Consider the following 41,743-nt stretch of genomic DNA (forward strand, 5'->3'; position numbering starts at 1 on the left):
TTGAAACCACTCAAGAGTCAAACAAAGTCCGCCGATGCGGACTAACAAAGTTAGGAGATGAAAGCGATGGCGAGAATGAATGACAAAAATACGAAGGCTGAAATATTAGAAGCTTATAAACAGTTGGAACAAGAAAAAAATGCACTTGATTCGCAACTGAAGCAGCTTAATAACGATAAATCTGCCAATATTTCTCAACCAGAAATCGCACTCAAAGAACTAGCAATAGCGGAAGCAAGAAAAGCAATGGCTTTAACTGAAAGCAAACAAAAAATGCAGGGGACGATCGACAATTTAATCTTACTGCAATTTGGCTTCGGTGCCGCTGTCAGCGAACTGTCGGAAAAACTGACAACAGAAGCGTCTAAACTGGGGGAATTGCAGCGAACTGTCGGCGACGAAATCCAACAACTGCAAGAGTTGCATAGTTTAGAAGATGTTGCCGAAGATACGCTGGACAATTTAATCCAACAATACGAAGAAAGCGCCAAAACATTTAGTGCGGAACTCAGCGAACAGCGCGAAACTGTTGAACAGGAATTGTTGGAACGCCGGCAAGCTTGGGAAAAAGAGCAGGAACTGCAAAAGTTGGCCGTTAAAGAACGCAATGAGAGCCACCAAAAAGCTCGCCAGCGGGATGAAGAGTTGTATGCTTACGATTTGAATCTTCAGCGAAATCTCGACATCGAAGAATACCAACAGCGCCAGAAAAGGCTGTATCAAGAAATCGAAGAGTTTCAGCAAGAACAGGAGAAACAGTGGGCGGAACGCGAAAAATCAATTTCGGAACGGGAAAAACTTTATGCTGAGGTGAAGGCGAAGGTAGAAGCTTTCCCGAAAGAACTGGAAGCTAATATCAAGAACGGGAAAGATAACGGTCGCAATATTGGCAATTACCAAGCTAAAGTTAAGGCTGATTTGTTGGCTAAAGATGTTGAAGGGCAAAAGCAAAATTATGAACTGCAAATTCAAGGGATGTTGCAGACAATTCAAAATCAAGATGCGCGCCTTGCTAGCTTGTCGAAACAACTGGATTCTGCTTTGAAACAGGTTCAAGATTTGGCGGTGAAGGCGATTGAAGGAGCATCGAATTTAAGTTCTTTGCAAGCAGTCAGGGAAATTGCGATCGAACAAGCGAAGACTCAGCAAAAAAATAAGTAGATCGGACTCGGCGGTTGAAACTGGGGCTACACCAACGAAGTAGATAAGAGTCGGCGGTTGAAACCGCTGCATAGAGTCAAACTCTCGTTAGTGGAGGCGGACTGGGAGAAGTAAGGTGCTCTTCGGCGCACCTTACGCTATTTTGAGAAAAAACAAGCTTTCGTTAGGGGAGTTTTCAAACTGTCCACTCGCTGCGCGCCTTCCTTGAGCCTCAAAACCTATCTACAGCGTTCTAATTTTTAGTCAAAAGCCCGATCGCACTGTTCACTTATCGAAACTGTCCCTTCCTCTCCTGACCGCTTCACTCACGCTATCTATTCTTTAAGTTAATGAACCAAAAGATATATTTGACTTAGAGGCACTATGCAGAAACAAATCATACGCCAAAAAGATACTAATGCTTGGATACTTCAGTGCTGGGTTTCTTTTATTCTTGCCCTTTCCGCCACTACTGTAGGTATCATTTATTTACAGGTAGATCCCTGGCAAAAAGCTTTTATGGGTATGGGTTTAACTTTTTCAGTCGGCTCGTCTTTTACTTTAGCAAAAACCATTCGGGATAACAACGAGGCAACAACATTAACTGCCAGAATCGACGAAGCTAGAGTTGAGAAAATTCTCGCTGAGCACCATCCTCTCAAATAAATTTAATTATACAATGTATACAACAAACAGCCCGCGCGGGCTGTTTTTGTTGTTTGAGCGATAGGTTTCAAGCTGCGGATGGGAATTGGGGATTTCAAGGGCTACCTTTGAACTTACGATCGCGCAACTTATTCTTTTGTCGCTGGCGAATACCGGCCTTAACTGTCGCCATATCCACCGGAAAACCAACGACAGGCATCACCTGATCCTTGCGTTCTTCTTCCAGATTCTTGAGTTCGGTGTAATCAACCCAGTGAATGCAATTGACTGGACAAGTGTCGATCGCCTCAGCAATCAACTCTTCAGAATCCCCGTCTTGTCGAACTACGCGCGATCGACCGTAATCCGGTTCAATATAAAAAGTATTGCGAGCAACGTGAGCGCAGTGCTTGCAGCCAATGCAGGTAATCTCATCAACATAGACACCTTTTTGGCGCAACACACCGCCCAATTCCGGTTCCAAACCAGAGCGATCGGGCGCATCCCGCAAAAAACCTCCCAACTCCGGCTCTAAACCAGAGCGATCGATTGCTGTATCTATTCCGAGTCCAGAAAGCTCAGACATTTAGACCCCCACAATAGTAAATAAGTCCGCGAAAGCGGACTTTGATGAGAAAAGATTGCAAAAATCTCGCAAAATTATTAAGCGCACCAGCGCTGCACCACCAAACGGATAGAACCGTCTTGATTTTGCTTTTGCTCAGAAATTTGGAAACCCTGCTTAGCGCTTTCATTCACCACAGTATGGTAAGCGTAGCGCTGAGTCACCTTATTCAGAAAACGGTCTACAGACCAAGCTTGCTGCCAAAACTGCAAGTCAGCCACCAATTCATACTCAGTCCCGTTCCAGCTAAAACCTACGTCGTAGCCGTTTTTTTGCTCTATCACGACCTCAGCGGTGCTGGTGAGGCCGCGATAGCCACGCACCTCAGTTGGCCCCGACTTCCAGTCGATACCCAAGTCAGTTAAAGCAGCTTCCAAAGAATTCAAATTGCGGATCTGGGTCTTAATTTGGCTAAAATGTGACATGGTGGTTCCAAAAAAACTTAAGTGAACTCAACAAAAAAAATTACCAATCGCTAAAAGCCACTTGGGCCGTCGCTTCGGCTGACTGATGCAGCGCTTGCGTGAAATATTCAGATGTTGACTCTTGGTGAAGCACCACGCCGAGCTGAGCTTCAATTGCAGCCGTTACCTCAGCACAGGAAGCACCGACAATGCCGGTGACTTTTTCCTGTACGCGGCCATCTGGATAGATCACAAACTCTAGTGTTTCCATAATGCGGGCTGACTGAATAGGAATATTGAGAACAGACACCGACACCAGCAAGCCAGGGACGATGCCTCCTGAAGTAGCTTCTTGAGAGTTGGCTGACTGACAAAGCGCTATATCAATTTTGACGAATTGATAGGTTTTGAGTCACAACTTAACATAAGTTATTAATAAGTAGAAGCAATACATCAGTTGTATGTAAAGTTTCGCGTAGATCGTGACATCAGTCAAGTCATACATGAGTCGTGAATATTCGCAAGGGCTATTTGGGAGGGATCGTCCGGGAAGAGCGATCGCGGAGGGTGAGTATGTAAGTTAAGTGCGGTGGGAACCGAGGTACTTAACTTACATAAAGCTAAGGTGATTGAGATTTGTCTGCATGATTGTGGGGATCGCCCAACAGCGAGAGGCAAATGCGGCTCAAATCAAGTCTTTGACGGAAGGGTTGCGATCGCGCTAGCATCAGAAGTTTATCAAAAGTGCCTTCAGTAACTTCTGGTCGCGGTGAAGCATCCTCTGTTGACTTTTTAAGCTGAAGTTCCCCGCAGGAGGGAACTTCAGGTTAAACTTTCTTGGCAGTGATACAAACCATTCCATTAATCATCTCGTTCTGAAGTACCTGTAAACCTATTTCAGATAGCCGATCGCACAACCAATTTTTATTGAGCCGCAGTTTTTGGTAAGAACTGGCACTGAATGACCACCCATCGCCCTGTTTTTGATAGAGTAAGTCGTGGACTGCTACGCTGTTTTCCTGATACTCCAAGAAACAAGTGAGGATGGTAAATTCATCACTTTGTACAGGAATAAAACGCTGAGTTCCATGAAGCTCTGCTGAAACATAATCGCGGAAAGTTAAAATCAACATCCCATTCTCAATCAGGCAGCGCTCAATGTCCAAAAGTAATGAATCGACAGCACTCAATGATTCTAGGTGTGTAAGTGTGTCGCCCATGCAAACAATGAGCTGCGCCTGTTCCTGAATATGTTGCGAGAAATTAAGCAGATCGTCGTGAATGGTAAGGATGGAAAGATGTTTAGCGCGATCGCGTAACTCTGAAAGTAGGGCATCACAGAAATCTATAGCTACTACCGAAAAGCCTAATTTCGCTAAAGGAATAGATTGAAATCCTGAGCCTGCACCTAAATCAATAGCTAATCCTCGCGGTGCGGAGTCGAGCGCCAATTGACAAAAAAGAGCGTGATTTCGTTCGATCGCTGCTTCAGGATTTCCTGACATCCAACTGTAAACGGCAGCAAGTTGCTGGTTATAGTGGTCTTGTGCTGTGTTCATTATTATGCTAAGTTCGATGACTCGTTGAAAAGGAGCAAAATCATTCAACCCGATGGAAACTAAACCACCACTGCCACCTTTTACGCGGGAAACTGCTAAAACTAAAGTTCAAATCGCAGAAGATGACTGCAATAGTCTGGCTCCAAAAAAAACGAGTAGCTTTAGCTTACACCGAAGATTCGCCGTGGCGTAACCCTGCCTAATTTTTCATTGGAAGGTAACAAACCAAGGCTTTCTTAAAACGAAAGTGGGCAAAAGAACTAGACTACTGTTTGAAAAATGAACTGAGGAGTTTTACAAAGAAGCGGATTTCTGTGCGCTTTGAATAGCAGTGGCACGAGGGTCAGAGTGCGGATTTGTTCCTTGAAATAATCCCAAAATATCGAAGGAAGAGGGAAAGGGGAAGAGCTGAAAAGCTGAGAAAAATAGCTACAACACTTGCCCGCTAAGCTTTTTCGTTATTTTACATCCTTGATAATTTGACAGTTTATTGGGGTGTAAAGTAATATATTCTATAACTTATTCTTGACAAATATCTATAAAATTTATCCTATTTTTCGCCCACATAAGCTGATGCGCATCTAAATTTGACAATCAAATTCGAGCAAATTCTTGTGGGGTGGGCGTCCCGCCCGCCCAAAAATACAATGCAAGATGCGTAACAGCTTACCACTTGAAATGTACTGTGCGAACGATAAATAAGTTTGGGTTGTTTTGGACGAGATACATAATTTTTGCGCTACAACCTTTTTAACTAATTTTTTTTCCATAATTGTCGCTGTATAAGCGATGATTACTAACAACATTAAGCTCAATATCCTGGGTTATGAGACTTGGGCATCTTCAATGTTATAGCTACCGCTTTTATAATCTATAAACATTTTTTTTCTATCAAATCTTTGTTTATAAGCGCTTATAGCAGCTTTTAAGGTTTTCAAGTTAGTTAATATAAACCATCATTCTTTGACTGTGACTCCGCGATATTTTCCTTTCCATTTACAAGCGACATTAGCTTTAAATCTTTTAAATTTTGCTGGCCGGGTGACAACCCCGCCCAAAAGCCAGACAGGGCAAAGATTTGACTCACCTGTGTTAAAAAAAGATATGTCAAGCTAAATTTACACTCGACTTATGCCAAAAATATGTTACCTAGATTCTATCAGACTCGCTTCCAAAGAGAACTAGCCCCCTCTCAATTTTTAGTTCTAGAAATAGTGCTCAATCTCTTAACATCAGAAAAACAGGTGAGATTAGAACGACTTGCTCGCGTATTTCCGTAGCCCATTACCACGCTCAAGTCGTCGCCGCAAGTTACAAAGATTTTTAGATTTACCCCAGCTTACCTTAACCTGTATGTGGTTTCCCCTAATTACCTATTAGTTGACAAATTATTGCCCACCCAGACAGAAATTATTGAGCGCGATCGATCGCAGCCAATGGGGATGTATCAATCTGTTTATGGTTAGTCTGATATGTCCCCGAAGAGTAATCCCGTTATCTTGTCCCCGTTACCAAAACGAGGTAGCAGTAATATCAATGAGCAGATCGCCGTCATCTCAACTATTTTACCCTTATTTAAAGATTATCAGCTCGTGGTACTAGGCGATGCCTGAATTCTGTTCAGTAGATTTGGCCAACTGGCTGAGAGAGCAAGATGTGTATTTTTGCTTACGACTCAAACGAAATCATTGTATCGAAACCGAAAATATGCTGCAGGCTACGGTTAGATGAGTTAGGGACACGCGCGGAACATCTCTATACTTTCAAGGTGTAAAAGTTAGAAATACTAAGGCACTGGCAGGATTTGATATTGACTGCAAATGGAAAAGGAATTATCAAGGATGGACAGTTAACGAGGCGTGGTTTATTCTAACTAACTTAGGTAGTTTACCGGAAGCTATCGCTGCTTATAAGCAACGGATGGGAATTGAGGAAATGTTCCGTGATTGCAAAACAGGAGGCTATAATTTAGAGGGTAGATGGTTAATAAAAAAGCGATTAATTAAAATATATTTTTGATTACAATTGACTCCATTTGTGACATGCTTGAAGGTATTATAGTCAACAAAAGTATTTATAAAAGTAAACTTTTGCATCAAGTAACCCCAAATAACTTATCGCAGATGCAGTAAAGTTTGGAAGGGCAATTATAGCCACAAGTGGGTTAATTATCTTGAACAATATGCTGAAACTGTGGAATAGTTAATGAAGTTAACTTGTAATAAGCGTCACTTTTATCAAAAAGGTCTCAGGACTAGAACCTTTCTCAGGCAAGGTTTATAGCTATATTTGTCACCCCCAGGATCGCAGCACTTGCCCTTAATTTGATGAATCCTCACCGTTTAAGAGATTGGTTGACTCATTGCTGCTACTGTACCTCATAGCATCGGCAAGTGCTGTAAATTCCGTGCGATCGCGGATGGCAGCGCTGCTGAAATAGGGGAAACTGATAGATAGGTTAAATAAAAATAAGCGAAATAAACCAGGTCGCTAGCAGTTTCAGAAGCTCTGAATCCAAGGCTGTATCTACCCCTAAACTCGCTTTGGGAGGGCGCAATATGTTGGCTTCTTTAAGGGAAACGGCTCGCGCCTCGGAATACGCAAATTCCCCATCCAAAAGCTTTGCATTCAAGGACTCCAGCATCAATGAAGGTGGATATTTTGTTTCCAGAATTTTGGCTGGGGAATCTGACTGCATCGAGAAAATTACCTCGGTACTTCAAAAATCGGCCTCTATCCTGAGAGATTGATAAAGTTTACACAAGTTCTGACGACGGTTCAGATTAACAGTAATTAGGCTCTGTTCTCCTTAGTTCGGATTACCTTAATCCATACAAAATTTAATTGCTCAAATCGCACAGTTATCAAATAAAATCGAAGAGATAACTCCGGGGCGTATCTACCAATAATGCCCTTAATGGAGTCTCCAATATGAGTTCTACATTCGTTCAAGTTAACTCACAATCTTCTTTTGAAAAACGGCCGCTGCGCTCCTTAGTCTTCATAGACTCCGGCGTGGAAGATTACGAGTCACTTACAGCGGGAGTGCTGCCGGGACAGCAGGTAGTAATACTCGATCGCACCAAAAACGGCATCGAACAAATCAGCTCTGAAATCCAACAATACGCCTCTACTAACGGGGCTATTGACTCGGTTCACATTATTTCTCACGGCAGTTCTGGCAGCCTACAACTTGGCAATACTGCTCTGGGTTCACATAACATAGAGCAATACAAAAGCCAGTTGGAAAAGTGGCAAAATTCACTAGCCCCAGAAGCAGACATCATTGTGTACGGCTGCGATGTAGCAAGCGGTACAGGTGCTAATTTCGTCGATCGCTTCAGTCAATTAACCGGGGCTGACGTTGCGGCATCGACCAACACAACCGGCAGCGGCGGCGACTGGAATTTAGAATTTGCTAGGGGTCAAATTGATTCTCCCTCAGCCTTGCAGGCCGATGCGATGGCAAGTTACCGAGGTGATTTAGCTACGCTCGTAGTAGCCAACAATAGCGATAGCGGGCCCGGTTCATTAAGAGCTGCGATCGCCACCGCTGTTGCCGGGGATATCATTACCTTCGCTCCAGGTTTAGCCAACCAAACTATTACTCTCACCAGCGGTCAACTTGATATTCCCGTTGGCAAAAACATCACCATTGACGGCGCAGCAGCACCCGGTTTAACAATCAGCGGCAACAATGCTTCGCGGGTAATCCGCACAGGAAGTTCGACCAATGTTACTCTAAAAAACCTGATTATTGCCAACGGCAAAGTTTCTGGAACCGATCCGAATAATGACGCAACTAGCGCCGGTGGTGGCATTCAAACAGGAAGTAGCAGCACTTTAACTTTAGAAAATTCCCAAGTCAATAATAATGTTGCCGGTTTTGGTGGCGGCATTTACACGGGTTTCCGCAGCACGACGACTGTAATTAACAGCAAGTTTAGCGGCAATGACGGTTCGCTAGCAGATAATACCGAACGCGGTGGTGGCGCGATCGCCACTAAAAGCGGCGGTGTTCTGACGATCAGAGATAGCGAATTTACCAACAACAAAGGCAGCTACGGCGGAGCTGTTAATAACCTGTTGGGCAGCATGACGATCGAAAACTCTAAATTCACCGGCAACCGCACAGAGAAAGGCGTTGGCGGGGCAGTTTACGTCGATGGGGCTAATGCTTCCGGGCCGGATGCAACCCCCGGCCCCGTTGCCGGAACTATTGCTATCCGCAACAGCGTTTTTGATGGCAATATCGGAGCCAGAGAAGGAGGAGCAGGATTTTTATTTGGCTATTTTCAAGATAAGATTGTTTTGGAAAATAGCACTTTTATTAACAATAAAGCTGTTAAGGATCTAGCAGGAGTTGGAGGTTCGGGAGGCGCAATTCGTCACGGGAATGTGGATCTTACTGTCACAAACTCCACTTTTGCTAATAACCAAGCGGAAGATAATGGGGGCGGTTTGTGGTCAGGAGGGAATGGAAACATCAGCATTGTCAACAGTACATTTTCCGGCAACAGCGCTGCTAAGCAGGGCGGAGGGATGCTTATCGCTAACAGAGATTCCTTTTCGACTAACATCGTCAATTCGACTTTTGCTAAGAATACCGCTGAATTTTCGGGAGGTATTGCTACTTTTAACGATCCGGTAAAATCGCCAATTACTGTCAAGAATTCGATTTTTGATAGGAATACGGCAAGTAATTCTTTTAAAACTAGGCAGCACACTGGACGGGAGCTCATCGATGGGGGAAACAATCTTCAATTTCCCGCTAAACTGACGACCGGAGATCCTAATGATAGTAATGTTACGGCAAATGTGAGGATCGCAGACCCCTTACTCGGCCCTTTGCAAAATATTAACGGCGCTTTCGTTCTGCCGCTGCTAGTAGGAAGTCCGGCAATTGATACCGGTACTGGTGCGGGCGCGCCGGCTGCGGATCAGCGCGGTGTGAGTCGCCCTCAAGATGGTGATAATAACGGAAGTGCGATCGTTGATATTGGCGCTTACGAATTTAACGCTACAGTCACGCCGACTCTTACTGGTTCTTTGGGTCAAACCAATAATTACAGCAGTGTCAGTGACCTGATCGCACAATGGCCGAATGCCGCCCAGAATCAAGGCATCAAACTGTCTGGGATAGCTTTTGATGGCTTTGAAACTGACTACCTCAACCCGAATGTCATCAGCAACCTCACTTTGGCAACGAACGAAAACCCTAAAAGCTGGTTGAGCTACGGCAGTACCGGTGGTATTGGTGTGCCATCCTCTTATGATGGTTGGTTCACCGACGCCAGTAAAATTCGGGCTGAAATCAACCATAACCCCAACACCAATCAATCTCAGACGCTGAAGGTGAAATGGGCAGATAACCAAGACATCACTAGCACAACGATCGACCTCAGTGCATTGAGTCCCAAAACAAGTCCAGGTTTGGGCGATCAAGGCAATGAAGTTGGTTTTCTGCAAATCTTTAATAATGGGGTTCGGGTACCGGCCACGAATTTTACGATCGCTCGCCTCAACGCTCCGATCGCTCCAAAACCCATTAGTGTGTCTTCAGATGGAGTGACTTTCATTGGCGATCGCACCGATGGCAGTTTCAAATTCCAGATAGTAGGAGACTCTTTGAGCGGCGCTACTTTTGACGAACTGCGGTTCTCCACTAAAGCCTACGATAGCCCCACCGCTGCCTACGCCGCCACCTCCTTCAAAAGCGACGGTTCCGACTACCTAGTGCAGAAGATTGAATATCAAGGCATTTCTAATGTGACGCCAACTTCGTTGTCAACGCCATTTGACAGTCTCACGGGGTCTATTGATACTAATGCTGTGCCCCCGACTTTCTTCTCTTACGGTTCATCTCCCGCTCCTATTGCTGATGGTGGTTCTGGAGTTGTTACGATTAATCGAACTGGCGATACTTCGGTTCCGGCTTCGATCGACTTTTTGATTGTTGCCCCTAGTGGCGGTCAACCTGTCAACAACATAGATTACAAAATTAGTCCGTTTCCTGTGAATCCTTCGTCCGGCACGGTGAACTTTAATGCCGGTCAAACTAGCGTTAGTCTGACGATTAACAACCTTCCCGGTTTGACTGGTGGGGTGGTGAATTTGGGCTTTAGCTCAGGTGTGAATGTCGGCACTCCGGCATCGACTGCAATTACTCTGCTTTAAGGCTGTTAGTAGGGCGAGGAATCCTTGCTCTACTAATATGTCCCGCAAGTAGTTAAATGCTTTGGTAGTGATACACAGTAAAGGTTTAATATTAAATCAACATAACTTTCGAGTGAAAATTATGGACTGTCTTAATTGTTAAAGTGTTTTTTTAAAATGGAAATACTTATTACAGCAAACAGCGATTTAAGTGTAAAAATTGTAGTCTTCAGGAAAATTAAAAATACTGAATATAAGCAGCTTTCACTCCTTTGAAATGGCTTCAACTCCCGCCAAAAGTTTGAGCATACATGAACAATTTTTAGAGGAGGCACAGTATGGCTCAAATACTGTGCTTGCTGCGTAAGTCCTGAATATTGCTATTTCCTTGCTGCAGCATTGGATCTGGGGTCTAAAACGTCTCGGAGGCCGTCGCCCAAAAGGTTGAAACCCAGAACAGTCAAGGTAATCAGCAAACCGGGAAACACGATAGTCCAAGGAGACGAAAGAGCGTATCCGCCCTTAAAAGCATCAGAAAGCATCGTCCCCAACTCAGGAACCGGCGGCTGTGCCCCCAAACCCAAAAAACCCAAACCTGCAGCTTCTAGTGTCGCCGTACCAGTCGAAAGAGTTGCTTGTACAACTAGAGGCGCGAGACTTCCCGGCAAAATGTGGCGAAAAATAATCCGTAAGTCGCTGGCGCCCAAGGCCTTGACAGCCAAAACAAATTCTTGTTCCCGCAGAGACAGCACCATACTGCGAGTTAAGCGGATGTAAATTGGAATTTGCACGAGGCTGACGGCGATAATTACACTTTGCAGGCTCGGCCCGGTGACGGTAACAACGCCGATCGCCAGTAAAATCGAAGGAAAAGCTAGCAAAATATCCGCCAAAGTGCCGATCGCCATTTCCAGCAACCCCCGAAAATACCCGGCCACGAGCCCCAAAAGCGCTCCCACAATTAAACCCGCACCCACAGAAACCAGGCTGACGACTAAAGAGATCCCCAATCCGTGCCACACCCGCACCAACAAATCTCGCCCCAAACCGTCGGTGCCAAACCAATGTTTAGCGCTAGGAGCCACCAAGCGCGACAAATAATCTCGATCGACCGCCGCATCGTAAGGAGAAAGTAGGGGGGCCAACAGTGCCGAGATCGTCAGCGCTACAGTCAAAATTAAGCCGATTTTCCCCGAAGTCGATCGCCAAAATCGTTGAAAAGCTGGTTGTTGAAATATTAAGTTTTTATGCAATTTTAGATTTTCCATCTTTTGCTGTCACCAAAAAAACTCAGGACTTATTGCCAAACCTTTTAGGACTGAGATAACTGTGGTGCCCATAAACTGATTAATTCATTGACAAGGGCGAGCAATTCAGATATAGACTCATTGATTTCTGGTGCTTCAAATCCATGAATAAATCGGTTTCTTACGCTTAAAAGTAGCATTGCTCGATCGTACTCTTCGATTGAAAGTTCTCCTTGGGAATACATATGTTTGATTAGAGATACTGTTGGAAATCTTTCAATAGGAATAGTAACTTCCTCAGCTCGTCTCCGCAGGAGTGCTTCAAGTGTTCCCCAAAGTGATAAAAACGCGCCTTCATTTTCTCCTAATGAGATCAGACGTTCACCCTGTGTTTTTCTACTAAAAACTTGTTCCCAAGATAATAGATTGACTTCATTGTCTTCGTCTTTCAGTAAAGCATCTTCAGTAATTAACAAGAAACGCCAGCCTGTATTTTTAGAGACTATTTCAGCAATTTCTTTCAACCTGTCTATGGATGTTTGTCTGGCAGAACGTTTGAATTCGATTATGTAACCTTCGGCTTCGTTCTTTTTTACAATCAAATTTGGACGATATGTCCCTAAATCGAAAGGGATCTGTTCGGGTTCAGGGTCAACCAATACTGTATAGCCTTCTTGTTGGTATTTTTCGGCAATTTTAGAAACTGATTTGTCGTGTATCAATTTAGTAGCGGTCATAGATAACTCTCTAATGCTTTTGCTGAATTTCTTCTAACGTAAACGCACTCGCTGCCAGATATTATGCCACGAACCAACAATGACGGACATAAAGCAACGTCAAATGTGCCACTCAGCGAGCGACGATGCGACTGCACATCTGTGACAAGTGAATCATCCTCATAAACTAACCCAATTAGTCCGTCCTGTATGGGCTTTATTATATTGTCTGTGTCAACTGGGTCAGTATCATAGAGGTATACTAAAGTTAAATGAACGTTTCCTGAATAAGGATCTCCTACCCAAGTTTTTGAAGCTTCTGCACGCACAAATGCTTGCCAATCCTGTAGCTTGCTTCTCTTCCTCGTTTGCTTTCGATACAGGGCGTCTTGGAATCAGAAACTCAAATTGCATTTAGAACTCCGAAAATTGAATGCGAAAAGAAGGGATGAAAGGCTAAATTAGAACTAGACTATAACTTGCAACTTTTAACAAATCAACTTTTGTTTTGTCGATCGCACTGATTTCTCATAACCCTCACGCCCTCACCGCTCTCGCATTTGGCGAGATCCCCCGACAGCATCCCCAGCAACCATCAGCCGTGGGCTCAATCTAAAATCTAAAATCTAAAATCTAAAATCGGATGACCCTTTAAGATATAGAGAACAAGATAAATTTAAAAGCCAAATGACATCAACCCTACTCAAAACCTCAGCTCGCTCGCCCCTCAACGCCCCAACAATCCGCCATTTCCCCAACGGCCTCACAGTTATAGCCGAACACCTGCCGGTAGATGCTGTTAACCTCAGCGTTTGGCTCAATTTAGGCTCAGCCGTCGAACCCGACGACATTAACGGCATGGCTCACTTTTTAGAACACATGATTTTTAAGGGAACTCCGAGCATTCCCAGTGGCGAATTTGAGCGCGCGATCGAGCAACGCGGCGCTGTCACCAATGCTGCCACCAGCCAAGATTACACTAACTATTACATCACCACAGCTCCTAAAGATTTTGCCGAACTAGCTCCCCTGCAAGTCGATGTGTTGCTCAACGCCAGCATTCCCGACGACGCCTTCGATCGAGAACGGCTGGTAGTCTTAGAAGAAATTAGACGATCGGAAGACAATCCCCGCCGCCGCACCTATCAGCGATCGATGGAATTAGCCTTTGAAGTCCTGCCCTACAAGCGACCGGTACTCGGCCCGACTGCGGTAATCGAACAGTTGACAGCCCAACAAATGCGGGATTTCCACAGCAGCAGATATCAGCCAGGGGCCATGACAGCCGTAGCTGTAGGCAATTTGCCAGTCGAGCAACTAATAGAAATTGTCGCAGACAGTTTTGCAGCAAAAAGCACAGCACCACACAACAAAATAAATGTGCCTGCTGTCGGCAACTTTCACCCAGAACCCCAAATCCTGAACTACGGCCAAGAATCGCCGTTTACAGAAACAGTCCGCCGCGAATTTGTAGACTCTGCCCTTCAGCAAGCCCGACTGATCGTGATGTGGCGAGTGCCAGGTTTCATGGAAATGTCCGAAACTTATGCCCTCGACGTTTTGGCGACAATATTGGGTCACGGCCGCACAACTCGCTTGGTTCAGGATTTGCGCGAAGAAAAAGGGCTAGTTTCGTCAATTTCGGTCAGCAACATGACTCAGCGACTCGGCGGGGTATTCTCAATTTCCGCTCAACTACCGACAGAAAACTTGGCAGCAGTGGAAGCAGCCATCGTCCAACACATCCGCACTCTCCAAACCGAACTGGTGACAGATGCCGAAATTTCCCGCATCCGCACTCAAGTAGCAAATCGGTTTATCTTTGGTAACGAAACTCCGAGCGATCGAGCAAATTTGTACGGTTACTATCAGTCGATGGTAGGAGATATCGCTCCCGCCCTCAACTATGCCGCCTGCATCCAAGCTCAGACTGCCGAGGATCTCCGAGAAGCCGCTGTCAAATATCTGTCTCCCGACGCAATGGGTGTTGTGGTAATTCGCCCCGACGAAGCATAAATCGGACATCGCCTCAACAGGGCAATTCTGCCATCCCTCTGCTTTTGAGCCATCCAACAGCATTCGGAATTCGGCAGAAACAATGTCAACGCGCACGAGGGATTTTTAGTCAATAGTGCGTGAAATCCGATCGGCCCTCGCCTTGAAGGTTTTGTATCAAAGAATTAATATGAAGCCTTTAAGGTACGGACGATCGGCAAAATTACCGTAATTTTATGAGACGATAAACTCGGAATTATTGACGAGTCAGCAATGTAGTCTAGGGAAACCGGCTCGAGCGGCGATCGTTATTCTAAAATATAAAATCTAAAATCTAAAATCGGTTGCTCGGCAAAATTACCGTAATTTTATGAGACGATAAACTGGGAATTATTGACGAGCAAGCAATTTAGTCTAGGGACACCAGATTGATCGGCGATCGTAATTCTAAAATCTAAAATCTAAAATCTAAAATCTAAAATCGATTGACAGGGGCACGCAAGCATGAAATTACAAAACTTTCTCAACTCAAACATTAGGTACGATGCCAAAGCAATTGCTGCCGATGACGAACTCAGTGGCCAAATTCAAAGCCGCCTCATTGACCTGGGTTTACTGAAGCCTCCCGTAGACGGGGAATTTGGCCCTCTCTCTACTGCTGCACTCCACCGATTTCAAACTCTGATGAAGTGCGGCGAAGCTGGTTTTTTGGGAGCAGTCACAGCCAAAAAGCTAATCGAAACCAAACCAGAGGAGATTCCCACACATCCCCTGATCCTGAAAACGCTCAGAGACACCATTTTTAAATCAAAACCGCTGGCATCTTCTCAACTTCAGGACTCGGAAAAACAAGTAATACCAGCCGGAAAAGAGTTTGAGATCCTGGCTTTTGCTCCGGCTCGCGGCCACATCAGAGTTGCTCTTCGCAACGAGTCTTTCAAAGATTCAGGAATTTGGTATGTTTTTGGAGCACACGCTCAAATTACTCAAGACAGCGTTCTGTTTTTTCCCAAACCGAATCCCCCAACTGTCAGGCTGGGCATTCCTTATCTATCGCAAATGGATAACTTGAACAATCCTACAGGTTCTTGCAATGTAACTTCATTAGCGATGTGTATGGAATTTTTAAAGGTGCCACGGCGCAAACAAAGCGGGCAATATGAAGACGAACTCTACGAATATGCGATCGCCAAAGGTTACAGTCGCTGGGACCCCTACGATTTAGCAAAGATTGTTAGAGATTACGGCGCTCAAGATTTCTTTACCGAGAATGCAACTATTGATGACGTTCAAGATTGGCTAGCCAGCGGAAATCCCGCTGTCATCCACGGATACTTCACGTCTTTCGGTCACATTATAGTTGCCGCCGGCTACGACAGCGAGGGATTCTTCGTTCACGATCCCTATGGGGAGTGGTTCCGAACTGGCTACGATACAAGTATCAGCGGTGCTTACTTGCACTATACTTACCGCTTAATCCGCAGCCTCTGTATGCCTGACGGGAATTTTTGGGTTCATTTTATCTCAAATCATTGTTAAGAGTCATTAGTCATTAGTCATTAGCTAAGAGATAAGTTGCCTCGGCAATTCTTCGGCGATTCAAATCGCTTAATAGTCAAACGAAGTCGGAGCAGAGGGAGACTAAAAAGTAAAATGGCTATTAAAGATTGATTTGGTATTTGCCATATTTTCTATCACTAATGACTGCTGACTAATGACTAATGACTCTGAATTTTCATGCTCAAATCCAGCCAAGTCGATCGCGTAATCGGAGCACTGGTAGAAATATAGTCAACTCCGGTTTCGGCTACACTTCTAATTGTTTCTAAAGTAACATTGCCGGAAGCTTCAATTTTTACCAGATCGCTCTTTTGGCGAATTAGTGCCACAGCCTGCCGCATCAAATCGCAGGACATATTATCTAACATGATAATATCCGCTTTGTTCTGCAAAGCTGTCTCTACTTCAGCGAGAGTTTCGGTTTCGACTTCGATTGTCAGCGGATAGGGGATAGAATTGCGAATTAGGGCGATCGCCTCTGCAATTCCTCCAGCCGCCGCAATGTGATTATCTTTAATCATCACCGCATCATCTAACCCCATCCGGTGATTGCAAGCACCGCCGACTTGAGTCGCGTATTTTTCCAATAATCTCAATCCGGGCGTTGTCTTGCGCGTATCCACCAATTGCACGGGCAAATCGGCAATTTTGTCAACATATTTCTGAGTTAAAGTCGCGATGCCGCTCAAACGCATTGCCAAGTTTAATGCTACTCTTTCTCCGGTTAGCAGCGCATCGAAATTGCCGGAAATCTCGGCAATTACTTCTCCTTTTTCGCACAGTTTCCCTTCCGGTACTTGGGGGATGAAACTGAGGCTGCTGTCTAAAAGTTTAAATGTGCGATCGGCAATTGGCAATCCCGCAATGACTCCAGCTTCTTTGACAATCCATTTAGCTGTACCCTGGATGCTGTTTGCGGGAAATAAGGCCGATGTTGTGCGATCGCCCCTACCGATATCTTCTAGTAGCCAGTTGTGCAATAGGGAGTCTAAAACTATCCAAGGTGGTAATATTGCTGTCATGTTTTTGTCGGTTGTTATATCAAGATCATATCTACTAGGAACAATAGTCGATCGGGCGATTTTAGGCAAGTTGCACAATTATGATGGTGTTAGTGCGATCGGGATTTGGGTAGAGTGAGGGCAATCGGGCTAGATGATGGGGTATTCTGTTGCTGACATTGGGTGTTGGTGCTTTAATGGAATAGATAGGGCGATCGCGAGTAGAAACCATGATACAGCCAGTCATTTTAGAAAAATTAGCAGAACTCCCTGAATCTCTTCAGACAGAAGTGCTTCATTATATTGAGTTTTTGATAGAAAAGCAGGCTAAAAACTTAAGTCAAGAAAAGCCGACCAAGCGAGGTGGACTTGGAATTTGGAAAGGTAAAATCTGGATGTCTGATGATTTTGATGAACCTCTCGAAGATTTAAATGACTGTGAAGTTTCATGAGCAAATCAGACTTCTTTCGGTGAGGGAAGCCAAACTCAGAGAATTATGGAATAGTCAGGAATAAACTTGTAGTTATGTGTCACGCCCATTGTTACTGAGGTGTAATTAAAAAAAATGGAGTCTCATCAAGATCCGTCCTCGTGGCTACCACTGCTACTCGAAGAGCTGGAAAACCTCATGGCTATTGAATCCAGTAGGAACGGCAATCCCTGGATTTCCGTGGCTAGGCTCACTGAGATATTTTATAAAAAGTATGGAGTGTCACTTGAAGTAGTGGCAAAAGTTCAAGGTTATAGCTACGGTTTGAGGAGTCTTTTGACAAGTAGCGGGCGCTTTTCGATCTACGGCACTCCAATACCGCAAGAGTTTTATGTAGCTCTTCTTCAGGCAGTAGTCCCTAGTTTTCACAAGTATCAAGCAACCTCAATCAAAGACCGAATGAAGCGTAAGCGACCTGAGAAAGTCGATGAGAGCTTACCAACGATAGTGAAGGCTGAGGGTGCTGAAGATATCTCACCTCGCCAAATTCAAAGGATTTCAGAATATCAGCGAATCTTAAGTCTTGACATTAAATCAGTAAATGACTTGGAAACCGCTTTGATAGAAATTATCAAGATTTTGATGGTAAATCAGCCTGAAAATTTTGTGACAATTGCAGTATTGAGTAAAAAGTTTCACGATGATTATAAGCAACCAATACGAACTGTAATACGAAGCGTGTGTCCTGATATGAAATTGATTGAAATACTTCAGACCATTCCTAGCCTCCATGTCCAAAAACTGGATAATGATTGGCAGATTACTGTAGAGGCTCATTCAGTTATAGAATAAAGGTTACTAGGCGCCGCTCAACTTGGCCGTTCGACCACTAGGAAAGATGCGATCGCCCACTATTGACTGCTAAAATTAAGGGCGATCGCTCTTTCTATTTATGCTAAAACCCAGTTTCGGACTTTAGATTTAAACCCATTACTATCTTACTAGCATCCTGTGTTAGCCTAGTTCACAAGAGATATAAAACTCTAATTGAAACATCACATAACATCATGCAAACCAAAACCATCGCAATTCGCGTTAATGCTGAAGTTGCTAAGATATTTGAGGCTGCTTCTGAAGAACAGCGTCGTAAATTGGAGGCATTACTTAGCCTGAAACTTAGTGATGCAATTCGACGAAAAAGACCCCTAGAGGAGGTCATGAGTGAGATGAGTCGGAATGCTCAAGCGCGAGGATTGACCCCAGAAATTTTGGATTCAATTCTTTTTGAGGAGTGAGATGCGCTACGTTTTTGATACAAATGCAATCATCAGTGCAATTCTGTTTGATAACAGTAAACCCGATCGCGCCCTTCGCTATGCTTTAGCAAACGGAGAGGTGTTACTATCACTTGAACTGCTAGAAGAATTGAATGAGGTATTGGGGCGCGAAAAATTTAATCGGTATGTCACAAGTGAAGAAAGGGAGGAATTTTTAGCAGCTTTGGTGGACAGGGGGGTTCTAGTGGAGATAATTGAGAAGGTGCAAGAGTGTCGCGATCCAAAAGATGACAAGGTTTTGGAGTTGGCATTAAATGGAGAAGCGGAGTATATCATCACTGGTGATAGGGATTTGCTCGTCTTGCACCCATTTCGTGGTGTGGTAGTAATCACAGCAGACGAGTTTTTGAAGACGGTCGAATCTGAGTAGTTTTGATTTGGGATGCGAGTTACCGATCGCCCTTAAAGAAACAAACTAATATCCACGTGGAAAAAATCGGCTAACTTTCTGGCTTCATCTATTTCGATCGCCGTTCCGCTAACAAAAACTTTATCAACCTCTGTTTCCGTTCCCAAAACGGGAATCAAATCTGATTTGTCCAAATTTCTCGCATCCATTAAATGTTGCAACATAGAAGCAGCATTTCCTGCAGGAATCGGATAATTTTCAGACTCAAATTTTTCAATCAGCGTTATCAAAAGCTCCAGAAATAGCTCTTCCTCCAGCGATCGCATAGGGCGGTGTTCCAGTTCGCAAGCGAGAGCGATCGCGGCCTCGTTTTCTGCTTCATTTGCGATCGGTTTGGGTTGATAGCGAACAAGTAAATCTGTATAAGATTTTGCATCAAAAGTACGGATCATTTTTCCACTCATCCTTATCATACTCAGCGTGAGTCAGAACATATTTGATGTAGATTCTTTGAGAAACGTAAACCAAATCAACAATCAGCCGATCTCGATTTCCCTACTAATCTTCCTAAACTTTTACCTCAAAAATAGAATGTATACTACAATAGAGTTAGTGAATCAGGTTTCATAATGAAGTACCCAGTGCATACAGTTTCCCAACCAGTTTCAGGTAGCGAAGTTCAAAAACTTGCTCATGCCCTTAAGACTGGCGGTTATGTTGCAAATGAAGCTGCTTTAGCTTTAGCTAAACGGATTGCCGCTCGTCGCCATCGTCGAAAAGCTGCCAATGCCGCCAAGTAGTAAGTTTGCGGGAGTTGATTTTTCCGAGCTGGCTGTTGAGCATTTAACCTCCGAGCTTACCATTTCTGGTCAGGGGTTTCGTTGTCTGCGGGGTGAGTTTGTCACTTACTGGCGACAAGGACGTATTCAGCGAGATATAGATGCTCGTATCAGTCAATGCTGGATTTTACGCTGTGAAGACAGTTTGGCAGGTTACATCACGCTACTCACAGATAAACTGGAATTAGATGAACCAATCCTGGTTGACGAAGGCGTTCAGTACCAGTCGTTTCCAGCCATCAAGATTGGTTTACTAGCGGTAGATAGACGTGCCAAGGGAGCAGGTCGCCGTCTAGTTGAATGGGCAGTAGAGTACGTTGCAGCGGAGATTTCACCTACAGTTGGTGTGCGCTTTATGACTGTTGACGCACTTTACGACCCGGATACTACTCCTCCCTATGACGCATCTGGCTTTTACGAGAAGTTTGGTTTTCAATTTGTCGCTCCTAATGAGTCTTTACCATCATCAGTGCCTTATCGTACAATGTATCTCGATCTCAAGCCATTGATCGATCTATTCAGTATCCAAGATAATGACTAATAACTCCCCAAAAAACTAAAGCTCTTTTCCGTTGTTGCGGGAAAAGAACTTTAATTTATTATTAACCTGGCACTGAGCTATTTTACCGGGCAGTGACCCGCCGAGTATCTTCGCCATAGCAACGTTTAACAACCGAGTTCGGGATGGATCGGAGTGGTTCCATTACATCATAAGCACCAGGAAAGCTTTGAAAACTTTTTATCCTGTGTCTGCATTAAGTTAGATGCGCTGCATCTCTTTCGCTCGACTTAATTACTTTATCAAGTTTGCCTTTGTCTGTCAACCCCAAAGTCAAAACTTTTTTTCGATCGCCCGAAACAGCCCCCAATAGCCGAGTTTGACGTATTATTTGCCAGTGTTGCCGCTCGACCTTTAACTCACAAGTCCAAAAACGCCGCATCAGTTCCCTATTCTCTGCGAATCTTCCCGTCCTTCTCAAACCACGCCACGACCTGCTTAACTGTTAATTGTTCGATCGCCCTTTCGGCTTCCATCGCAACTTGCCTCTCATGCCGCAAAGACGCAATTACCCTATTCGTAAAAAAGTTTTCCTTCCTCGCATCAAGTTCGATCGACCACAAATCTGTTCCTGGCCCCGAATATTGAGATTTCTACAAAGGGCCCTAGACGAGCTGTTGTTTAGATGAGTAATAATTCACCAAAAAACTAAAGCCCTTTTCCGTTGTTGCGGGAAAAGAGCTTTAATTTATTATTAACCTGGCACTGAGCTATTTTACCGGGCAGTGACCCGCCGAGTATCTTCGCCATAGCAACGTTTAACAACCGAGTTCGGGATGGATCGGAGTGGTTCCATTACATCATAAGCACCAGGAAAGCTTTGAAAACTTTTTATCCTGTGTCTGCGTTAATTGTGATGCGCTGCATCTCTTTCGCTCGACTTAATTACTGTATCAAGTTTTCCCTAGTCTGTCAACCCCAAAGTCAAAACTTTTTTTCGATCGCCCGAAATAGCCCCCAATAGCCTAGTTTGACGTATTATTTGCCAGATGGGCCGATCGACCTTTAACTCACAAATCCAAAAAAGCCGCCTCGGTTCCCTGTTCTGTGCGAATTTTCCCATCCTTCACAAACCACGCCACAACCTGCTTAACTGTTAATTGTTCGATCGCCCTTTCGGCTTCTGCCGCAATTTGCCTCTCATTCCGCAAGGACGCCACCACCCTATTCGTAAAAAAGTTTTCAAAACTAGCATCAAGTTTGATCGACCCAAAATCTGCTGCTGGCTGCAAATATTGAAATTTCTACAAAACTGGCACGTTAGACATCTTCAACAATTCTTGTCGGAAGTTGGGGTTAGACATCCGGTGGCCCTAGACGAGCTTTTGTTTAGATGAGTAATAACTCCCCAAAAAACTAAAGCCCTTTTCCGTTGTTGCGGGAAAAGAGCTTTAATTTATTATTAACCTGGCACTGAGCTATTTTACCGGGCAGTGACCCGCCGAGTATCTTCGCCATAGCAACGTTTAACAACCGAGTTCGGGATGGATCGGAGTGGTTCCATTACATCATAAGCACCAGGAAAGCTTTGAAAACTTTTTATCCTGTGTCTGCGTTAACTGTGATGCGCTGCATCTCTTTTGCTCGACTTAATTAACTTATCAAGTTTTCCCTAGTCTGTCAACCCCAAAGTCAAAACTTTTTTTCGAGCGCCCGAAACCGATGGAATTATCGGGGTTTGAGGCCGAGTTTGGGGGTGCGGTCGATCGACCTTTAACTCACAAATCCAAAAACGCCGCATCGGTTCCCTGCTCTCTGCGAATTTTCCCGTCCTTCACAAACCACGCCACGACCTGCTTAACTGTTAATTGTTCGATCGGGAGCTCGGCTTCTGTCGCAATTTGCCTCAAAGGCCGCAAAGACGCAACGACCAAATTCGTAAAAAAGTTTTCAAAACTAGCATCAAGTTCGATCGACCCTTTAATGCTCTCATCATTCTTAATCCAATCCATCACCTGCCCATTAGTCACCTCAGCCACCGGCTTCCCAGTCTCCCCAGAAATTTGCTTGAGCACCCTCAAAGCATAAATTGCCACCCGCGCCGAAAACTTTTCCTTCGACGACAGCAGCGCCATATCAACTTCGGCACACTCTTCCGGCTTTAAAAAATCTGCTAGCGGTTCCATATATTAAAAATTGGTAATTCGTAATTAGTAATTGGTAATTAGTAATTGGAATTTAGGATTGGTAATTGGGAATTTGAAATTCTCATCCTTCTTCCTTCTTCCTTCTTCCTTCTTCCTTCTTCCTTGCAATCAAATAACCGCAGCGGTGTTCCCCATTAATAATCGAGTGAGTCCGCTCCACAATACAATCCGGCAAAACCGCTGCAAACATTTCCAACTCATTACCGCAGACACTCGGAAAAGTTTCAGCAACATTAGAAATCGCGCAGTTGTGTTCCATCAACACAAATCGATCGTCCAAACCAGCGCGATCGCAGATCCCAACCTCTACAGATTCTACAGGATAACACTCAGCCATATAACCTTCAGCCCTGCGGAGTTCCACCAACTTAGTCACCCGTTCTTGCAGCGAACCCGCACCCACTAGCCGCCGGTAGTCCGTAGCCTTGCGCTGCCACTGTTTTCGCAGGATAGTAATCACTTGCTCGCGGCCGACGGTTTCCGCCAAAGTATCCAAGAAAGAGACTGCAAAATCGCCGTAACGATTCGGGAATCGATCGCGCCCCAGACTGGTAAGCTCATAAATGTGCTGCGGCCGCCCCATCCCAGCCTGAACCGACTGATACTGAATCAGCCCCTCCGCTTCCAAATCCTTCAAATGACGGCGAATCGCCTGCGGGCTGATATCCAAAGACTCCGCCAACTCAAGAGCCGTCCCCTGCCCCCCCTTGAGCAAATAGTCCAGGATGTCTTGTTTGGTGGAAGTCTGCTGAGTAGTCTCCATCATCTTCACAAAAAATTATTAATTTGACTTTGACAATATCACTGTTGTTAATGTAGCTTAAAATATACTAAAGCAACAAATCTGTTGTTTAACTTCCCAGAGCAGCCCCCAGAACTCGCCGGGCACCCGACAGTTCAGCGTCTGCCATCTTTGAGAGACTTATCCAGAACACTCGAAAGCGCAAAATTAATGAGCTCTACAGTCACAACCCTAGTCAACCAGCCCTACAAATACGGTTTCGTCACCGACATCGAGTCAGACACCATCCCCCGCGGCTTGAGCGAAGATGTAGTCCGCCTGATTTCCGCCAAGAAAAACGAACCGGAATTCATGCTGCAATTCCGCCTCAAAGCATACCGGAAGTGGCTGACAATGACCGAGCCCACCTGGCCCCACGTCAACTATCCCGCGATCGACTACCAACAAATTATCTACTATTCCGCGCCAAAACAAAAGCCCAAAAAGCTCAACAGTTTGGATGAAGTTGACCCAACACTGCTAGAAACCTTCGAGAAATTAGGAATTCCCCTCTCCGAACAAAAACGGCTCGGAAATGTCGCCGTTGACGCCGTTTTTGACAGCGTTTCAATTGCGACAACCTTTAGAGAAAAGTTAGCCAAAGATGGTGTTATTTTCTGTTCCATTTCAGAAGCCGTAAAAGATTATCCCGAACTAATAGAAAAATATCTCGGCAGCGTCGTACCAGTCGGCGATAACTTTTTCGCAGCCCTCAATTCAGCCGTATTCAGCGACGGTTCCTTCGTTTACATTCCCAAAGGCGTAAAATGTCCGATGGAATTGTCCACCTATTTCCGCATAAACAACGGAGATTCCGGCCAGTTCGAGCGCACCCTAATTGTCGCAGAAGAAAACAGTTCTGTGTCTTACCTAGAAGGCTGCACCGCGCCGATGTTTGACACCAATCAACTGCACGCCGCCGTCGTGGAATTGGTAACAATGGACAATGCCGACATCAAATACTCAACAGTGCAAAACTGGTACGCCGGCGACGCCAATGGCAAAGGCGGCATTTACAACTTCGTGACGAAACGGGGTTTGTGTCAGGGAGTTAATTCTAAAATTTCTTGGACACAAGTAGAAACCGGTTCTGCAATTACTTGGAAATACCCCAGTTGCGTGTTAGTCGGCGACAACTCGGTAGGCGAATTCTACTCAGTAGCGCTGACAAATAACAAGCAGCAAGCTGACACCGGCACAAAAATGATCCACATTGGTAAAAATACTCGCAGCACGATTATTTCTAAGGGAATTTCTGCCGGAAATTCATCCAACAGCTATCGCGGTTTGGTGAAAATGGGGCCGAATGCTAAAGGCTCTCGCAATTACTCTCAGTGCGATTCCATGCTGATTGGGGATAACGCTCAAGCGAATACTTTCCCTTATATTCAAGTGCAGAACCACACTGCTAAAGTGGAACACGAAGCTTCTACTTCTAAAATTGGGGAAGAGCAATTGTTCTTCTTCGCACAGCGGGGAATTTCCGCAGAAAATGCTATTTCGATGATGATTAGCGGTTTCTGTAAAGATGTTTTCAATCAGTTACCGATGGAATTTGCGGCGGAAGCTGATAAGCTGTTGAGTCTGAAGCTCGAAGGAAGTGTCGGGTAGAAGGAAGAAGGAAGAAGGAAGAAGGAAGAAGGAAGAAGGAAGAAGGAAGAAAATATTTGGGCGGGCGAGAAACCCTCGTTACCAGGCTCTGCCTGGTAACGCATATCTAGAGGCTCTGCCTCACATTTCTCTCTCCCGTTTCCAACGAGGCAGAGCCTCGCGACACGCATTCCTAGGCTGAGCCTAGGAACGAGAAAAAAAACTGTAAAGTGCATTGAGGAAAAGGACAAAAATAGATGATTGTAGAAAATAGTCAAGTGGTGCTATCCGTCCGCGATTTAACTGCGGATGTCGAAGATACCCAAATCCTGAAGGGTTTGAATCTGGAAATTAAATCGGGTGAAATTCACGCGATTATGGGCCCGAACGGTTCGGGAAAAAGCACTTTATCCAAGATATTAGCTGGTCATCCTGCTTATACGGTAACGGGCGGAGAAGTTACTTTTTTGGGTCAAAATTTGCTGGAATTACCGCCGGAAGAACGTTCTCTAGCGGGCGTATTTCTGGCTTTTCAATATCCTTTAGAAATTCCCGGGGTTAGCAATCTGGATTTCTTGCGCGTGGCTTACAATGCTCACCGCAAACATCGCGGCTTGGAAGAATTGGATGCTTTTGATTTCCAAGATTTAATCGAGGACAAGCTGGATATTGTCAAGATGAATGATTCTTTTTTAGGCCGCAGCGTAAATGAGGGTTTTTCCGGCGGCGAGAAAAAGCGGAATGAAATTTTGCAAATGGCGTTGTTGGAACCGAAATTAGCTATTTTAGATGAGACTGATTCGGGTTTGGATATCGATGCTCTCAAGATTGTCGCCGGCGGTGTGAATCAGTTGTCAACTGCTGAAAATTCGATGTTGGTGATTACTCACTATCAGCGGTTGCTGAATTACATTATTCCTGATTTTATTCACGTCATGGAAGCGGGCAGAATTATCTTGACTGGCCCGAAAGAGTTGGCGCTGGAATTGGAAGAGCGCGGTTATGACTGGGTTGTGGAAGAGGAAGCAGCAGGAGTAGGCGCGCGATGATGAATACGCAAGTTGCTAGTAGGGAAATGTTTTTGACTGATTTGGTGAATCAGTGCGAAAAGTTAGGCGCTGCTCATCTCAAAAGTTCTGTTTACGGGTTGGATGATTTGCGCGATATTGCAACTCAATACGTGCTTTCTTCTCATTTTCCGACAGTGAAGGACGAAGAATGGCGTTTTACTGATTTGTCGCCGCTGTTACAAATTCCGTTGCATTGGCCGACCAGCAATCAGTCAGAAATTAAGCTCTCTGATATTACGATGCCTGTGAAAGACAAGGCAGATTTACCATTAAGATTGGTCTTTGTCAATGGTTTTTATGCGCCGCATTTATCAACGCTGAATTTGCCGAATTTGCCCATCGACTTTTTCGCAGGTAATCTATCCAATGTACCCGAAAAATATCAAGGGCGCCTCAGCGATGTTTTGAGCAAGCACAGACAGCAAACCGAGGTATTTACGGCGCTGAATACTGTGGGTTTGGCGGATTCTGCGGTGGTGTTCGTCCCGGCCAATATGTCGATCGACCTTCCGATTCACTTGCTGTTCCTGACAGCGCCCGGTGCATCTCCCACGATGTCCCAGCCGCACTGCTTGGTCATAGCTGAGCCTGGAAGCAGCATCATGCTGGTTGAGGATTACGCAACTATCGGTAATGTACCAGCGTTTACTAATGCTGTAACCGATGTTATTGTCGGCGAAAACGCCACTGTGAATCACGTTCGGCTGCAGCGGGAAGGTGGGGAAGTTGTTCATATCGGCAAAAGTGCGATCGAGCAATCTCGCAATAGCCGTTATACTTGCCATGCTATCAGCTTGGGAGGCAAAATATCGCGGCACAATTTAGAAGTATTTCAGCGCGGCGAAGCCACTGAAACAACTTTAAATGGCTTAACCGTAGCCTTTGGCGAACAGTTATCAGACACTCACAGTTTAATCGATTTCAATCACCCCCACGGTACAAGCCGCCAATTGCACAAGTGCATTATCGGCAACAAAGCTCGTGCTGTATTTAACGGCAAAGTTTTCGTTCGCAAAGCCGCACAATTAACAGACGCCGGACAGTTAAGCCGGAATTTGTTGCTGTCGCCCAGGGCGCGTGTAGATACCAAACCGCAGTTAGAAATTGTCGCCGACAACGTTAAATGTTCCCACGGTGCAACTGTCAGTCAGTTAGAAGATGATGAACTTTTCTACTTGCAAAGTCGCGGTTTGGATTTAGAGAGAAGTCGCTATTTGCTAATCGATGCTTTTGCGGCGGAAATGCTCAATCAATTACCGATTCTTGGGGTGGCGAAAATGCTTTCAACCTGCATGGCTATCCAAGGATAACTCATAAAGATGAGGACACAGAGGACACAGCACTGCTGTGTCCCTACAACATCTTGCACCATTTATAACAGCCTGTAGGGGCGGGTTTCACGAATAATAATTGCCTAAAACCAACAATCTCGTAAACCCGCCCCCACCCAACGACAAATCACTTCAAAAAATATGACACTTATTCAAGAAAAAACACTTGCATCAAAAGTCCGTGGCGACTTCCCAATTTTGAATGAAAAAGTCAACGGTAAACCGCTAGTTTATTTAGACAATGCAGCTACTTCTCAAAAACCCCTAGCTGTCATCAATGCTTGGCGCGACTACTACGAGAAATACAATGCAAACGTGCACCGGGGCGCTCACACTCTCAGCGCCAAAGCAACTGATGCTTACGAAAGTGCGAGAGACAAAGTTGCGGCGTTTGTAAATGCCGCGTCGCGGCAAGAAATTGTCTATACTCGCAACGCCACCGAAGCGATTAATTTGGTTGCTTATTCTTGGGGCTTGAGCAATCTGCAAGCCGGAGATGAAATTATCCTGTCGGTAATGGAACACCACAGCAATCTCGTTCCCTGGCAAATGATTGCTCAAAGAACCGGTGCGGTGCTGAAGTTTGTCGAGTTAACAGAAACTAACGAGTTTGATTTGGAACAGTTTAAAACGCTGATTTCCCATAAAACTAAATTGGTGTCAACCGTTCACGTTTCTAATACTTTAGGCTGCATCAGTCCAGTTAAAGAAATATGCAGAATTGCCCACACTTACGGTGCAAGAGTTTTAATTGATGCTTGCCAAAGCGTGCCGCACATGATAGTAGATGTGCAAGCAATAGATTGCGATTGGCTGGTTGCTTCTGGTCACAAAATGTGCGCTCCGACTGGCATCGGTTTTCTGTACGGTAAGCTGGACTTGCTGAGAGAAATGCCTCCGTTTTTCGGGGGCGGCGAGATGATTGCTGATGTGTTTCTCGATTATTCCACCTATGCCGATTTGCCGCACAAATTTGAGGCCGGCACGCCTGCAATCGGCGAGGCGATCGCCCTTGGTGCAGCAATCGATTATCTTAGTAACATTGGCATGGATAAGATTCACGCTTGCGAAGCAGAATTGAATGCTTATATGTTCCAACAATTGCGGCAAATTCCCGAAATCAAAATTTACGGGCCACAACCAGACAGCAACGGCGAAGGTAGGGCAGCTTTGGCGGCATTTACTGCGGGAGAAATTCACCCTCAAGACTTGTCTACCTTGTTAGATCAGGAGGGAGTCGCGATTCGTTCCGGGCATCACTGCACCCAAGCTTTGCACCGCTATTTGAACGTTTCATCTACTGCCAGAGCGAGTTTGTATTTTTACAATACTCGCGAGGAGATTGATGTGTTTGTGAAAGCGTTGAAAGAGACGATCGACTTTTTTGGTGGGATTATGGGGTAATTTGGTGGGTGATGGTGCGCGGGTAGAAATTTAGAAGCGATCGCCCTTTTTTTGACCGCAGATGAAGGCAGATGAACACGCATGAACGCGGATGAAGAAGAGAGCGATCGCAATCCCAAATCCCAAAACCCGAACGCAATGTGGTAAAATTGGGCTGTCAAACCAAAGGAAAGGCAAAAATACAAAGTGTGTTTGATGAACTAGGTTCATATAGACAAAGCCTAGGTTTACCACTGGCTGGCAGCGAAACCGATAAATCAACCATAGCTAAACTAGAAATAGCGGGTCAAAGTTTTTTTGGCATCAACTCTGGCAGCAACCCCAATCGTCGGCAAATAAATTTTAATGTCAACCCTATCACCAAAACCCACGCTGAAGCCGATGCTTTTCAACAAGCAGCAGATGCGGGAATTAGAGGAGGTAAAGCACGTTTGATTTGCGATCGCGAACTTTGTGCAGCCTGCGGCTTAAGAGGTGGAGTAAACTCTATGGCTTGGCAGTTAAATATAGAAGAATTAGAAATTGTTACTCCCAGTGGAAGTAAAACAATAACCGTTAAACCCCCAAATAGAAGGAGGCAATAATGTTTGTGTTAAACCTATCAGCAGAAAATTGGGTTGGCAACCAGGAGGAAGGTGATTTAATAGAAAGTCCTACTTGGAGTCAAATAGAACAAGCCATTCGCGAGTTAGATGGGAAAAGTAAAACTTTAGTTACCTTGGGTGCAGATGACGAGTGTTATATGAGCATTGGTGGCGGGGAAGCCGGTAAATATGTTGTTAACATAACTTTTGATAACGTTAGCTTCCATAATTTAGTAGATCCCTCAAAACCAGATGCAATAGAAAAGCTAGTTGTCGGCGGACAAGAAGGTAATTATTCTGCCAGGATGTGTGTAAATTTAGAGACGGCTTTGTTGGCAGCTCAAACATTTACAGTATCAGGACAACTTCAAATATCACTGTCTTGGGAAGAAGAGAAAGAATTAGCGGTGTCATCAAATAAGATTTAACACAACCTAAGTGAAGTGCCATCGCTCTTTCTTCATCCGCGTTCATCCGCGTCTATCCGCCTGCATCTGCGGTAAAAAAAAGACCGTGCAGCGCAGCTATCCCGTAGAAAATCGCCCTTTTGATAGTATCTGGGCCGGTAAAATAAAACTAGAGTTTTCTCAGCTCAAGGAGATTTTGAGATGATTGCTACTACTTCAAGTTTAGCCGAACAGAGAACACTGCTAGAAAATATTAGCTGGTCAACCTTTGAAACGTTGCTCAAAGAAATAGGCGATAAGCGAGGTTATCGCATAGCTTACGATGAAGGGAGACTGGAAATTATGGCGCCACTCTTTGAACATGAGAACTACAAGAGCAATTTCGGTAATTTCATCCTTGCTTTAGCAGAAGAACTCGACATTGAAATTAAAAGTGCTGGCTCAACTACTCTCAAACTCAAAAATGCCAAAAAAGGCATAGAACCAGATAACTGTTATTATATCCAAAATGAAGCAGCAGTTAGAGGCAGGCAAGAACTAGATTTAGAAACGGCCCCACCGCCCGACTTAGCAATTGAAATAGATATTACCAGCAGTTCAGTTGATAAGTTGGCCATTTACTCCGCACTTCGCGTCCCGGAACTCTGGCTATATAACGGGCGAGTTTTGAAATTTTATCAGTTGCTAGAAACTGAATATATTGAGCGCGACTTTAGTATTGCTTTTCCCTTTGTATCGGTAGGGGAAATGGCTGGGTTTTTCAGTCGCACTCAAACGATGGGGGAAATGGCTTTGCTGAAATCTTTTAGAACTTGGGTTAAAGGGAAAATATAATATTCTCTAGCAAGGTGCGCAGTGCGCACCCTACATAATTAGGTGCTGCGCCCAGGACTATTAAAACTCCCTAATTTCAGGATGGATAAACTGATAACCAGCCACCTTAATCTTTTGATTCGATACCTTCGCATTATAAGGCCGCACGCTAGGACTTCCATCCCAAGAAACTTTAGGCAAATTGTGAGTTTCAAAAATGCGATCGAGTAATTCACCACTGGATAGCGACACATCCCCGACTAAATTGTAAATTCCCTGCAATCGATTTTCCAAAGCAAAGGTTAACCCCCCAACAATATCATCCCGATGCACCCAATTAGTAGCATCTTCCCCCCTACCGGGACGAGTGCTCCCAGCCCAGCCTCCAAAGATTTTAACTAATTCTCGCCCAGGCCCATAAATTCCTCCCAAACGGAGAATGCAGACTTGAAGATTGGGACTCGATGCTCCTAATAAAAACCGTTCAGTTTCGGCTAGAATTTCACCGTTTGGATTAGCTGGCGCGACGGGTGATTCTTCATTTACCACTTTACCTTGGCGATCGCCATACACAGAATAAGTACCCGTATAAATAACCTGCTTTACTGTCGGTATCTGCTGTAAAACCGATACTAAAGTTGTCGCAGTATCTATATAACTTTCCCGATAAGTATGAGGATTTCGGGCACCGACGCACAGCATAACAGCATCTTGTTCTTGCAGTACAGCCGCCATTGCATCTTTGTCATTTCCTTTGAGTACGGCTACCCGCTGCGCGACACCCTCCAACTCAACTACTCGCGTCGCCGTGGTAGTTGTCGCCGTCACGGTACAGTCAGATTTATCGCGTAAATGTTTGGCTGTCGCAGTACCCACATAGCCGCAGCCGACGATCGCAACTTTCATAAAAAATTCTCCTTTGTTTCATACTCTCTAAAATTATTGCCGATTTCTGAAATCATGGCGCGCTGAGTTTTGTGGTAAAATGCAAGGCGTCGTTATCAATCGGAGTAGCATCATGTCCCAGAGAGATATTTTTGCCACATCCTCAGAAAGCGAACTTTTAGCTTTTTATGGTTCTTTGTTTGCGATCGCAGCCGCCGATGGTTCCGTTGATATTGACGAACTAGATTTGTTGTTTAAAACCATAAATTTAGACAAATTTTCTGACTCTGCAAAAGCTCAAATCCAATCCTACACAGCCCGTCCCCCATCACTCAGCGACTGTTTGCAAACACTCAGCAAGTCAGAAGAACCGCTGCGTTTGGGAGTCATGTATTTTTTAATTAACATTGCTGGGGCAAATAAGACGCTGCATCCCGCAGAAAGCGAGGCAATCCAATCCGCAAAAAAACTCCTGGCCGTTTCCGACTTGCAAATCCAAGCCATGCAGGAATTCATCGCAGACATGAAACAAATACGGGAGGCCGCCCCTAATCAAAATCAGGCATCAGCATCCTTCAATTCTGCTGTTTCCCAGCTTAAAACTAAGGGCATCCCTCTCGATTTAATCGACCGAAAAGGAACCACAACAAACCTCAGCAACCCTAACGTTAACTATTCAGATGAAAGTTTTTGGGCTAAACTTAAAAACTTTGCTTTAACCGCAGGAAGAGAAGTAGTTGAAAAAGCTTTGATTCTCTACTATACGGCTCAGAACCCGAACGTGCCTGCTTGGGCAAAAGGAGTTGTAGTGGGAGCTTTGACCTATTTTATATCTCCTGTTGATGCCATTCCCGATATATTAGTCGGCATCGGATTTACGGACGATTTGGGAGTATTGCTGGCGGCGATCGCTAGTGTTTCAGTATACATTAATGCTGATACTAAAAAACAAGCAAAGCAAAAAATGAAAGATTGGTTTGGTCAATAATATTATGTCAGGTTGAGCGTTTTGTTTCCGTCTGTATCTGAATAATATAGCAATCCTAAATGAGTCGTAAAATTTTTACCCCACCCCAACCCTCCCCTTACCAAGGGGAGGGAGTAAGAAATTCACAAATGATTTAGGATTGCTATATAGCAGTTGTCAATCGGATAAAATACAGGACACGGCACTGCCGTGTCCCTACCCAATATCTGTAATTCACTCAACTGAAAACTTGATTGTTGTGGGTTCTCAGTCTTTAATCGGCTTACCATCTCGATTGACAATACGGCTTTCACCATCCTTAGCCGTGACATTTTCATAAACCCCTTCATCCCGCTTCACGTACTTGCTAAAACCCGAATTTTTATAATCGGTGTCGGATGTCGGCTTCATCAATCTCGGAGCGCTCAGCAGTCGGCGTACCGGAGCATCTGCGGGAGTGTCACCGGGTTCGCACTTAGCCAACTCGCACAGTTGGCCCCAAGTCGAAACTTCCAGGTTCATGCTGTGCCAAACTTCTAACTGCTGGTTGTTTGCGGGACACAAATAATCGTATACAGGCATACTAAGAATCTCGTTTGCAACTACTAAAATTACTAATTGCACGGTTATAGAGAATATTATAGCTCAACATTACTAAAAATTCAACCCCAAAAATCAAACTTTACTATTTTTAATGATTGTTAAAACACTAAATCCGCTATATTATTAACCCAGTGTGCTTGCTCCCGAATGCGATCGAGACAAAGCCCAAAAGTACCCTACCCTGAAATCCTCTGACTCCATCGAACGATCGCACGATCGACGGCTAGCAAATGCCCGCAAGACTTCCCTCAATGCCGTCACAGGATCGATCATCATTTTCAGACTGTACGCCAATCACAGATTCTAAGTTTCAATTTTATTTATTTACTCACCAGCGAGGATTTACCGATGAGCGATTTCAAAGTTACGCCAGAAGTAGAGCTGAACACAGCTCAAATGTTGGAGCGATACCAACTGCAAGATGAGACAACTCTGCGGCGTTGGGCAAAACTGCACGGCATCAACAGCACTCGCGGTTTCTTCTATCCCAGTGAAGTAGATTTGATGGATCACGCTCACCACCATCTCTACAATTTGGGAATGAGCATTGCTGATTACCAAAGTCTTTTAGACCGGCGCCGCAGCCATTCCCAAACGCCGGGCGACCAAAATAAAACAGTAGCAAGTCAAGTTGCTGACGAAGCATACGATGCCATAGAAACGTTAACCGATCAGTATGCTGAAGCTATTGATTTAATGGGAGAACGTATAGCAGACCATTTCATCGATGAACTCGATTTATCTGTAATGCGACACCTTTCTAAAAAAGTGCAAGAACGGCGCACTCTCAACGGTCAAACCAAAAAGCCTAACCGTTTTCTCCAAGTGATTAAAGCCGTGTTGCAACCGAGCAGCGAAAATACGCTTCTGGTTCCCAAAAAAGAGCATGACTCTAGTTTAGAATTAGAACAGCATCACCGCCTCGGCTAGTAGCAGATTTCATTGAAAGACTAAGCGCTACTTATAGCGGTAAGGTGCGCAGTGCGCACCCTACATAATTAGGTTCTGCGTCCAGGACTGTGAATGCCATAAATTTACTGTTTTCAATAAGTCTAAGCTACCTGTGAATTATAAATTTAAGACTGGATGCAGATGTATTTTGCGCCGGAATTACCTTAAATATATGTTTAATCTAAACCGTAAATCTAGCCAAAGGTAAAAAAATGATTAAATCCTGGATGGTAATTGGAGGCGTCGCCTTTGTAGTAGCACTAGCTGCTAACTTCATCCCGCCCAGCGACATCCAATGGTTCAACCGCTTACAGCGTCCGAGATGGCTAGTATTTGAAAAAGCAATTCCCCTAATTTGGACAGTAATTTTTATTTGTGCAGCTTGGTCAGCAGTGATTGTTTGGGAAAAAGAACCGGGAACTCAGGAGACTTGGCTGAGAATGGGTTTGTACCTGCTTTTAGAAATAGTAACTATGTCTTATACCTCGGTTATGTGCAAAGTTAGGAGCCTAAAAGTCGGCACAATAATTGGCGGAACGGGCGCTATTTTAAGCGTAATACTAGCTTTAAGCGTGTTGCAAGTTTCCGAGCCTGCCGCCCTGTTATTGCTGCCTTACATACTTTGGAGTCCGATCGGCACTTACACCACTTGGGCAATGATGCACCTAAATCCGGCGGATGTTTAGGCTCTGTAATTAGTCATTTTAATGGGATTGCAAGCATAGAAAAAAAGCACCTTTTTTCGGTAGTATCTACCTGCAACGCAGGTTTGAGTCAGCAAAGACTTGATGCGAAATAATAGTACAGTTGCAGAACAGGAAGCTTATGATATCGGTAGCCCAAGCTGCATGAACCAAGTGTGCTTGTCTATATAACCGCGTTGAAAATGGATTTTGCCATCAACAACATGAAAGAAGCCACAGCCTTGCAGCGTAAAACTTTTGCCAGTTGGTAAGTTGCCACCAAACTCACCTAGAAATGTGCCGCCACCAGTCCACTCGACGATCGCCCACTCGCCATCCTCAAACAGATTCTCAGCGTGCGTGTAATTGTCTGGAAAAGCTTGGAAGAAGGTAACAAAACTCTCAAGCAATGCCTCACGCCCGTTTAGAGGATCGCCAAAGGCAACTTGATGGTTCTCTGCATCGTCGTGATAAAGCTCGATCAGGGCGTGAGGGTCACGAGCGTTATAAGCACAAACCCAGTCTTGGAGAACTTGCTTGGGCGTTTTCATTTTTGGTTCCCTAATACAGACTAAGTAAAGATATTAAGTACCCGCTTATCACCCTCAAATTTACCGACTCGGAGGGCTGCTCGGAGGCTCAGTTTCCGGGGGATCGGGAGGGGGAGATTCAGCATCGGGAGGATTCAGCGACTCCTCCCAAACTTTGATTTGCGATCGAGCTTGCTCAAAAGCCCGAGTCCCCGAAGGAATTTTCTTCAAAGTCGCGATCGCCCCAGCCAGATCCGACGACGACTGTTCCACACCAAGCGCCAAAATCCGCTGGCTCCATTCATCAATCGCCTCACTCGCCTGCCACCGGAGCGAACTCGACTCCGGCACCTGAAGAGCCAGCGCAATAGCCGTTTGCAGAGCCTCCGCAGTCCCCGATCGGGCGGCCTGACGGGCGTTCTGCAAATCTTGCTCGCCCTGAAATTGAGCCTCCCAAGTCCGAATGTTCGATCGAGCTTCCTCATAAAGCACCCGTCCCGATCGAATCCGGCGCGCCATCTCAATTGCCCCCGCCAAATTGCCGCTCGCCGCTAGCTGCTGAGCTCTATCCAAAAACGGCTGGTCAACAAGCCGCTGTCTCCTCTCGATCCAAGCTTGAATTTTGGTTTGAGCTTCCACATAAAGCGCCCTACCTCTAGCTATCCGAGAAGCTTGAGCAACGGCCGCTTCCAGAGCATTCGGATCGCCCGTACTTGCCAAATCGTTCGCTCTTTGCAAATACGGACTGTCTTCCAGCAGCTCGATTTGACGGCTCAAGTTGGTAATTTGACTGCGAGCTTCCGAAGCGCGGGGATTTGATTGGGGGACTGTTTGCAATTGCGCGATGGCAGCCCTCAAATCATTTACCCCACCCGGCGCCGCCAGCCTGCTTGCCAAATCCAAAACTTTCACATCAGCCATTTCTTGCTGCCAGCGGCCGACTAAATCTTGAGCTTGTTTATATAAAGGGCGGCCCGAATTCAACTTTTGAGCAATCTCGATCGCCTTGGAGAAACCCTCAACTGAGCCAGTCAAAGCCTGAGAAGTAGCATTCGCCAACTGGTTAAAATCCTCAACTTGTTCCCTTAAATTTGCGGTGTCGGGAATCTTGTTAGCGATCGCGATCGCCTCCTGCCAATCCCCCGCCTGCAAGCGTTTTTGGGCGATTTCCAGAATTTTTTTGCTAAATTCCGCGATCGCCTTATTGGCAGCTTGATACAAATAACTGTTTTGACCAATTCCCTGAGCCAGCTTAATCCCCGTCACCAGACTGTCGAGACCTCCCTCGGAGGCTGTATTGCGGGCTTTTAGCAACTTATTGCCCTCAGCCCGAGTCGTCTGAATTAGCTTAGTCAATTCCTCGTACTTAGCCGATTCCCAGAAAGTATTTCCCAAATCCAAAAGCAGAGTAGCTTGGCTGAAAGCCAGCGTCCACTCTTCCTGACGCAAGTGGTCTTCAGCCTTGCGGTAAATTTTCTCTGCATCGCTCCATATCGACTGCCACTTTTCAATCTGCTTTTCAACCGTCGGGTAAGCGGGAACGTCTTTAGGAACCTTGTTGGCTATCGCAATCGCCTCCTCCAGCTTTCCTTCTTGGAAACTAGCATTTCCCAGCCTCAGCATATCCTCCGACCACCGATCGATTTGAGTGTTAATTCTCGGCCGCAGCGGATGGTCTTGTGGCAAAGCATTCACTAATTCGATCGCCCTGAGCAAATCATCCGCCGTCCGCTTGCTTGCTGCTTCTTGAGCACAAAAAAAGCGATCGTTAGCAGAAGCCGTCGGCCAAAAAATCTTTGAGCAATTGGACTGGGAGGTCAGGTTGAGTAAAGACGCAATTGCCACAAACCCCATACCCACCGATAGCATCAAACTCAGCGCCAGCCAAAACTGCCACTTATGCGACCACTTCCGCCAAAACGGATTGCCTTCCTCCAGCGGCTGCGAGTTTTCCCCAGACAAATTCGGCGGTAGTTCCAGATGCCCTCCCGGCAGTTTTCCCGAAGTAACCAACTCTCGGAGCTCTTTAAGTCGTTCAGCCCGGTTTTTCCTTGCTGGTAAGCGCGCCAGCGACGAAGTATCCTTTGTTGACTCCAAAGATTCTGATGCAGACCAACGGCCTGGTATTTTGCGATCTTGACTCATATCCTCACCACAAACAGCAACCAGCCAGCGTTAGTTATTTAAAAACTGCGAGCGCTGCTATCAACTGCTCTATAAAATGTATTCATCACTTTTACATACTCCCGTCGGCCCAAGACTGCAAGAGCCGATCGCCAAACCGCCAAAATCAAAATTTTGTGATTAGGTAATTGATAATGCGTAATTGGCAATTGGTCAAGGCCGTCATCCCTAACTCGCACTCAATAGAGCCAATTACACATTATCCTCTCAAGAACCGGAGTTTGATCGCAAATCGCCGATCAGTTCCGCAAGTTGGTCGCTATTAGCTTTGTAAACCTCGTTGCAGAAATGGCACGTAGCCTCAGCCCCGCCATCTTTTTCAATCATGTCTTGGAGTTCCGCTTCGCCCAACATTTTCAGAGCTCCCAAAACTCGATCGAACGAACAGCCACAGTCAAAGCGCACCATCTGAGTTTCCGGGAAAATTTCCAGGCCCATATCTCCCAGTAACTGTTCGAGAATCTCGTGCAGCGTTTTGCCGGATCGCAGCAGCGGCGTAAAGCCCGACAATTCAGCAACTCTAGATTCTAAAGTTTGCACCAGTTTTTCGTCCGTTGCTGCCTTTGGCAGAACCTGCAACAGCACACCCCCAGACGCTTGTACCCCGCCCGCCCCCACAAACACCCCCAAAACCAGAGCCGAAGGCGTTTGCTCCGAGGTTGCCAAATAATGAGTCAGATCGTCGCCAATTTCGCCGGAAACCAATTCTACCGTACTTGAATAAGGGAAGCCGTATCCAACGTCCCGCACCACGTACAAATAACCGTCACCTATTGCCCCGCCGACATCGAGTTTGCCTTTAGCATTGGGCGGCAATTCGACTCCGGGATTGTCCACATAACCTCGAACTGTTCCATCAAGTCCCGCATCCACTAGAAGCCCGCCCAGCGGCCCATCTCCTTTGATGCGAATGTTGACTCTCGATTCGGGCCGCTTCATGCTGGAGGCGAGTAACAGCCCTGCCGACATTGTGCGGCCCAGGGCGGCTGTAGCCACGTAGGAGAGCTTGTGCCGCTGTCTTGCTTCTTCGGTGAGGCGGGTGGAAATGACGCCTACAGCGCGAATTCCGCCCTCTGCGGCTGTAGCGCGAATTAATTGATCGGCCATGAAAAACCTTACTTTGTCTTTTGATATCTTCTTGAACTATTTTAGAAGTTCTTGAAGGTTGTGGCAGCAGAGAGCAGCAGTTGACTCGGCGGGCCTGGAAGTACGATCGAACTTCAGAACTCGCCTCTGTTTTCTGTAAAACCTTGATTTACCGACTCTTTATTAACAAATATTCTGCTTGATTCTTCGACTTAAATATTTATTTAAGATTCCCGGAATAACGAGTGCATTTATTTTCCATAATTCACCGTCTTCTCAGTCATTTTATAACAACTAATAACTAACAGCTAATGACTAATGAATAATGACTAAAGCTTATCTTGGCGCTAACCAGACGATTACCAAACCTTTACCTTTGCCGGTTAGAGTCAGAGGCGTAGGTCTCAGACAAATGTTTTTTAGCTGGAAATAAGGGATATGCCACCAACATCCAAAGCACTTTTAGCGGAAGTCCAGCATAACACAGGAGCGACTCGAAACTTGCATTTTTATGCCAAGGGCGAAACCATTCCTATGATGTCGCATGGCCTTTGGCGAGTCTGTCAAGGTCTAGCACAACTGAGTACGCTTTATCCAACCGGGGAAGAAGGACTTTTGGGTTGGGTTGGGCCTTCGATGTGCTTCGGTTTGTGGTTGACAAGCTTGCAGACTTACCGAGCTACGGCGACATCAGATATCTATTTGATGTGGTATTCTATGGTGGAAATCGAAGCTTCTCCTCAATTAGCTCACGAGTTGCTGCCTCAAATGGTACGGCGGCTGCGGCAAATGGAAGCAATTTTAGCGATCGCCGGACAGCGGCGAGTAGATGACCGTTTGTATCAGCTACTGCTATTATTGCAACAGGAATTCGGTCAGCCTGTGGTTGAGGGAACTCGTTTGAATATCCGCTTGACACATCAAGATATTGCTAATGCTATTTGCACGACGCGGGTAACAGTAACTCGAATGCTGGGAAAATTGCAGCAGCAAGGGTTAATCAGTCGAGATGGCGATCGGCATTTAATACTTAACAAAGATGTTTTTGCGTCCACATCGGATTTGTTTGGCTGCAGCCCTCAAGCAGTGTAGCAAGCGCCGAAAAAAATCTTATTCTGCTTCGCCAATCAGCGTAAACGCCGCCCAATCTTGCGGAGTTGGGTGCATCTTCATTGTCATCAGCATTGCTTGCCGCAAAGCTTGAGCTTTATTCGGGTTTTTCTGTAACTGGCGATAGAATTCTGCCATTAATTCCGCTGTCGCAGCATCGGGCACTAACCACAGAGAAACGATAATACTGGAAACACCCGCACTAATTAAAGCACGAGATAATCCAAGCACACCATCACCTGTGAGTTTTCCTCTGCCAGTATTGCAAGCACTTAATACCACTAATTCTGCATTTAATTTTAAATCCAAAATTTCACTGGAAGTCAGCAATCCGTCATCATTTCCTGATGGAGCCAGGGCGATCGCTCCCGGTAAATCTCGCCTCTTCACTTCATTGAGTAATCCGTGAGTTGCAAGATGAATAATCCGGGCTTTTAGCATCTGTTGAACAATTGATGCTTTAGTGGCTTGAGAGCCTGTAATCGGTGTAGTATTCAGAAGTTGGGCAATTGTAATTGCTTCCCGTTCGCTGCCCGGTAAAGGAGCTAATTGGCGCGGCGGGGTGCCAATTTTGGGCATAATTGGATTGCCGACGACGAGGTTATTTTGGAGAGAAAGTTGTCGAACCTTTTGCCGTGATTGGTGGGTAAACTGCAAAATTTGAATGGCGGGAGCGGTGAGGATGGTATGTTTTTCTATCAGATATTGACCTGTCGGATCTTGTAAGGCGACAAAGGGAACTAAAAACAGGGATTGATGGGGAATGAAGATGACAGGAGCATTCGGGTCAGTAGGTAAAAGATCGGCAATGGGTTGAATCAGTAGTTGATAACTTTGCTGTAATTTGGGGTAGATTATCCGAGAATTAGCAGTGGTAGAAGCAGGGGGATTAGCTGTTTGTTTATTAGCAGTGTCCCCGGATACACCCAGAGCCTCGCGAGTGCCGCGAATCATCTCAGAAATGGCTGTATCTTGCTCGTTTAATCCTCTCCTCCCGGTAGCAGCAGATACTCTTGTCCCTTCGGTGGCTTCGCGTAGATTGATGTTCAGAGATTTGAGGTCAACGGAGCGAAAGGTAATTTCACCAGTCGGCTTGATGACCCAAATATAGAGGGCTTGATTCTCAATAATTGAATACTCGACGAGGGTAGCGTTTTGCTCTTTAGCGATTTGTTGAATTTGCTGGATATTGGGGGGGTTGATAGTAGTTTGGGCAGATGCAGATGGGGCAAGGCGAGATGCCAATAACTCCACAAAAGCTCGGGCTCTACCCCGTTCGGCAATTTCTAAAGCGTCATTAGTTTTTTTCTGAGCAATGAAGACTTTTTGTAAATTGACGTAGGGGCTAGTTTGGGTTTCAAATATTGACACTTTATTGGCATCGTCTAATCCAGCACGGAGAGATTCCAAAACTTTAATACTATCAAGTAGGGTTTTCTCTGCTGCTGGGAGATTGCCAGATTTGGAGAGAGCCAATCCTAGATTGTTGAGAGCATTTCCCTCGCTTTGGCGGTCTTTAATTGACCGTGCGATCGCCAACAACTGCTGAGTGTACTCGATGGCTTTGGCGTAGTCGCCGAGGAAATTGTAAGCACTTCCCAGATTTCCCAGAGCCCGCCCCTCGCTTTCGCGGTCTTTTATTTCTCGGGCGATCGCCAACCACTGCTGTTGGTACTCGATCGCTTTGGCGTAGTCGCCGAGGGAATTGTAAGCATTTCCCAGACTTCCCAAAGCTTTCCCCTCGATTGGGCGGTCTTTAATTTCGCGCGCGATCGCCAACACCTGCTGAGCGTACTCGAGCGCTTTGGCGTAGTCGCCGAGGAAATCGTAAGCAATTCCCAGATTTCCCAGAGCCTGCCCCTCGCTTGGGCGGTCTTTTATTTCTCGCGCGATCGCCAACCACTGCTGAGCGTACTCGATGGCTTTGGCGTAGTCGCCGAGGGAATTGTAAGCATTTCCCAGATGTCCCAGAGCTCTCCCCTCGCTTGGGCGGTCTTTTATTTCTCGCGCGATCGCCAACCACTGCTGAGCGTACTCGATGGCTTTGGCGTAGT

45 protein-coding genes, 3 rRNA genes and 1 pseudogene are annotated in these 41,743 nt (G+C 45.4%); 23 read left to right on the plus strand and 26 right to left on the minus strand.

Annotation, left to right across the window (positions count from 1 at the left end; genetic code table 11):
* The first annotated feature begins 66 nt into the window (after window positions 1–66).
* The gene (locus QUB77_RS21595; RefSeq protein WP_333176904.1) at window positions 67–1,161 is read left to right on the plus strand and encodes a hypothetical protein; all 1,095 of its coding nucleotides are present in this window, start codon (window positions 67–69) and stop codon (window positions 1,159–1,161) included.
* A gap of 363 nt (window positions 1,162–1,524) precedes the next feature.
* Window positions 1,525–1,806: a YiaA/YiaB family inner membrane protein gene (locus QUB77_RS21600; protein ID WP_333036187.1), complete on the plus strand. Its 282-nt coding sequence runs from the start codon at window positions 1,525–1,527 to the stop codon at window positions 1,804–1,806.
* A gap of 94 nt (window positions 1,807–1,900) precedes the next feature.
* Here the strand turns inward: QUB77_RS21600 and QUB77_RS21605 are convergent, their stop codons facing one another.
* The 4 genes from QUB77_RS21605 to QUB77_RS21620 all read right to left on the minus strand — a co-directional run bounded on the left by QUB77_RS21605 (window position 1,901) and on the right by QUB77_RS21620 (window position 4,373).
* Window positions 1,901–2,371 carry a ferredoxin gene (locus tag QUB77_RS21605; RefSeq protein ID WP_333176901.1) on the minus strand — a complete coding sequence of 157 codons (471 nt, stop codon included), beginning with the start codon at window positions 2,369–2,371 and terminating at the stop codon, window positions 1,901–1,903.
* A 77-nt stretch (window positions 2,372–2,448) separates the two neighbouring features.
* The gene (locus tag QUB77_RS21610) at window positions 2,449–2,835 is read right to left on the minus strand and encodes a DUF1257 domain-containing protein (RefSeq protein ID WP_006634895.1); all 387 of its coding nucleotides are present in this window, start codon (window positions 2,833–2,835) and stop codon (window positions 2,449–2,451) included.
* Window positions 2,836–2,875: 40 nt separating this feature from the next.
* Window positions 2,876–3,085 (minus strand): DUF2997 domain-containing protein, encoded by a 210-nt coding sequence (locus QUB77_RS21615; protein ID WP_333139661.1) that lies wholly within the window; start codon window positions 3,083–3,085, stop codon window positions 2,876–2,878.
* Window positions 3,086–3,641: 556 nt separating this feature from the next.
* A complete protein-coding gene (locus tag QUB77_RS21620) occupies window positions 3,642–4,373 on the minus strand; it encodes a methyltransferase domain-containing protein (RefSeq protein WP_333176898.1) in 732 nt (243 codons plus the stop codon).
* 272 nt (window positions 4,374–4,645) lie between these two features.
* On the opposite strand from QUB77_RS21620, the gene QUB77_RS21625 reads away from it, so the two are divergent.
* Both QUB77_RS21625 and QUB77_RS21630 read left to right on the plus strand, forming a co-directional pair.
* Window positions 4,646–4,702 carry a hypothetical protein gene (locus tag QUB77_RS21625; protein ID WP_333177043.1) on the plus strand — a complete coding sequence of 19 codons (57 nt, stop codon included), beginning with the start codon at window positions 4,646–4,648 and terminating at the stop codon, window positions 4,700–4,702.
* 2,602 nt (window positions 4,703–7,304) lie between these two features.
* The gene (locus QUB77_RS21630) at window positions 7,305–10,550 is read left to right on the plus strand and encodes a DUF4347 domain-containing protein (protein ID WP_333176895.1); all 3,246 of its coding nucleotides are present in this window, start codon (window positions 7,305–7,307) and stop codon (window positions 10,548–10,550) included.
* A gap of 359 nt (window positions 10,551–10,909) precedes the next feature.
* Here QUB77_RS21630 and QUB77_RS21635 read toward each other — a convergent pair whose 3' ends face one another.
* Genes QUB77_RS21635 through QUB77_RS31860 form a run of 3 tightly spaced genes read right to left on the minus strand, consistent with a single transcriptional unit; the run spans window position 10,910 to window position 12,821 of the window.
* Window positions 10,910–11,797: an ABC transporter permease gene (locus tag QUB77_RS21635; protein ID WP_333176892.1), complete on the minus strand. Its 888-nt coding sequence runs from the start codon at window positions 11,795–11,797 to the stop codon at window positions 10,910–10,912.
* A 44-nt stretch (window positions 11,798–11,841) separates the two neighbouring features.
* Window positions 11,842–12,513, minus strand: a complete 672-nt coding sequence (locus tag QUB77_RS21640) for a hypothetical protein (RefSeq protein WP_333176889.1) — start codon at window positions 12,511–12,513, stop codon at window positions 11,842–11,844.
* Window positions 12,510–12,821 carry a RusA family crossover junction endodeoxyribonuclease gene (locus QUB77_RS31860; protein ID WP_445251766.1) on the minus strand — a complete coding sequence of 104 codons (312 nt, stop codon included), beginning with the start codon at window positions 12,819–12,821 and terminating at the stop codon, window positions 12,510–12,512. Before QUB77_RS31860 ends, QUB77_RS21640 begins: the two co-directional genes overlap by 4 nt.
* A gap of 358 nt (window positions 12,822–13,179) precedes the next feature.
* On the opposite strand from QUB77_RS31860, the gene QUB77_RS21645 reads away from it, so the two are divergent.
* Both QUB77_RS21645 and QUB77_RS21650 read left to right on the plus strand, forming a co-directional pair.
* Window positions 13,180–14,508: a pitrilysin family protein gene (locus QUB77_RS21645; protein ID WP_333176886.1), complete on the plus strand. Its 1,329-nt coding sequence runs from the start codon at window positions 13,180–13,182 to the stop codon at window positions 14,506–14,508.
* A gap of 483 nt (window positions 14,509–14,991) precedes the next feature.
* Entirely contained in the window at window positions 14,992–16,026 is a 1,035-nt protein-coding gene (locus tag QUB77_RS21650; protein WP_333176883.1) for a C39 family peptidase, read from the plus strand.
* Window positions 16,027–16,205: 179 nt separating this feature from the next.
* Here the strand turns inward: QUB77_RS21650 and nadC are convergent, their stop codons facing one another.
* Window positions 16,206–17,069 carry a carboxylating nicotinate-nucleotide diphosphorylase gene (nadC, locus tag QUB77_RS21655; protein WP_333176880.1) on the minus strand — a complete coding sequence of 288 codons (864 nt, stop codon included), beginning with the start codon at window positions 17,067–17,069 and terminating at the stop codon, window positions 16,206–16,208.
* 61 nt (window positions 17,070–17,130) lie between these two features.
* Entirely contained in the window at window positions 17,131–17,280 is a 150-nt protein-coding gene (locus QUB77_RS21660) for a hypothetical protein (RefSeq protein ID WP_333176878.1), read from the minus strand.
* Between QUB77_RS21660 and vapB the strand changes: the two genes are divergently transcribed.
* The 4 genes from vapB (at window position 17,279) to QUB77_RS21680 (ending at window position 19,186) form a co-directional block, all read left to right on the plus strand.
* Entirely contained in the window at window positions 17,279–17,500 is a 222-nt protein-coding gene (gene vapB / locus QUB77_RS21665) for a type II toxin-antitoxin system VapB family antitoxin (protein ID WP_333176875.1), read from the plus strand. The genes QUB77_RS21660 and vapB overlap by 2 nt on opposite strands.
* A gap of 177 nt (window positions 17,501–17,677) precedes the next feature.
* On the plus strand, window positions 17,678–18,331 hold the full coding sequence (locus QUB77_RS21670) for a hypothetical protein (RefSeq protein ID WP_333176872.1): 654 nt from the start codon (window positions 17,678–17,680) through the stop codon (window positions 18,329–18,331).
* Between the two features lie 215 nt (window positions 18,332–18,546).
* Entirely contained in the window at window positions 18,547–18,774 is a 228-nt protein-coding gene (locus QUB77_RS21675) for a hypothetical protein (protein WP_333176871.1), read from the plus strand.
* 1 nt (window position 18,775) lies between these two features.
* Window positions 18,776–19,186 carry a putative toxin-antitoxin system toxin component, PIN family gene (locus QUB77_RS21680; protein ID WP_333176868.1) on the plus strand — a complete coding sequence of 137 codons (411 nt, stop codon included), beginning with the start codon at window positions 18,776–18,778 and terminating at the stop codon, window positions 19,184–19,186.
* Window positions 19,187–19,218: 32 nt separating this feature from the next.
* On the opposite strand, the gene QUB77_RS21685 is transcribed toward QUB77_RS21680, so the two are convergent.
* Both QUB77_RS21685 and QUB77_RS21690 read right to left on the minus strand, forming a co-directional pair.
* Window positions 19,219–19,629: a transcriptional regulator gene (locus QUB77_RS21685; protein ID WP_333176866.1), complete on the minus strand. Its 411-nt coding sequence runs from the start codon at window positions 19,627–19,629 to the stop codon at window positions 19,219–19,221.
* A pseudogene (locus tag QUB77_RS21690) lies at window positions 19,601–19,708 on the minus strand (type II toxin-antitoxin system HigB family toxin); the annotation flags it as partial. The gene QUB77_RS21685 and the pseudogene QUB77_RS21690, both read right to left, overlap by 29 nt.
* Before the next feature lie 86 nt (window positions 19,709–19,794).
* Between QUB77_RS21690 and QUB77_RS21695 the strand changes: the two are divergent.
* Together QUB77_RS21695 and QUB77_RS21700 are read left to right on the plus strand one after the other, a co-directional pair.
* Complete coding sequence (locus QUB77_RS21695; RefSeq protein ID WP_333176863.1) at window positions 19,795–19,965, plus strand: hypothetical protein; 171 nt, start codon at window positions 19,795–19,797, stop codon at window positions 19,963–19,965.
* Complete coding sequence (locus tag QUB77_RS21700) at window positions 19,952–20,545, plus strand: hypothetical protein (protein WP_333176861.1); 594 nt, start codon at window positions 19,952–19,954, stop codon at window positions 20,543–20,545. Before QUB77_RS21695 ends, QUB77_RS21700 begins: the two co-directional genes overlap by 14 nt.
* Window positions 20,546–20,609: 64 nt before the next feature.
* On the opposite strand, the gene rrf (QUB77_RS21705) is transcribed toward QUB77_RS21700, so the two are convergent.
* The 8 genes from rrf (QUB77_RS21705) to sufR form a co-directional block, all read right to left on the minus strand.
* Window positions 20,610–20,726 (minus strand): 5S ribosomal RNA (rrf, locus tag QUB77_RS21705).
* 33 nt (window positions 20,727–20,759) lie between these two features.
* Entirely contained in the window at window positions 20,760–20,945 is a 186-nt protein-coding gene (locus tag QUB77_RS21710) for a hypothetical protein (RefSeq protein WP_333176859.1), read from the minus strand.
* Window positions 20,946–20,952: 7 nt separating this feature from the next.
* A complete protein-coding gene (locus tag QUB77_RS21715) occupies window positions 20,953–21,126 on the minus strand; it encodes a hypothetical protein (RefSeq protein WP_333176856.1) in 174 nt (57 codons plus the stop codon).
* Window positions 21,127–21,260: 134 nt separating this feature from the next.
* Window positions 21,261–21,377 (minus strand): 5S ribosomal RNA (gene rrf, locus QUB77_RS21720).
* A 196-nt stretch (window positions 21,378–21,573) separates the two neighbouring features.
* Window positions 21,574–21,795 (minus strand): hypothetical protein, encoded by a 222-nt coding sequence (locus QUB77_RS21725; protein ID WP_333176853.1) that lies wholly within the window; start codon window positions 21,793–21,795, stop codon window positions 21,574–21,576.
* A gap of 173 nt (window positions 21,796–21,968) precedes the next feature.
* Window positions 21,969–22,085: ribosomal RNA gene (gene rrf, locus QUB77_RS21730) — 5S ribosomal RNA — on the minus strand.
* A 196-nt stretch (window positions 22,086–22,281) separates the two neighbouring features.
* Window positions 22,282–22,689, minus strand: coding sequence for a hypothetical protein (locus tag QUB77_RS21735; RefSeq protein WP_333176850.1), 408 nt, complete (start codon window positions 22,687–22,689; stop codon window positions 22,282–22,284).
* Between the two features lie 82 nt (window positions 22,690–22,771).
* On the minus strand, window positions 22,772–23,476 hold the full coding sequence (sufR, locus tag QUB77_RS21740) for an iron-sulfur cluster biosynthesis transcriptional regulator SufR (RefSeq protein WP_333176848.1): 705 nt from the start codon (window positions 23,474–23,476) through the stop codon (window positions 22,772–22,774).
* A 186-nt stretch (window positions 23,477–23,662) separates the two neighbouring features.
* Between sufR and sufB the strand changes: the two genes are divergently transcribed.
* From sufB to QUB77_RS21775, 7 genes are all read left to right on the plus strand, one after another.
* On the plus strand, window positions 23,663–25,102 hold the full coding sequence (sufB, locus tag QUB77_RS21745; RefSeq protein WP_333153706.1) for a Fe-S cluster assembly protein SufB: 1,440 nt from the start codon (window positions 23,663–23,665) through the stop codon (window positions 25,100–25,102).
* A 236-nt stretch (window positions 25,103–25,338) separates the two neighbouring features.
* The gene (gene sufC, locus QUB77_RS21750; RefSeq protein ID WP_333176845.1) at window positions 25,339–26,130 is read left to right on the plus strand and encodes a Fe-S cluster assembly ATPase SufC; all 792 of its coding nucleotides are present in this window, start codon (window positions 25,339–25,341) and stop codon (window positions 26,128–26,130) included.
* Window positions 26,127–27,461: a Fe-S cluster assembly protein SufD gene (sufD, locus tag QUB77_RS21755; protein ID WP_333176843.1), complete on the plus strand. Its 1,335-nt coding sequence runs from the start codon at window positions 26,127–26,129 to the stop codon at window positions 27,459–27,461. The genes sufC and sufD overlap by 4 nt, the downstream gene beginning before the upstream one ends.
* A 162-nt stretch (window positions 27,462–27,623) precedes the next feature.
* On the plus strand, window positions 27,624–28,886 hold the full coding sequence (locus tag QUB77_RS21760; protein ID WP_333176840.1) for a SufS family cysteine desulfurase: 1,263 nt from the start codon (window positions 27,624–27,626) through the stop codon (window positions 28,884–28,886).
* A gap of 188 nt (window positions 28,887–29,074) precedes the next feature.
* Entirely contained in the window at window positions 29,075–29,470 is a 396-nt protein-coding gene (locus QUB77_RS21765) for a deaminase (RefSeq protein ID WP_333176837.1), read from the plus strand.
* Entirely contained in the window at window positions 29,470–29,898 is a 429-nt protein-coding gene (locus QUB77_RS21770; protein WP_333176835.1) for an Imm1 family immunity protein, read from the plus strand. The genes QUB77_RS21765 and QUB77_RS21770 overlap by 1 nt, the downstream gene beginning before the upstream one ends.
* A gap of 180 nt (window positions 29,899–30,078) precedes the next feature.
* On the plus strand, window positions 30,079–30,711 hold the full coding sequence (locus QUB77_RS21775) for a Uma2 family endonuclease (protein WP_333176832.1): 633 nt from the start codon (window positions 30,079–30,081) through the stop codon (window positions 30,709–30,711).
* Between the two features lie 60 nt (window positions 30,712–30,771).
* Here QUB77_RS21775 and QUB77_RS21780 read toward each other — a convergent pair whose 3' ends face one another.
* On the minus strand, window positions 30,772–31,596 hold the full coding sequence (locus QUB77_RS21780) for an NAD-dependent epimerase/dehydratase family protein (RefSeq protein ID WP_333176829.1): 825 nt from the start codon (window positions 31,594–31,596) through the stop codon (window positions 30,772–30,774).
* Window positions 31,597–31,708: 112 nt separating this feature from the next.
* On the opposite strand from QUB77_RS21780, the gene QUB77_RS21785 reads away from it, so the two are divergent.
* Window positions 31,709–32,563 carry a DUF1232 domain-containing protein gene (locus tag QUB77_RS21785; RefSeq protein ID WP_333176826.1) on the plus strand — a complete coding sequence of 285 codons (855 nt, stop codon included), beginning with the start codon at window positions 31,709–31,711 and terminating at the stop codon, window positions 32,561–32,563.
* 246 nt (window positions 32,564–32,809) lie between these two features.
* Here QUB77_RS21785 and QUB77_RS21790 read toward each other — a convergent pair whose 3' ends face one another.
* Both QUB77_RS21790 and QUB77_RS21795 read right to left on the minus strand, forming a co-directional pair.
* Window positions 32,810–33,124 carry a zinc ribbon domain-containing protein gene (locus QUB77_RS21790; RefSeq protein ID WP_333176824.1) on the minus strand — a complete coding sequence of 105 codons (315 nt, stop codon included), beginning with the start codon at window positions 33,122–33,124 and terminating at the stop codon, window positions 32,810–32,812.
* Window positions 33,125–33,268: 144 nt separating this feature from the next.
* The gene (locus QUB77_RS21795) at window positions 33,269–33,421 is read right to left on the minus strand and encodes a hypothetical protein (RefSeq protein WP_333176822.1); all 153 of its coding nucleotides are present in this window, start codon (window positions 33,419–33,421) and stop codon (window positions 33,269–33,271) included.
* Window positions 33,422–33,493: 72 nt separating this feature from the next.
* On the opposite strand from QUB77_RS21795, the gene QUB77_RS21800 reads away from it, so the two are divergent.
* A complete protein-coding gene (locus QUB77_RS21800; RefSeq protein WP_333176819.1) occupies window positions 33,494–34,075 on the plus strand; it encodes a hypothetical protein in 582 nt (193 codons plus the stop codon).
* A gap of 233 nt (window positions 34,076–34,308) precedes the next feature.
* Window positions 34,309–34,782, plus strand: a complete 474-nt coding sequence (locus QUB77_RS21805) for a TspO/MBR family protein (RefSeq protein ID WP_333176818.1) — start codon at window positions 34,309–34,311, stop codon at window positions 34,780–34,782.
* 137 nt (window positions 34,783–34,919) lie between these two features.
* Here QUB77_RS21805 and QUB77_RS21810 read toward each other — a convergent pair whose 3' ends face one another.
* The 3 genes from QUB77_RS21810 to hslO all read right to left on the minus strand — a co-directional run bounded on the left by QUB77_RS21810 (window position 34,920) and on the right by hslO (window position 38,600).
* A complete protein-coding gene (locus tag QUB77_RS21810; protein WP_333176816.1) occupies window positions 34,920–35,330 on the minus strand; it encodes an ester cyclase in 411 nt (136 codons plus the stop codon).
* A 60-nt stretch (window positions 35,331–35,390) separates the two neighbouring features.
* Complete coding sequence (locus tag QUB77_RS21815) at window positions 35,391–37,454, minus strand: hypothetical protein (RefSeq protein WP_333176813.1); 2,064 nt, start codon at window positions 37,452–37,454, stop codon at window positions 35,391–35,393.
* A gap of 246 nt (window positions 37,455–37,700) precedes the next feature.
* Complete coding sequence (gene hslO, locus QUB77_RS21820) at window positions 37,701–38,600, minus strand: Hsp33 family molecular chaperone HslO (protein WP_333176810.1); 900 nt, start codon at window positions 38,598–38,600, stop codon at window positions 37,701–37,703.
* 417 nt (window positions 38,601–39,017) lie between these two features.
* Between hslO and QUB77_RS21825 the strand changes: the two genes are divergently transcribed.
* Entirely contained in the window at window positions 39,018–39,671 is a 654-nt protein-coding gene (locus QUB77_RS21825; RefSeq protein WP_333176808.1) for a Crp/Fnr family transcriptional regulator, read from the plus strand.
* 18 nt (window positions 39,672–39,689) lie between these two features.
* On the opposite strand, the gene QUB77_RS21830 is transcribed toward QUB77_RS21825, so the two are convergent.
* Window positions 39,690–41,743, minus strand: a 2,054-nt coding sequence (locus tag QUB77_RS21830; protein WP_333176804.1) for a CHAT domain-containing tetratricopeptide repeat protein, incomplete at its 5' end; no start/stop codon positions are given.

Source organism: Microcoleus sp. AT9b-C3 (assembly GCF_036705485.1).
GTDB lineage: Bacteria > Cyanobacteriota > Cyanobacteriia > Cyanobacteriales > Microcoleaceae > Microcoleus.

Bases quoted from the DNA above. Each gene is read 5' to 3' on its own strand.
- QUB77_RS21770 (WP_333176835.1), top strand. From the start codon at position 29,470: ATGTTTGTGTTAAACCTATCAGCAGAAAATTGGGTTGGCAACCAGGAG.
- hslO (WP_333176810.1), bottom strand. From the start codon at position 38,600: ATGGCCGATCAATTAATTCGCGCTACAGCCGCAGAGGGCGGAATTCGC.
- QUB77_RS21760 (WP_333176840.1), top strand. From the start codon at position 27,624: ATGACACTTATTCAAGAAAAAACACTTGCATCAAAAGTCCGTGGCGAC.
- QUB77_RS21680 (WP_333176868.1), top strand. From the start codon at position 18,776: ATGCGCTACGTTTTTGATACAAATGCAATCATCAGTGCAATTCTGTTT.
- QUB77_RS21610 (WP_006634895.1), bottom strand. From the start codon at position 2,835: ATGTCACATTTTAGCCAAATTAAGACCCAGATCCGCAATTTGAATTCT.
- sufR (WP_333176848.1), bottom strand. From the start codon at position 23,476: ATGATGGAGACTACTCAGCAGACTTCCACCAAACAAGACATCCTGGAC.
- nadC (WP_333176880.1), bottom strand. From the start codon at position 17,069: ATGACAGCAATATTACCACCTTGGATAGTTTTAGACTCCCTATTGCAC.
- QUB77_RS21815 (WP_333176813.1), bottom strand. From the start codon at position 37,454: ATGAGTCAAGATCGCAAAATACCAGGCCGTTGGTCTGCATCAGAATCT.
- QUB77_RS21805 (WP_333176818.1), top strand. From the start codon at position 34,309: ATGATTAAATCCTGGATGGTAATTGGAGGCGTCGCCTTTGTAGTAGCA.
- sufD (WP_333176843.1), top strand. From the start codon at position 26,127: ATGATGAATACGCAAGTTGCTAGTAGGGAAATGTTTTTGACTGATTTG.
- sufB (WP_333153706.1), top strand. From the start codon at position 23,663: ATGAGCTCTACAGTCACAACCCTAGTCAACCAGCCCTACAAATACGGT.
- QUB77_RS21600 (WP_333036187.1), top strand. From the start codon at position 1,525: ATGCAGAAACAAATCATACGCCAAAAAGATACTAATGCTTGGATACTT.
- QUB77_RS21675 (WP_333176871.1), top strand. From the start codon at position 18,547: ATGCAAACCAAAACCATCGCAATTCGCGTTAATGCTGAAGTTGCTAAG.
- QUB77_RS21825 (WP_333176808.1), top strand. From the start codon at position 39,018: ATGCCACCAACATCCAAAGCACTTTTAGCGGAAGTCCAGCATAACACA.
- QUB77_RS21710 (WP_333176859.1), bottom strand. From the start codon at position 20,945: ATGCGGCGTTTTTGGACTTGTGAGTTAAAGGTCGAGCGGCAACACTGG.
- QUB77_RS21810 (WP_333176816.1), bottom strand. From the start codon at position 35,330: ATGAAAACGCCCAAGCAAGTTCTCCAAGACTGGGTTTGTGCTTATAAC.
- QUB77_RS21790 (WP_333176824.1), bottom strand. From the start codon at position 33,124: ATGCCTGTATACGATTATTTGTGTCCCGCAAACAACCAGCAGTTAGAA.
- QUB77_RS21700 (WP_333176861.1), top strand. From the start codon at position 19,952: ATGCCGCCAAGTAGTAAGTTTGCGGGAGTTGATTTTTCCGAGCTGGCT.
- QUB77_RS21695 (WP_333176863.1), top strand. From the start codon at position 19,795: ATGAAGTACCCAGTGCATACAGTTTCCCAACCAGTTTCAGGTAGCGAA.
- QUB77_RS21640 (WP_333176889.1), bottom strand. From the start codon at position 12,513: ATGACCGCTACTAAATTGATACACGACAAATCAGTTTCTAAAATTGCC.
- QUB77_RS21800 (WP_333176819.1), top strand. From the start codon at position 33,494: ATGAGCGATTTCAAAGTTACGCCAGAAGTAGAGCTGAACACAGCTCAA.
- QUB77_RS21650 (WP_333176883.1), top strand. From the start codon at position 14,992: ATGAAATTACAAAACTTTCTCAACTCAAACATTAGGTACGATGCCAAA.
- QUB77_RS21795 (WP_333176822.1), bottom strand. From the start codon at position 33,421: ATGATGATCGATCCTGTGACGGCATTGAGGGAAGTCTTGCGGGCATTT.
- QUB77_RS21660 (WP_333176878.1), bottom strand. From the start codon at position 17,280: ATGGTTTCTACTCGCGATCGCCCTATCTATTCCATTAAAGCACCAACA.
- QUB77_RS21780 (WP_333176829.1), bottom strand. From the start codon at position 31,596: ATGAAAGTTGCGATCGTCGGCTGCGGCTATGTGGGTACTGCGACAGCC.
- vapB (WP_333176875.1), top strand. From the start codon at position 17,279: ATGATACAGCCAGTCATTTTAGAAAAATTAGCAGAACTCCCTGAATCT.
- QUB77_RS21630 (WP_333176895.1), top strand. From the start codon at position 7,305: ATGAGTTCTACATTCGTTCAAGTTAACTCACAATCTTCTTTTGAAAAA.
- QUB77_RS21645 (WP_333176886.1), top strand. From the start codon at position 13,180: ATGACATCAACCCTACTCAAAACCTCAGCTCGCTCGCCCCTCAACGCC.
- QUB77_RS21785 (WP_333176826.1), top strand. From the start codon at position 31,709: ATGTCCCAGAGAGATATTTTTGCCACATCCTCAGAAAGCGAACTTTTA.
- QUB77_RS21605 (WP_333176901.1), bottom strand. From the start codon at position 2,371: ATGTCTGAGCTTTCTGGACTCGGAATAGATACAGCAATCGATCGCTCT.
- QUB77_RS21670 (WP_333176872.1), top strand. From the start codon at position 17,678: ATGGCTATTGAATCCAGTAGGAACGGCAATCCCTGGATTTCCGTGGCT.
- QUB77_RS21685 (WP_333176866.1), bottom strand. From the start codon at position 19,629: ATGAGTGGAAAAATGATCCGTACTTTTGATGCAAAATCTTATACAGAT.
- QUB77_RS21595 (WP_333176904.1), top strand. From the start codon at position 67: ATGGCGAGAATGAATGACAAAAATACGAAGGCTGAAATATTAGAAGCT.
- QUB77_RS21735 (WP_333176850.1), bottom strand. From the start codon at position 22,689: ATGGAACCGCTAGCAGATTTTTTAAAGCCGGAAGAGTGTGCCGAAGTT.
- QUB77_RS21775 (WP_333176832.1), top strand. From the start codon at position 30,079: ATGATTGCTACTACTTCAAGTTTAGCCGAACAGAGAACACTGCTAGAA.
- QUB77_RS21620 (WP_333176898.1), bottom strand. From the start codon at position 4,373: ATGAACACAGCACAAGACCACTATAACCAGCAACTTGCTGCCGTTTAC.
- QUB77_RS21635 (WP_333176892.1), bottom strand. From the start codon at position 11,797: ATGGAAAATCTAAAATTGCATAAAAACTTAATATTTCAACAACCAGCT.
- sufC (WP_333176845.1), top strand. From the start codon at position 25,339: ATGATTGTAGAAAATAGTCAAGTGGTGCTATCCGTCCGCGATTTAACT.
- QUB77_RS21615 (WP_333139661.1), bottom strand. From the start codon at position 3,085: ATGGAAACACTAGAGTTTGTGATCTATCCAGATGGCCGCGTACAGGAA.